Below are 46,641 nucleotides of genomic sequence, written 5' to 3'. Positions count from 1 at the left end.
CGGCACTCCCCGAGCCGGGACCCGCACCTCTCGCTTCGAAGCATTGCGTCCCGTCGCCTGACGGCGACGGGACGCAATGACCACGGCCTGTTTCCCAACAGTGTCTTGATCGCCGGGGGCGGCGGCCCTTTCGTGTGCGTCTGGAGGCGCGGGGGAGGGGCGGCACGCGAGAAGCGGGCCTAGGCGATGTGTTCGGCGTCGAGTTCGTGCTGGTGGCGGACCTGGAAGCGGTTCGTGTACTCCGTCAGTTCACCGGGGGTCGGGACCTCGGCGTACATGTCCTGGAGGTAGGAGCCGAACTGACGGGGCGTCGGGACGGCGTTGTACTCGCCCAGGTACTTGCGGAACGCGTCGTAGTAGATCTCTTCGGAGGAGATCTCGTCGGGCTCGGGGTAGTGCCCGGCGTCCGGGTACCGCGCCGGGTCCTGTTCGTGGCGCGGGCCCGGGACGGAGCCGAGGGAGCGGGCGGGGTGCGGGGCCTCGGCGTACGCGGCCGGGCCGTAGGCGTTGCCGTACGCCTGCTGGGCCTGCTGTGGCTGGGGTGTCTGGGGTGCGGCGAACCACGGGCTCTCGTGCGAGCCGGGGCCCTCCTCCGGGGCGGCGTGGACCTCGTCCTCGTACTCGTGCTCGTGGTCCATGTCCGGGGCCTCCAGCCACTCCTCGTCGGGGTGGGGCTGCCCGTGCGCCTGTTCCTGCGCCTGTTCCTGCTCCTGTTCCTGCTTCTGTTGGACTCGTACCGGCTGGGGCCGGGCCTGGGGCGGCAGTGCCCGGCGCTCCTGGGGCTGCGCCTCGATCTCCGGGGCCGGGGGCAGCAACGCCGGCTCGATGCCGGCCGCGGCCAGGCCCGCGGCGGCCGTGTCCGCGAGCGGGACGCCGTACTTCGCGAGGCGCAGCGGCATCAGCGACTCGACGGGGGCCTTGCGGCGCCAGGCACGCCCGTACCGGGCCTGGAGGCGCGCCTGGTAGATCAGGCGGTCCTGCTCCAACTTGATGACCTGCTCGTACGAGCGCAGCTCCCACAGCTTCATGCGCCGCCACAGCTTGAACGTCGGCAGGGGCGAGAGCAGCCAGCGGGTCAGGCGTACGCCCTCCATGTGCTTGTCGGCCGTGATGTCGGCGATCCGGCCGACCGCGTGCCGCGCCGCCTCGACCGAGACCACGAAGAGGACCGGGATGACGGCGTGCATGCCGACGCCCAGCGGATCGGGCCAGGACGCCGCGCCGTTGAAGGCGATCGTCGCGGCGGTCAGCAGCCACGCCGTCTGGCGGAGGAGGGGGAACGGGATGCGCATCCAGGTCAGGAGGAGGTCCAGCGCCAGCAGGACGCAGATGCCCGCGTCGATGCCGATCGGGAAGACCAGCGAGAAGTCCCCGAAGCCCTTCTCCTGGGCGAGCTCGCGCACGGCGGCGTACGAGCCGGCGAAGCCGATCGCGGCGATGACCACCGCTCCGGCGACGACGACACCGATCAATATGCGGTGTGTGCGTGTCAACTGCATCGCGGCCACCCGCGATCCCCTCCCGTTACGTCGAACTTGGCGGGGTCAGCCTGGCACATGCGTGCGGGTCGCGTTGCGCGGGTACGGGCGGAGCCCGGCCTCCGGGGGGAGGGCCGGGCTCCGTGAGCTGCCGGAAATCAGCCGGTAAGCGATGATTTCCGTCTTCCTGTCGAGTACTACTTGTTCGCTGCTGCGACCGAGGCAACCGTCTCCTTGGCCGCCTTCTGGGCGTCCTTCAGCAGGTCGGAGGCCTTGGGGGACTTGGCACCCTGGTAGCCGGCGCCGTTGTAGACGACGGTGGCCACGACGTTCTCCGTACGTGTCACGACCGTTGCGTACTTGAAGTCCGCGTCCGTCTTGCGCAGGTCGTACGTCACCACGGTCGCCTGGTCGCCGATGGAGTCGGCGGCCTGGGACTCGACCTTCTTCGCGCCCTCCGTCGCCTTCACGCCGTCGACCTGCTTCGCGTAGTACTCCCCGGCCAGCTTGTCTCCGGGGCCACGGGTCTGGTCGGAGTCGTACCGCATGAAGGAGACGGAGAGCCAGCGGTACTGGGAGCCGTCGACGCCCTTGTTGTCCAGGCCGTTCCAGGAGCAACCGCCGCGTGTGGAGACGTCGTTGGACTTGTCGGTCGTACCGGTCCTGTCCTTCGCCCCGGGAACCAGCGAGTCGACCGTCTTCTTCTTGATCGACTTGCACGGCTCGGGCAGCTTCGAGAACACCGCGGGCTCGACGGTCGGCGTCGCCGACACCGTGGGCGAGGCGCTGGCGGACGGGGACGCGTCCTTCTCGCCTTCGGAGTCCGAGGAGCAGCCGGCGGCGACGAGCATCACCGGGACGGCTGCGCAGGCGAGAATGCGAGAGAGTCGCGGGGCTGATCGGTGCATGGTTCCTTCGCTCATGGGTCGGCTGATCACTGGTCGCTGATCACTGGTCGCTGAACTGCTCGGCGAGCCTGCGGGCCAGGGCCCGCGTCTTCTCCTGCAGTTCCTTGCTGTCGGGGACATCGGTGGTCAGGGAGGGCTGCGCGCTGTACTGGACGGTCACGATGACGTTCGAGGTGCGGAACACCACGCTGACGGTGCGGTGCTGGGTGGTCGAGCCGGAGCGGGCCAGGGTGTCGTCCAGGAAGGCGGCGTCGCCGAGGCCGGTGAGGACACGGGGCTCAAGTCCTTCGGGGGCCCGGGTGCCGGTGCCGGGCGCGGTGCCGGACTCCGTGCCGGGCCCGGCACCGGTCTCGCTGTCGGACGCGTCGCTGCCGGGAGTCGGGGCGCCGGACCCGCCGCCGTCGGCCTCGGAGGTGGCCCTGTCGCCGGCCCCGGACGCGGTGGGGGACTCGCCGGTTCCGGGTGACGCGCTCGCTTCTCCCTCGCCGCCCTTGCCTTCTCCTTCGCCCTCGCCCTCGTCCTCCGTCGGGCGCCCGGTGGGGGCCGGGAGGTCCGCCGCGGCCTCCTGCCTGGCGTACACCTCCTTCGCGCGGTCGTCGTCGCTGACGCCGGAGTCGTACGAGACGACCCGCTCGAAGTCGATCAGGAGCTGGTGCGTGGCGCCCGGGGAGTCCGCCTTCCAGCGGCAGCCGACGCGCCGGTCCGTGTCGTACGTGACGGCGGCGGTGCCCGCGTACGCCTTCTCCTGCTGCTCCTCGGGGAGCGTGGCGACGCCGGGGAGGAGGTTGCGGAGGGTGCTCCGGTCGACGGAGCCGCAGGGCTCGCGGAGCGTGCGGTACTTGCCGGGGGCGACGGAGGTGGTGGTCTCGCCCGCCTTGGAGTCGGCGGCGGAGCCGTCGGTACCGGAGCCGCCGGTGCAGCCGGCGGTGAGCGCCGCGAGGAGCGCGACGCCGGGTACGTACGCCTTTCGCTGCACGGCCCAGGCTCCCTTCGATCAGAAATACGGTTGCCGCGCGATGGCGGCCGATGGACACAATGTGTATCGCACGCGCTGGCCAAACGCCGGTCTGCTGTCTCTTTCGCGGTACTTGGTGCCAGATTTGCGTTTTCTTTGTTTCGGGGGAGTTGAGGGGTTATGTCGTATGTAGAGGTTCCGGGCGCCAAGGTTCCGATCCGGATGTGGGCGGATCCGGCCACGGTCGAGGGCGGCGCGATGCAGCAGCTCCAGAACGTCGCCACCCTGCCCTGGATCAAGGGCCTCGCCGTCATGCCGGACGTCCACTACGGCAAGGGCGCCACCGTCGGCTCGGTGATCGCGATGCACGGCGCGGTCTGTCCGGCCGCGGTCGGGGTGGACATCGGCTGCGGCATGTCGGCGGTGAAGACGTCGCTGACGGCGAACGACCTTCCGGGCGACCTCTCGCGGCTCCGGTCGAAGATCGAGCAGGCGATTCCGGTGGGCCGGGGAATGCACGACAGCCCGGTCGACCCGGGGCGGCTGCACGGCTTCCCGACGGCGGGGTGGGCCGACTTCTGGGGGCGGTTCGACGGTGTGGCCGAGGCGGTGAGATTCCGTCAGGAGCGTGCCACGAAGCAGATGGGGACCCTGGGGTCGGGGAATCATTTCGTCGAGTTCTGTATCGACTCGGCCGATTCCGTTTGGCTGATGCTCCACTCCGGTTCGCGGAACATCGGGAAGGAGCTGGCCGAGTACCACATCGGCCAGGCCCGGAAGCTGCCGCACAACCAGGGGCTGATCGACCGCGACCTGGCGGTCTTCGTCTCGGACACTCCGCAGATGGCGGCGTACCGCAACGATCTCTTCTGGGCGCAGGAGTACGCGAAGCACAACCGCGCGATCATGATGGGGCTCTTCCAGGACGTGGTCCGCCGGGAGTTCAAGAAGGCCGGGGTGACCTTCGAACCGGTCATCTCCTGCCACCACAACTACGTCAGCGAAGAGCGGTACGAGGGCATGGACCTGCTGGTCACCCGTAAGGGGGCGATCCGGGCGGGCTCCGGCGACCTCGGGATCATCCCGGGTTCGATGGGCACGGGTTCGTACATCGTGAAGGGGCTGGGGAACGAGAAGTCGTTCAACTCGGCCTCGCACGGCGCCGGTCGGCGGATGAGCCGCAGCGCGGCGAAGCGGCGCTTCTCCACGCGGGACCTGGAAGAGCAGACGCGGGGCGTGGAGTGCCGGAAGGACTCCGGTGTCGTGGACGAGATCCCGGCCGCGTACAAGCCGATCGAGCAGGTCATCGACCAGCAGCGGGACCTCGTCGAGGTCGTCGCGAAGCTGAAGCAGGTCATCTGCGTGAAGGGCTGACGACGCCCCGGGCGCGGAAGGGGAAGGCGGAAGGCGCGAGGTGGAAAGCGGAAGGCCCCGGCTGTGGTTGCCGGGGCCTTCCGCGCGTGCGGAAACCGGTGGAGGGGCCCGGAGGCGCGCTGGTAGCTTCGCGGGTATGTCCTGCCCCGAATCCGACAGAGGCTAGCCACCGGTCGTCCGGTGGCCGACCCCTTGGCGCGCTGAAGCCGCCGGCCCGAGGGGCCGTGGGCGGGCTTCGCGCGGCTGTCGTCGCCGGATCGCCGGGTCTTCGTGGACTCCCCCTCCCTGCTCCGGGCTTCGTGCTCTGGGCGTGCGGGGGGTCCGTTTCCTGCTGGTTGATCCGCTGACCGCTTCTGGGGTTCCCTCATGCCATTCCTGTTTTCGTGCTCGGGCTTGCCGTCTTCGCCCAGGGCACATCGGAGTTCATGCTGTCCGGCCTGGTGTCGGACATCGCCGGCGATCTGAACGTGTCCATCCCGGCCGCCGGGCTGCTGACCTCGGGGTTCTCGATCGGGATGGTGGTCGGAGCGCCCCTGATGGCGCTCTGGAGCCGGAAGTGGCCGCGACGGCGGGCTCTGCTGGTCTTCCTGGGAACCTTTGTCGCCGTCCATGTGATCGGTGCTGTCACTCCCAGCTACGGGGTGCTGCTCGCGACGCGGGTGGCCGGGGCGCTCGCGAACGCCGGGTTCCGGGCCGTCGCCCTGGTGGCCGCCGTCGGCATGGTCGCGCCCGAAGCCCGGGCGCGTGCCACGTCCGTCGTGGTCGGCGGGGTCGCCGTCGCCTGCGTGGCGGGTGTGCCCGGCGGCGCGCTGCTGGGGGAGCAGTGGGGGTGGCGGTCGGCTTTCGGTGGCCGTCGTGTCGCTGCCGGCTGTCCTCGCGATCGCGCGGACGATTCCGGACGGGCGGACCGAAGCCGGGGAGGCGGGCGCGCGGGAGGAGCTGCGGGTTCTGCGGGAGGCTCCGTTGCTGCTGACGCTGGTGACGATGGCGCTCGTACAGGGAGCCACGTTCTGTGCGTTCTCCTCTGTGGAACCGCTGGTCACACAGGTCACCGGGCTGGGGGACCGGTGGGTGCCGACCGTGCTCGCGCTCGTATGCGTGCAGGGGATGCTCGCGTTCGGTACCGGGACGGTGTTGATCTCGCGGGTGTTCCGTCTGGCGGTGAAGGCGCCGACGCTGGCCGGGGCGTTCGCCACGGCGGCGTTCAACGTGGGCGGGGCGGTCGGTCCGTGGGCCGGCGGGCTCGCGATCGGGGCGGGGTTCGGTTTCCGTTCGCCGGTGTGGGTGAGCGCCGGGTCGACGGACTTCGCGCTGGTCACCTTCGGGGTGCTGCTGGCGGTACGACGGCGGGGCGGGACCACCGGGAACCGCTCGGGCGCGGAGGCCGGGCGCCTGTTTTCCGGGGCCTGAGGCGGGGGCCGGGGACCGGGGGCCGAGGGCGGCAGCGGCGGGCGGGGAGGTGCCCTGGGTGCGATGGGATCTCGGAATGTGGCTTTCAATCGTTTCGCTCGCGCGTGGGTGGTTACCCGGAGCTTGTCCCAGCCAGCACAAGAGCACACGGGGCGTGACGCAGACCTCGGCGTACCGAGCCGGGCGAGTGCGTGACAGCACGCGGTGACGGTGGTGGAGCGGTCCACTCGCAGGGGTGGAGCCGCCCACCCGTCCCGCGGACCGGCCCGGCCCACTCCGGCCGCTGCCGGTGTACAGGGTTCTGCGCGCCCCCGAAGAAGGTGGAGTCCATGAGTGATGTGTCCGCGAATGGTGGTGCCGGGCGTGTCCAGCAGGCCGGGCAGACAGCGAAAGAGGAGGCGTCGGTCACGGCCGGTCAGGCCAAGCAGGCCGCGGGTGAGGTCGCGGGGTCGGTGGCGCAGCAGGCCAGGACAGTCACCGATGAGGCCCGGCAGCAGGCCGGCACGGCGGTGCGTGACCTGCGGGAGCGCGTGAACGACGAGGTGCGGGGCCAGACCGAGCGCGCGGCGGGCACGGTGCGGCAGTGGGCGGACGATCTCGCCGGGCTGGCACAGAACGCGCCCGGTGATTCCCCGGTGCGCGGCCTGGTGGAACAGGCGGCCGACAGCGGTTACCGCGCTGCCGACTACCTGGAGAAGAACGGTGTGGGCGGCGTGGTCGACAACGTCCGCGACTTCGCCCGCCGCCGGCCCGGGATGTTCCTGGGCGGAGCGGCGCTGGCGGGTCTGGCCGTCGGCCGGCTCGCCAAGGCGGGCAAGGCGGGCAGCGGCAGCGGCGAGGGCAGTACGGGGAACGGCGGTACGACGGGCAGTGGCGCCGTCGGCCCGGCCGTCCCGCAGGTTCCCCCGGTGCAGCCGCCGCCCCCGGTGCAGCCGCCGCCCCCGGCCGGCGGCACTCTGCCTCCGACCGGCGGCACTCTGCCCCCGACCGGCGGCACTCCGCCGCGGGCCACCGGGTGGGGCGGACTGCCCGGTACACCGGAGGTATGAGATGTCGACGTATTCGCCGCAGGCTCCGCTGAAGCGGAGGCAACAGAACTCAGTGGGGGAGAGGCCAGTAGTGGAGGACAGGTCGGTGGGAGAGCTGCTGTCCGAGGTCACCTCGGACGTACAGCTGCTCTTCCGCAAGGAGATGGAGCTGGCCAAGCTCGAAATCCGTGAGGAAGCCACCAAGGCGGGCAAGGCCGCGGGAATGTACGGCGGAGCGGGATTCGCCGGATACATGGTGGCCCTCTTCGCATCCCTGGCCATCGTGTTCGGCCTGGCGAACGTGATGGACGCGGGCTGGGCCGCCCTGATCGTCACCGCGGTGTGGGCGGTGGTCGGTGCCGTCCTGTTCGTGAAGGGGCGCGCCCGGATGCGGACCGTGTCACCGAAGCCGGAACAGACCGTGCAGACACTGAAGGAGGACGCCGAATGGGCACGTCACCCGACCAAGTAAGGGCCGACATCGAGATGACGCGGGAGAAGCTGTCCGGCGACGTCGACCGGCTGGCCGACCGCACGAGCCCGCGCCGGATCGCGCAGCGCCGCACCCAGCGCGTTCGCGGTGCGGTGTCCGGGGTGCGGGAGCGGGTCATGGGCACCGCCTCGCACACCACGGGCCGGGCCCAGGAGCGTACGCAGCAGACCGCCCAGTCGGTGCAGGAGAGCGCCGGGCAGGCCGCGGACACCGTGCGCCAGACGGCGGGCCAGGCGGGCGAAGCGGTCCGGAGGGCGCCCGAGGAAGCGATACGGCAGACGGAGGGCAACCCGCTGGCGGCCGGTCTGATCGCCTTCGGCGCGGGGCTGCTGGTCGGCTCGATGCTGCCGAGTACGCAGGCCGAGCAGGAGGCGGCCGCGCAGCTGTCGGACCGGGCCGGTGGAGCCATCGAACCGGTCAAGCAGGCGGCGGCCGAGTCGGCGCAGCACCTGAAGGAGGAGGCCACCCAGGTCGCGCAGCAGGCGGTGCAGGAGGTCAAGGAGACCGCCGCCGAGGCCGCCCGTGCGACGAAGGAGCAGGCGCGCGACCAGGCCGGACAGGTCACGGAGCAGGCTCGCCAGTCGGGCCAGACGGTCGCGGACGAGGCCCGCGACCAGACCGGGCGGGGATGATCGGCCCGCGGCGCGCTCTTTGACGGAGCGCTCTTCGGCTACGCGCTCTGCTGTGGCGGCCCGCACCGGGATCCCGATTCCCGGGGCGGTCCGTTTTTCCTTCGGTGGTGCGGGTGGTGCGGGTAGTGCGGACGATTCTGGTGGTGTCCGGGTGGGAAGCCGTCGGCCGCGCGGGCGCGGTCACAGTTCGCGGTGGACCTTGGTGTTGGACGCCTGGGCGCGCGGGCGGACCACCAGGAGGTCGATGTTGACGTGGCTGGGGCGGGTGACCGCCCAGGTGATGGTCTCGGCCACGTCGTCGGCGGTGAGGGGTTCGGCGACGCCCGCGTAGACCTTGGCGGCCTTGTCGGTGTCGCCCCGGAAGCGGGTGGTGGCGAACTCCTCGGTCTTGACCATGCCGGGCGCGATCTCGATCACGCGGACCGGGGTGCCGACGATCTCCAGGCGGAGGGTCTCGGCGAGGACGTGCGCGCCGTGCTTGGCGGCGACGTAGCCGCCGCCGTTCTCGTACGTGCCGTGGCCGGCGGTGGAGGAGAGGACCACCACCGTGCCGTCGCCGCTCGCGGTGAGGGCGGGGAGCAGGGCCTGGGTGAGGTTGAGGGTGCCGATGACGTTCGTCTCGTACATCTGGCGCCAGTCGGCGGGATCGCTGGTGGCGACGGGGTCGGCGCCGAGCGCGCCGCCCGCGTTGTTGACCAGGACGGCGAGGGTGCGGAAGGCGGTGGCGAACTCGTCGACCGCCGCGCGGTTGGTGACGTCCAGCGCGTACGCCGTCGCCTGGTGGCCCGCGGCGGTGAGTTCGGCCTCCAGCGCCTCGATGCGGTCCTTGCGGCGGGCGGTGAGGACGACGCGGTAGCCGGCGGCGGCCAGCCGCCGGGCTGTGGCGGCGCCGATTCCGCTGCTTGCTCCGGTAATGACGGCGATAGGCGTAGGCATGGTGTACAGGCTAGCGAGAGCGTGGTGCGTACATGATCAGGGCCATTCCGGCGAGGCAGACGAGCGCGCCGACGACGTCCCAGCGGTCGGGGCGGTAGCCGTCGGCGACCATGCCCCAGGCGAGGGAACCGGCGACGAAGACCCCGCCGTACGCGGCGAGGATCCGGCCGAATTCGCCTTCGGGCTGGAGGGTGGCGACGAAACCATACGCGCCGAGGGCGACGACCCCGGCGCCGATCCAGATCCAGCCGCGCCCGTGTCCTCGCCCGTGGTCCTGGCCTCCGCCGCGCACGCCTTGCCAGACGAGCCAGGCGCCGCCGATTTCGAGGAGGGCGGCGAGGAGGAAGAGGGCGGCGGAACGGGCGACGGTCATGCGTCCAGCGTGTCACGCGTGCCACATGCGCCAGGGGACGAGGGGTGGCCGCTCCTTCCGGACCACGGCATGTCGACGGCCGTCGGCCTGCACCCGTCGGCATGAGCGGACTGCCCGGCCCGCCTTCACCCGCGTCCGCATCCGCACCTTCACCCGCACCCGCCCCCGCGCCCCGCCGGTCCGACGCCACCAGGGCGGCGGTCCTCGGCGCCGCCGGCCGGATCAGGAAGCCTGTGCCGCCGCGTCGCCGTAGGAGCGCAGGGCGTCCTCGACGATCGTCTGCAGGCGCGAGTGGTGCGCGCCGTTCCAGTAGACGCGCCGGCACGCCGTGCACTGGGCGAAGACGTCGTACGTACGCTCGGTGCCGCCTTCGAGGAACCCGCTGACGGATTCCTTCGTGGCGTTCTCCAGGTCGCCGTTGCAGGCGACGCAGCGCGTCCACGGCGCGAGGACGGGTGAGAACCGGCTGAGCACGTCGTCGAGCTGTTCCTCGGGGCGGTCGCTGTAGACGTACGCGCCGGCCCACAGCTCGCGGCGCCGCAGCAGCCCCCGGTCCCGCGACAGCAGTACGCGCCGGTCGCGCGCCGAGTACGCCGCGAGGGCCGGGTCGCCGACGTCCTCGCTGAAGTACGCCGCGTCGATGCCCAGCAGCCGCAACCGCCGCGCCAGCGTGCCGAGGTGGACGTCGAGGAGGAAGCGCAGCGGCGCCCCCGGCACCCGCTGCGGCCGCCGCACCGCGTGCACGTCGACCTCCTCGCCCGCCGCCGGGACGTGCGAGACCGGGACTTCGCGCCCGTCGACGAACAGCTGTCCCGCTTCGGTGAGCGGGATGCCGAGCGACTCGACGACATGACCGAGCGACGAGGCGCCGTCGGTGGCCAGGGCCGTACGCCCGGCGCGCCGCCGCGCCGCGACGAAGAGGTGCAGCTCGGGGGCGACGCTGAGGTGGATCTCCGGTCCGTTCACGCCGCCAGCATGCCACCGGGGCGTACGCCTCATCCAGCGGCTTTCCGGCGCCGGTCAGGGCCACCGATGGCGGTCAGGGGCCCGGGGGCCCGCGGTGTCCGCGGGGGCTTGCGCGGAGCCCGGCTCACGGACGGTACGGGTCGGGCCGGCCGGAGCGGCCGCGCGGCGGACCGGCGTGCCCGCGCCGTCGGGTTCGGCGATGTGCCGGCTCCCGGGAACGGTGTCGCCGTCGCTGCCCCGGGCACGCCGCACGTCCCTGACGGTGAGCCGCTCCACCGGGATCCGTTTCGCCGCGGACCGGCCCGGTCCGGAGCGGGACGTCACCGCGGGCGGGCCGGCCCGGGATCAGGGCCAGACCAGGCAGTAGGGCTGATGCCCCGCATCGTGCAACCTGTGGCTGAAGTCCTGCCACTCGTGCAGCGAATGGGAGGGGTGGGGTGCTGACCTGGGGCTTCGCAGGGAAATGTGCGTTGACCTGGGGAAACTCTTCTCCGTAGTTCTCACGGGTCAACGCCGTTTCCCGGGCTCATGTGCCCTGGATGTGCCCTGGGGCGCTCACTGGTGGGCTCGGCTCGGGAGGCGGAGTGGCTGAGCTGACCCGGCGGAGGCACCGAAGCCTCCAGCGCTGGCCTTCTTCCTGGGACTGCAGGTATGCAGGGAGTGCAGTTCGGTCATCGATATGCGCGAGCTCGTGAAGGTTCGCAGGTAGGCCGCTGGCTTCCGAAAGATTGGCCCCGAGCAGGCGAGTGTTGTCCCATTTCGCGAGTCGGAGATCCGCTCCTCGAAGATCGGCTTGTTCCAGCTCTGTGCAGGTCAGATCTACATCAATCAGGTTGGCAGAGGTGAGCCGAGCTGTGTTCAGGTTGGCCATCGCCAGCGTCGCGCCGTTCAGGTCCGCGCCGGAAAGGTCGACACCTTCCAAGTGCGTATCGGTGAGATCGACGCTGGGCAACATAGCTCCCGCCAGGTGCAGTCCGTGGAGGTCGAGGACGACCACACGCGGATCGGCGTGAAGGCGCATCACATCGCTGGTGAGGGCTGTGAGGGCAGCCTGTACGTCGGCTGCAGGTTCGACTGGCAGTGAGGTGTTGTCCCCGCTGCGCATGCATGCCAGCCGCTTCCTGCGTGAGTGTTGTGCCTTTGGCGCGCGGTTGCGGATGAAATGCACGAGGACCCGGGCGGCGTCCGGGGCTGCTTGTTCCGGGGCATCCTGAACGATCTGTTCCAGGTTGAGGACGCCACCGATGCGTACGTATTCGTGCTCAGAGCCGAGGCGTTCCAGTGCCTTGTTGAATCGGTCGGTGATCTGACCGCGACGTGTGAGGCGGTAGGTGCGGGCGGTGTATACCAGGGCAACGCCGGCCCCGATCGCGGCAAGCATGGCGACCAGAGCGGTACGCAGGCCGCTGACGAGTGCCGCCGACCCCTTCGCCAGCTCCTCCCGGTCCAGGTACTCGCGGTCGAGTGTGTACGGTCCGCGCCATACGAGCCATGGGATTCCGATCAGCAGAATCAGAGACCCAAGTACCCCTAGCGCGCGGGTCAAGCGCTTCCGTACCCGCTGCTTGCGCCACAACTTGGCGATGCGCTCGTTCATGTTGGGGCTGGGGATACCTATGGGGGTAATGAGATTCCGCTTCATGTCTCGTAAGGATGCCTAACGGAGACTGGTCGGGAGTGCGCGAATGTCGCCGTGGGAGTCTGTGATGTACATCCAGTCGTTGGTGACTGCCGGGGACCCCTGCTGGTCTGGGCTCAAAAGGACTTCGCAGGAGCGGAGTTTTCGGCCGACTGAGAGCTTCCAGGCCGTCACCGTTGCCGCCCGATCAGCGGTGAAGAGGGTGTCGCCCACCGCGAACGGTCGTGTGAGAACACGCCCCTTGGTTTTCCCCTCCCATAGCTGGGCGCCGCTCTTGGCATCGAGTGCGACGAGCCGGTTGTCCACATCACCGTAGATCACCAACTCGCTCGTCACAGCCGGAGCAGCGGCGAGGTCAGCTGCTACATCGAATCGCCACAGTGGTTCTCCGTTGGTGGGGTCGACAGCCACGATCCTCTGTTGGGAGGGTTCAACCCGTTGGATCGTATATATGCCCGAGTCGGCAACGACCCAGTCACGGGAAAGCTGTCCCTCAGGTTGGTAGGACCAGTTCGGATGACCGGTGGCCTCGAGGACTGCCACGACGTGCCCCCCGCTGCGGTTCGCAGTTTCGTTCGACGGTTGAGGCTCCTCGGCCATGATGATTACGTTGCCTGCGGTCGCCTGAGGGGCGCAGCCGATGGCTTGTTTACCCAAGGATTGTGACCAGCGAATTTCGCCGGACGGCAGGTCGATTGAGTGGAGGCAACCGTCGGGGCCTGGCGCGTACAAAATGTCTGCGCAGACCCCGAGCAGGCCGTCGCAGACCTGCAGTCGAGGAGCTCGGCGAGGTCTCCCCGTCCGTAGATCGACGCTCCGCAGCCAGCGACCCGGGCCCGGGAAATGGGCGGCGCCGCCATGGAAGGCAGGACTGCCGCCGTAGTTTGTCTGTATCAGGGGATACCGGCGGCGGGACTCGGGGTCGAGCACGTGCAAGCTGTATTTTTCGTGCACGATCAAGGTGTCGTCGGACAAAACAGGCTGACGAGCTGGGCCGGAAGCAGCCGAGACACGCCAGGGTGAAGCGAGTTGGCGGCGCGGACGCGGACTGGCAGCCCGACGGGCTGGCTCCTTCTTGCCGGTCGTACGCGAAGATCGCTGTCGGCGTTTCTTCTTCACCTTGGCCAGCGCGATGTCGTACTGGATCTCGCCGCCCATGCGGGGTGTCTGTGCGATCCCGTTCTGATGCAGCCGTTCAGAGGCGTATCTGAACAGTTCCTGGACGGTGATGAGACCATCGCCGTTGAGATCGGCGTCACCACTGCGCAAACCATCAACGATGGTTTGGGTGAAGCGCGAGAGCGCAGGCGCGGACGCGTCGGAGTGATCGCCCTCCCAGGCGCGCTGTACCCGGGTGCCAGCGGTGATGATGACGCGGCCCCGGCCGGCCAGTGCCTCCTCGAAGCCAGCCGAAACCCTGCCTTTGGCGCCGGGGATGAACAATCCGCTGTAGCAGCAGTCCACCACTGCGACGATGCTCCGGGCGAGACATTCGTCCATCACCTCGTGGACGAGGCTTGCCGAGATGGCTGAGTAGGCGGGACGATCTGGGTCGGTATTCCGCACGGCGAAGTAGAGCTTGTCGTTACGGTTTACGACCCCGTGGCACGAGAAGTACAGCAGACAGACATCACGGTGTTCTGCGGTGAGGAATAGCTCCCCAATCGCCCGCTCCAGCACTGAGCGGTCCGCGTCTACTAGTTGCTGCACCTCGAACTGGCCAATCTCCGGGTCACTCAGGACCTCGTTCAACCTGGTGCAGTCCACATCGGGGGAGAGCAGCGTGGGGAGCTCCGGATGGTCGTATGTCCCCGTGCCGATGAGCAAGGCCCTGCGATGGCCATCGCCGAATGCCTGGGCGTTCACGAGGTCAGAGGCTGGGGCTGCTCGGTGTCCGTCTCGTCCGTGTCAGCCGACTCACGGTGTGTCAGGAAAGCGTCGATCAGGCGCTCCCGCTCGACGACCGAGGCGTCACTCAGCTCGATCGTATGTCCGTCCAGCTCCACCTTGATGCCGCGCACTGGGCGATTCTTGAGCCAAGTGTCGGCGAGCTGGAGGACTTGGCGCAGAATGAACGGCGCAGCGGTGACGACGACCGTCCCGGCAGCGATCAGTTCGCTGCTCTTTGAGCCTGACGGGACACCACTTGCGGAGCGCGCCAACCGCACGTCGACTACGTCTAGTTCAAGGAGGGATCGACGTAGTTGGCTGCTCAGCCAACGAAGTTCGTCTTCGTCTGTGTCGGGAAGCCCCATCAACTCCAGCCGAACAGTCCTACTCATTGTCCACGCCCCGCGATCTCCACCTTGTGTTCGGAACACCTTACTGGCAGTGACCGCATGGCGTGGCAATCTTACGGATTGGCTCCCGCGCACTCGCAGTGGCTTGCTCCCGGCACCACTGGTCGGAAGGCCGTCGAGGTGGCCCAGTTCCTCGGCGTCGCCGAGCAGCCGATCCACGCCTGGCGGCCGCGCCGCGGTGCCTGTGTTGAAACCGGCTCAGCTCGTGAAATCGAAGGTCCCCTGGCCGGTTCCCGGGGCGCGCCGAGACGCTCGCGGCGCCTTCGGTTCCTTGGCCGCGTAGGGCGGGACCGGTAGTACGCCCCGCTCCCGGAGGTCATGAGTGGTGATGAGCGGGCCCGAGGTCACGGCCTGCAGGAGCCTGGCCTGTTCAGGTTCGAGCGCTATGAGAAGGGCGAGTGCGTTGATGAGATCCAGCAGATCAATGGTCCATCGCACAGGCCACGTTGGGGGCAGGATATCGTTCAATGGGCTCTGCCACTCGACATCGGGTTTGCGCTTGCGGAAGCCGAACCACTTGCGGATTACCTGTACACCGCCGATTCGGTAGTCCCAGACCTCAGCCGCTACAGGTCCGATGGAGCCAGCTCCGACCGTGAGGATGCGGCTCTTCGCGTCGTAGGAGATACTGTCGGGCATCCCGTTGCCGTCCTCACCAATAGGGATGATGCAGATGGGTTGTTCCGCTTCGGGAAGTCTCGGGGTCTGCCCGGATGGGCGGCCGTGCTGTGTCGACGCGAAACGCTGGCCGTACGTGTGTATCCATATCGTGCGTCGGCCTGCCTCAGCCACCTGTGCCCACAGGTCGGGGTCCCGGGTCAGAGGGATGTGTGAGCCACGGGTCGTCAGGTGGTCCGCGAAATGGCGGGTGTAGCCGCTGTGGCTGGCTATTCCCGCGATGTATGCGAAGAGATCCTCTGCTGTAACCGTTGCACCCTGGATTTGCGACAGCGCCTTCAGTAGCCCGGGCGTCACGTTCGCCTCTGCCAGTTTCGCGTGACGATAGAGCGGCGCAACTCGGCCGCCTTCTGTGCCTTTGAAGTGATGCATGTCGGGGATGAGAGCCGTGAATCCCACAGCCGGCCCTGCCCGCCCCGACTCCGAGTGCAGTTCGGACAGATAGATCTGGCGGTCGCTGTGGGCGAACCACAAGGCGGGTCGCGGAAAGTCGATCACGCGCCGGTCCGCGATGATCCACTGGCGGTCGAATGTCATCCTGCCGTACTCGGTGAGGACCGGTACCCGTTCTGTCTCGTCGGCGAGAGTGCCCCGCCATTCGTGTCCCGGAAGCGGCTGCTCGGGCTTGTCCGGGCGGCGGTCTCGAGTGCTCTTCAGTAACGTCCCTTTGGCTGATTTCGGAGCCTGGACGAGTGTCCGCCAGCGTTCTTGCAGGACGGTCTTGCTCGGCGAAACCGGCCAACTGCGATTGTTCTTGTTGCCGGAACTTGTCCAGGGCAACAAGGCATCCACGGTGGGCATCGCTGTCCACTCAGAGGCGGCTACGGCCTGAAAGGGGGTGGTCCACCCTGAGGAACAGAGCTGCCATGGTGTTCCGTCCTCGGCCTGGTGCCCGTCAATGCTGAGTCCGTCGAGCCAGTCGAACTTTGCTTCTCGGGTTCCGGCTGGCACGTCGAGTCGCCACACACGCGCAGGATGATCCGGGTCCGGGGATCCTCGGCGGACGAAGACTGCGATGCAGACCTCGCGCTTCACGTCCTGGAAGACACGTGTGCGGGGATCGGAGTAGGAGCCTTCGGGAGAGAGCCCGATGATCCAGCCTTCGTCGGCCGCCTCGCGCAGGTAGCGCCGCATGCCGGCGGCGCCTGCACTGTCCAGGAATCCGGAGTTTGTGATGAGGGCGACGATCCCGCTCGGTGCTTCCGGTGCGCCCAAGGCCGTCACCTGGTCGAAGACTTTCCAGGTCGACCATGCCCAGAAGTACACGTAGAGATTGTCCAGGGCGTATCCGATACGCCCGTTGTCCTCGGGATGGAAGCGCGCCAGGATTGCCCCTCGGTCGTTCGGATTCCCCTCGGTGACCCAGCGCCCGACCCCAGACTGTTTGGCACCACGCAGGTACGGTGGGTTGCCGATGACCACCATGACTTTTTCCTCCGCCTTGACCTTGTTGGCCAGTCGGCGGTGTCGGGCGATTGCCTCGTACATCAGCCCCAGGTGGTGCTCGACAGCCGGATCGTCCAACGTGTCGGCCACCAGGAGCCTTGGCGCGTAACCGGTGATGTCGGTCTGATGGGCCTTGAAGGCGTGGTGCACGCGAAGTTCGGCCACCGCATAGGGGCCAGTCTGCTTCTCCAAACCGACGAGACGCCCCGCGAGTTCGCGGAGGAGTCCGCTTTTGAGCGCGGCACGGTGCTTCAGCGCCAGATCCTTGGCGACGTGGTCGACGATGTTGATGAGAAAGGTTCCGGTGCCCATAGCGGGATCGACCACAGTGACGTCCTCACTGCCGAACCCGTCCTCCTGACCGAGTCGGTCACGCAGCACCTCGTCGGTGAACCGGACCATGAAACGGACAGCCTCGCTGGGCGTGTAGTACGTACCTGTGCGTCGTCGCAGTTCCGGATCGTAGGTGCTCAGAAACCCCTCGTAGAAATGGAGGTAGGCGTCCCCACTGTCGTCCTTGAACATTTCCGGATCGACCGCGGATATGACGTCGATCAGCGTGTCAATGACTCCGCGGAGATCGTCGAGAGCTTCGTCGGTCAGCACCGAGAGGGCTTTGCCCATCAGGGAATGACGTTTTCCCAACTTGCCTGCGACGTCGGGTAAGGAGAGCTTCTCCATGTCGATGCCCTCGAGGCGGGCCAGCAAGATTGCGAAGGTGAGCGTCTGGCTGTAGTGGTCGGCGAACTCGGCCGGCAGTGCGTCGGGAAAGAGGAGATCTTTCCAGTTGCCCGCGAGAATGGAGAACGCAGCGTCGGCCTCTCCGCGTTCCTCACGTGTGAGACGTTCAGTGACCTCGTCCCGTAGGAGCGCACAGATTCTGGCGATGCGCTTGACCAGTTCACCGATGCTGCCGACGGCCAAGGGCGCTGGAGAGAGGAAGAGGGCGATGGCCCGCTCGAATCCGTGGTCTGCCGGGGTGAGTTGTCGACTGCCGCTGAGTAGGTCTCCCTCCAGGTGTCCGATCGGGCCAATTTGCACGCCGAATCGGTACACAGCCCAGTCGTAACCATCAGAATACAGGACATTAGGGAGGGCCTTGAGCTTCTCCCACTGTTCCCGGTCATGGCTCTTCGCGGGCCAACTCTGTGGGTCGACCCCTTTGCCTGGACGCTTCAGCTCGACGTGTCCGATGGTCCTTCCGCCGGCGCTGATGGCGAAGTCGGGCCGCACGCCAAGTCTCTTGATGCTGTTCTGGCCGTGAGCGATCAGCTTCATGTGCTGTCGCCCGGCCATGCCTCGCAGCAGCTGCTCGGCCGGTGCGGTGAGGCTCTCCTCCTTCCCGCTGTTAGCGCCCGCAGGGCCCTGAAGCTTGGCTCTGACCTCCTGCCCGAAGCGGGCGACGAGGTCAGCGACCGACCTTGTGGCTCTATTTCCTGCTCCGGTGTCCCTTCGTAGCAACGTCCACCCCCATGGCGGTGCGCACGCACGGTGATCGCACCCATACACACTGCCCATAAGCCTGCAACTGGCAAACACCTGGGCGTATTTGGGAGCGGGGATGCGGGGATACGCCGAACCCACCTCGCAGTGCTGCGAGGTGGGTGGACAGCTCCTTGGCGCGGGTCTTGGCTACTCTGAAGGCGTGGCCGATGCCAATCCCGGGCGGTCGCCGCGCAGCGGCCCGTTCAAGCAAGCTCTGCTGCGAGGGCACAGAGCGCTGGGACGAGTTCGGGATGGTCCCCACGCGAAGCCGACTGCAGTAGCTCGGTGATGACGATGATCTGTGCGACGCGTCCGGGCTCCGTCTTGAGCACGGAGAAGGTGTCGTGGATGTCGTGGGCGAATTCGGGGACGAGCAGGGAGTACGCCAGCAGCATGGCGGCGTCGTAGCCGGCTGGTGCCAGGCCGAAACCCTCCCAGTCGAGCAGATAGGGGGTGGTGCTCGTGAGATTGGCGGTGTGCAGGTCGCCGTGGGCCGTCGTCCAGTACGTGATCTGAGGGTCGGGTATCTGGAGGAAGCGCGGGACAGCGCGATCTACCCACTCCTGCCGTACGGCCACACGGTCGGTGGGGGTGCCGCTGACGTACTCCAGGTCTGTACGTAGCGACTCCCACCAACCGGCCGAAGGCTGCGGGCCCGTGCGCAGGACCGGGCTGGCCGAGAGGACGGGCTCGGCGATGTACTGGTGCAGTTCAGCCCGGTACGCATAGCCGTCGCTGCTCGACTGCGTGGTGCCGTACAGCAGTGGTTTGCGGATGCGCCCGTCGAAGAGCGCGGCGGCCTCGCGGTTGCCCTCCCAGATCTTGCCCGCGGCCTTTTCTTCCGGGGCCGAGAGCAGCCGGAGCCAGCAGGCTCTCTGGTCCGGGTCTTGGGCGCGGGCGCTGAGGGTTCGGCCGTGCCAGCCCCAGACTTCGGCGCCCGTGACTGTGGCGCCCAGCGTCTCCGCTGACTGAGCGAAGGCCCGGCGCATGCGCTGCTGGTCCGCGGGGTCAGTCGGGGGCGAGTACATTCAGCACCTTTCGCAGCGTGGCAGCCGGGATGGCAGGTGTCCGCAGGGCTTCTTGCGCCGCGGCCCAGTGTGCCGGGGTGGAGGCGGAGACCAGAATTCGTGTCACCCCGGGGCAGGAGGCTGCCGCGAGGAGGCATGCCTGGGCGGTAGTGAGTTCGGGGCTCAGCAGGGCGGTGAGTTCGCGCGTGGCCAGGGCTGGTAGTTCGCCGCCGAATAGGGGCGCCGAGGCGTACACCTGCCACCCGTGTTCGGTGGCCTGAGCGATGGGGCCTTCGCCGTCCAGGGCTTGGGCGAAGGCGGTGGCGGTGACGAGGGATACGGGGAGTTGGACGGCTCGCAGGTGGTGTTGCTCGGTGCCGGCCGCCTCGGTGGCCAGCTGGTGGAGCGCGGGGACGCTCAGAGCACCGGTGTCGAAGCCGCCCCAGGTGGCGACGCCGTATGCGGTCAGGGCGCCGGCTTCCGCTTCTGCTTCGAGGGCGGTGAAGGCGTGGCGCAGGGCATCGTGCGGGTCGCCGTCGGTGCGTTCGGGGTTGTGTGCGAAGACGAGGTCGAGGCGGTCGCGGCCGAGTTCGGTTCGGTTGCGGGAGCACTGCCAGTGGACGTACGGGAGGCTCAGACAATGCCCGCGCTCCGCGTCACCGGCCGCGATGGCTCCATCGTCAACGGCGTCCCCAGCCGTCTGTGTGGTGAGGAATCCGATCTTCGTGGACACCGGGATCGGGTGCCGAGCGAGGGTCGGCGCCAGTAGCGACTGGGCCTGCCCGTTGAGGTAGTTGGGCGCGGTGTCGATCCACGCTGTCGCTGGATCCGTGGCTGCGCGGGCCACGGCGTCGTTCAGCGCGGAGGGCCGAATGCGGTAGGTGCCCAGGCCCAGGGCTGCCTTCGTCATCGGCCGTTCCTCCTCTCCACCGTGATCGCTTGGCCGACCATGAGTTCGGAGACAACGGACGCCGCATTCGCGACGGAGATTCCGGCTGTCTCGGCCAGCTCGCCGAGAGAGACGGCGGCAGGCGCGGCCGACATCAATCGTTCGAGCAGTGGCATGGCCTCCGTTGCCATCTCCCACTCGTTGTCGCAGGCCCGGAAGACCACCCCGTCCCCGTTGGACTCCAAGAGCGCCCGGGCCGTCGTGAGCCTGACGTGGACGTTCGGGACTGCGGGGACGCTGGTGAGGTGGGGGAGGCTCGGCCGCAGGCGGGTAAGATCCGTTCCGTCGCGCATTGCCGTATACCGGCCGATGAGCTCTGGGTCTTCCAGGGCGACGGTGACGACTTTGTGCAGCCGCTCCAGATAGATCGCTTGCGCGGCGGCGGTCGCGTGTACGGGCAGGTCTTCGCGCAGGACGTCGTGTCGGCGCAGGTCGTCGGCGAGCCAGGACAGGAGCTGGGCGCCGGTGGTGGTCTGGACGCCGAAGGTGAGATGGAGCGAGTGTTCGCCCTCGGAGGCTGCCACCGAGTGCCACCAGCCGCGCGGTAGATACAGCATGTCCCCAGGTTGAAGCACGACTTCCGCGATCGGCTTCTCCGGCGGAGGTTCGGGCTCGTCGGTGTCTTTGTACATGGGGGCGGTGCGCGTGGGGCCGTACAGCTTCCAGCGCTTGGCGCCGTCGATCTGGGTGACGACGACGTCGTGGTCGTCCCAGTGGACGCCGAAGCCCTCGCGTGCGGTCCACGAGGCGTACAGGTTGGCCTGCACCCCGGTGCGCAGCCACCGTTCCAGCTCCATGGCTGCGCGGGCGACGGGAGGGTGCACTTCGTCGACGGCATCGATGACCAGGGAGGCGCCCTCAGCGAGCCGGGCGTGCAGCTCCGCGGGGTGCAGGCGCTGCCAGACGGTGTGTCGGCGGGTGGTGACCGGGGCGGTGTAGCGGTAGGCCGGCAGCATCTCGCCGTCTGCGGACAGGCGGAAACGAGGTGGCTCCAAGCGGTGGGTGGCCAGGATGGTGTTGACGTCGTCCCAGGTGATCAGCTTGTCCGGGTCCTGGATGGCTGCGGGGACGTGGCGGTAGCGGCGGTGGAGCACCTGGGCCAGGAACTCGTCCTGGCCCAGGTGAGCCGCCAGATTCAGCGGCGACAACGTGTTTCCTCCCGGATCAGTCGTTGCCGTCGGTGCGGCCGGTGCTGCCGCCGTCGGACGGAGTGACGCCGCGTTCGCGGGCGGCCTGGATCCGGCGGCGTGCCTTGACCAGTCCGGCCTGGGTCGGCCCGGTCGTCGGGGCGGTGGCGGTGTTGTTCTGCATTGCTCCTCCTGTGGTTGGGATGAAGTGGCCTTGTGGGCCCGCCCCGGACGGCGCTCGACCTGTCCAAGGGCGCGGGCGGTTGATCAGCCCGGGGCGGGGGTTTGCGGCCCGCCCCTGCCGGGGCTTCTCGGGGGTGGGGAGCCTTCCGATCAGCTACGTCCGGCAGGGACGGGGACTCAGGGGCCGGCCTGTGCGGTGGAGACCGCGACGCCGATCACGAACCCACATGAGGCAGAGATCAACACGATCAGCAGCGGGCCCGTGTAGCGGGCCAGCCGGTTCACTGCGCGGCCCATCACGGCTTCCACCACGCCGGCCGCGGACTGGTGATGACCTCCGACACGAGTGCGCGGGTGTTCACCGGCTCGCCCCTTCCAGAGAGGCGCCGATATACGGGTGCTGGAGGGCGGCGTGGAGGGTGTTTGCGTCGGTGAGGGTGTCGTCGTCGGGGAGTTCGCACCAGCCGCCGAACCAGTCGTCGATCAACTCCAGGTTGGGTGCGACGAGCCATGAGTTGGTGGAGAGGTGCCGTACCGGCAGGTCGCTCCAGTTGCCGGAGGTGCCGGTCTGGATGGCGTAGTAGAGGCGTGCGTTGGGCCCGTCGTACAGCACCGGGCCGATTGCCGCTCCAATGGCCCGCAGGTGTGCCAGGGCCAGGAAGCCCATCTCTGCGGGGGTTCGTACGAGGTCCCAGCCGTCGCCGACGCGGAGCAGGCGCAGCGTGGGCACGTCGTTGACCATGGGGGCGCTGCGCAGCGCGTCGCGAACGGACATCAGGTGTCTCCCAGGCGCTGGAGGTCGGCACTCGCACCGAGAGAGGGCACGGAAGCCGTCGTTGGTCTGGTGGTGGAGCGGACCACGATCAGACGGGCGCTCGACACCGTTATCTGCCGCTTCCGTTCGCCGGCAACGCGCTTCGGGCCGAGGTGGCTGAGGGCGGGAACCACGGCGCCATAGGTCTCGGGTAGTTCGAGCGCGTCGAGGAGGCCGACGAAGGCGGGGGAACGGACGGGCACCGCCGTGTCGCGGTCGGTGAATACGCCGCACAGGGTCAGCTCATGCTGTCGGCAGTACTCGGTGAGGCAGCCGACAAGCGCCGCGTGGCGGGCCAGGCCGCCGGTCACGTGGCGCAGGTAGCCGAAGACCTGGGGGAAGGCTACGGAGCGGCGTTCGGTGATGAGTTCGTCGTCCATGCCCACAGCTTCGATCGCTGCGAACGGCCTTGAAATGACCTGCTGTTGTACTTCCGTTGCACTTCCCGCCCCATGTCGTCACCGAGAGTGCTTCCATACGTGACGGAGGGAGGCCATCCGTGGTCAGCGTGCAGCAATGGACGGGTCGAGAGGCGAGCGCCTTACGCGCCGCGCTGCGCATGAGCACGCGCGCTTTCGCCGAGCACCTCGGTGTCGCGCTGCGCACGGTGGCCAAGTGGGAGAGCCTCGGGGCCGAAACCCAGCCCCGGCCGGACACGCAGGCCATCCTCGACACCGCCCTCGCCCGTGCGGACTCTGCCGGCCATTCCAGGTTCGAGGCACTGTTGTTCCCCGAGCGGAGGAACGCGCGGCCGGCGGACTACGAGACCTGGACCGAGGACATCGAGCGCGCTGTCGTCTGCGTCAGCCGCCAGAACTTCCCCTTCGCCGCCACCCTATTGAACCGCTGGCTGGGACGCCACGACCCACATCGCCTGGACGACAAGGGCCTCTACCTCTACGGCCGTTCCCTCGTCCTTCTCGGCGACCTCCAGCGTGACCAGGGCGCGATCCTCGGCCCGCTCTCCGCCCGGCACTCGTACCTGACCGCCCACGGCATGTTCTCCGAACTCGACATCCCGCGCCGCGTGGCCCAGATCGAGCTCTCACTCGCCGTGGTCCAAGAGATGTCCGGCCAGCTGGAGGTCTCGGCCCACCAGTACGAACTCCTCGCCGCAGACGAGCGCTTGAGCCCTCGCGACCGCGCCAGGGCTCGACTCTGGGTAGGAACGGCCCTGAGCAAGGAAGGCAACAACGAATACGCCACCAACGCGATGACGGCCGCCACTCGTGCCTTCGAGGATCTAGGCGAGCCGGAGGACTGGTCGGTCGCCCACCAGAAGCTGGCCCTGGCCCATCGTGGTGCCGGCGACCTGAAGCAGGCACTGCACTACATCGACATCGCGCGCACCACCGGCACGGTCGACTCCCCGATGCAGCGAGTGAGGCTGGACACCGCGTACGGGCACATCCTTCTGTCGGATGCGGCGACCCGGAATGATGGGCTGTCCGTCCTCGATCAGGTGGCACAGGTGGCCCGCCAGTACGGGCTGAGCCACCAGCTGCGCAGTATTGAGGGCATCCGAAAGGGCCAGCAAGGAAGAGCCAGGGAGTGCCAGTGCCGGAGCACCAGCAGCGCCAGATCGCCGACAAGCAGTTCCACGACGCGACGCTGATCTGGAACTACCACCAGATGGGCCACGAGCAGCGGCCCTGCTCGGCGGCGATCGGCCTGGGCAGCCACGACCTGGGCGTGGCCACCGCGGCCGCCGACCTCTACCGCGCCGGGCTCTTCCCGGTCGTGGTCTTCAGCGGCGGCAACAGCCCCACCACCCGGGCCCGCTTCCCGCGCGGCGAAGCCGTCCACTACCGCGAGCACGCCCTGAGCCTGGGCGTGCCGGACGAAGCGATCCTGGTCGAGCCGAAGGCCGCCAACACCGGCCAGAACATCACCTTCTCCCGCGAGCTGCTGACCCAGGCCGGGGTGGAGGTGCAGTCGTTGCTGCTGATCTCCAAGCCGTACATGGAGCGCCGCTCGTACGCGACCTGCCGCAAGCTGTGGCCCGAGGCCGAGGTCGTATGCGCCTCCGAGCCACTGGAGTTGGACGACTACATCAAGTCCATCGGCGACGAGAAGCTCGTCGTCGACATGCTCGTCGGGGACCTGCAACGGGTGATCGAGTACCCGAAGCTCGGCTTCGCCGTCGAGCAGGATGTACCGGGGGATGTGTATGACGCTTACGAGCGCCTCCTGGGCGCCGGCTTCGACAGCCGCCTCATCAGTACCTGATCCGCCCGCCGATGCGTCGGGCGGGCTGTGCGCGATCCACCAACCGAACCTGTTTCCCAGGCTGTCCACGCTGGCGAAGCTGTTCTCCGCCGACTACTGGATCGTTCTGGACGACGTGCAGTTCGCCCGGCGCGACTACCAGCACCGCGCCCGTCTCGCCGCCCTGGACGATTCATCCCGACAGCAGTGGCTCACGCTCCCGACGCACCTTCCCCACGGGCGCCCGACGCTGATCAGCCAGGCGCGGCTCGTTGATCCGCGTCGCTCGCGCCGGACGATCCAGCTTCTCGTGCGCCAGTATTACGGCCGCAGCCGCTACTGGGGTGCTGTGGCCGAGGTACTGGACGCGCTCGACGACTCGGACCGTGTGGCCGACTTGGCGAGGACGTCGACGACCGCCCTGCTCAGCGCTCTCGGCTGGTCGGGAAAGGTGCAGGGCAGCACTGCGATCCCGACCCGGCAAGGCCGCTCCGAGCGCCTCGCCGACCTCGCGGCGGCCACCGGCAGCACCCACTATCTGTGCGGCACCGGTGGTCTGCGCTATCTCGACGCCGCTCCCTTCGACACCCACGGCATTCCTGTGCTGCCCTTCCACACCCCTGTGGATGACCCGCTCTGGCGGTGGGCCCGTCGATGCAGCAGCCTGTGGGCCCTGAGCAAGATCGGGCCCGATGCGTTGGCCGACCAGCTGACCGCCCAACGAGAAGCCCACCATCCTGGAGCCCACGCGTGACCGAGCTCACCACCAACAAACCCGACAAGAAGCCCTTCCTGTACGTCGTCGTCTGCGCGTGCGGCATCGCCGGTGACGTCGGCAAGCTGATCACCGCCGCGCAGGAACGGAACTGGGACGTCGGGGTCGCCGCCACCCCGCAGGGGCTGGGCTTCCTCGACATCGAAGCGATCGAAGCGCAGACCGGCTATCCGATCCGCTCGGCCTGGCGCACGCCCGGTGAGGCCCGGCCTCTGCCGCCCGCGGACGCGATCGCGGTGGCGCCGGCCACCTTTAACACGGTCAACAAGTGGGCCGCCGGCATCTCCGACACGCTCGCCCTGGGCATCCTGTGCGAGGCGTACGGCATGGGCATCCCGACCGCTGTCCTGCCCTACCTGAACTCGGCCCAGGCCGCCCACCCTGCGTACCGCCGGAGCCTGGAGCACCTACGCGAGATGGACGTACTGATCGGCTCGTACGAGCCCCACCGACCCAAGGCCGGCGGCGGAGCCGACCGATACCGGTGGGAGGAGGCATTGGACCTCCTTGGCCCTGTGGTGTCCGTGGCGACGTGATCAGCGCTGTTGTCCCTTGGCTTCCGGAAGGAGCGGGGGCGTGGTGGGGCGCTTCGCGGTGTGGCGGGCGTTGGCGGCCTGGGCCTGTGGGCCGGGTGCGTGGCGCTGGCCGAGGCGGTGGATGCGCCAGGTCAGGGCGCGGGCGGGGCTGCGGGCGTCGTCCAGCGTGCGTTGGCGGACGGCCTGGTCGAGGAGGGCGGAGGCATTGTGGCCTGCCGCCTCCGCTTCAGCGAGCACAGTGGCCAGGGCATCCCAGGCACGGTCGTTGAGGATGCGCTCGGCGTGCTCGGGAACCGCCTCCTGGAGGTGGCGGGCGTAGCGGCGCTTGCTCTGCAGACCGGGTGAGCGGTGGGCCAGCCCCACCAAGACGGGTTCCGCGACCTGCGCGTACGCCGCTTGCAGATGGACCAGGGCCTGTTCTGCTGCCGCTTCCTGCTGGGCGTGCTGGCGGGTGCGGTGCCAGTGCACGGCGTAGGCGACGGCGGTGAGTGCGGCGTCGATCAGCATCGCCAGTCCCGCGCCGTCCCCGTGGCGCACGGGGTCGCTCCAGATCGCCTGGACGCTGCGGCGCAGCGCACGGGCGCTGGCGTGGTCGGCGGCGATGCGGGAGCGAGTGGCCCGCTCGAATGTCACGGCGGCTCGTTCCAGTTCGGCCTGTGCTCCGGCCGGGGCAGTGAGGGAGAGCAGGTCGAGTGCTCCGCCGAGCGCGGCAAGTTGTCCCTGGGCCATGCCGTCGTCGCTATGGGTGAGGTGGTGGGGGATGCGTTCGGTGGCGGCAGTTCTGGTGCCACGGGTTGCCCGGTCGGGCGGAGACCGGTTCAGGAGCGGTCGTGGCGAGGCGCTTGCGGACCTGGGGCAGGGAGAGGTCACCGGAGAGAGTGGAGCCGGCGTACCAGATGGGTTTGCCCTGCTTGTTGACGTCGCCGGGCAGGCTGACGCTGTAGCCGGTCACGTCTCCGGACGGCTCTGTCTTCGGCCGCACCACCACGCCGGACGCTTCCAGCAGGACGAAGAACTCGGTCTCGGTGGAGGCGGCGGCCATGGCGCGGCGGACGCGCCGGCGCAGGATCTCGCGCGCGGTGGCGTCTTGGCCCAGGCGTTTGGCCTTGAAGTGTTCCTTGCTGGTGGGGCGTTTGGCGGCGGTGCCGTCGCCGGGCTTCAACCGCCTGAGTCCGTAGTCGACTTCGATCTGGCGGGCTTCGCGCTGGACGGCTCGGATGTCGTAGTCGCGCTTGGGGCGGTGGCCGTCTTGGCGGACGAGGGTGGCGGTGATGTGGATGTGGTTGTCGGCGTGTCGGACGGCCGCCCAGCGGCAGGCTTCGGTGTCTCCGGTGGGGGCGATGCCGGCGGCGGCCACGACCCGGCGGGCGATCTCCGCCCACTGGGCGTCGGACAGGATGGGGTCTTCGGGGGCGGCGCGGACCGGGCAGTGCCAGACCGTGGTCTGGGGAGCCTGGCGGCCGAGCATGGCCACCGGCTGGTCGAGCTGGGTGTAGAGCTGCTTCTCCACCTCCTTGGGGTCGCGGTGGGGGCTGCGGCCGGGGTCGGGGGCGAAGTCGTTCCAGGAGGCGACCAGGTGGGGGTCGACGTGTTCGTTGGCGTCGCCCTTTCCGAAGAGGTAGGCGATCAGGCGGCGGGTGCTGCCCTTGCCTGTGATGATCTTCGGTATCACCGGTCCTGCCTTCCCTCGGTGACTTGGGCGACGGCGGTGTCCACGTCGGCGATCGATGCTTCGATGCGGGCCAGGAGCCGGTGGACGACGTCCGGCTCGGGCCAGGCGCCGTCCTTGTTGAGGTGCCAGGTGAGCTGGTTGAGGTTGTTGCCGAGCCAGGCGAGCTGCCGGTTGGTGGCCATCAGTGCCTTGACCATGGCGCGGTAGTCGGCGATCGCGGCGGTGGGGTCCTCGGCGCGGGCCGCGGCGAGTGACGCTTCTGCGACGTAGCCGCCGATCTGCATAGGGTGAGCGCGGCGGCGTGGGCGAGGTCGGTGAACTCGCTGTCGCTGTAACGGGGGTGGACGCGGCGCTCACGCAGGCGCGGCTGACGCAGGCGGCGCTGCGGCGTCGGCGTCTGCGCGGCGTGCGGCGAAGGTCTGGTGGCTCCCGTCTCGGTCGGCACCCCCGGGCCGACCGACCCCGGCGCCCCCTCGGCGCCGGGTGCCTCCGCCACCCCAGGGGCGGAGGCCGGGTAAGGACTCCTTCCCCGACAACTTGCTGCGCTGTCTGGGGCTGAGGTCGTAGGCGTCGGGTGCTGAGCTGTGGGGAGTTCGTGGTGCTGTTCGTGCATCGGGGTGCTCCGGTGGCGAGGGGGCGGGAGATGTGTCACGTGCGTCGCATCCGTCCCATGCCTGGTCAGCACAGGTACGGACACTCGGGCAGGTACGGAGAAGTCCGTCCCGCTGAGGACATCCGTCCCCGCGCTGACCTGCGCGGGGACGGATGCGACGCAGTGATACGGACCCAGGGGGAGGTGGGTCAGCGGGCTCGTTGGGGGCCGGCGGGTCCGCCGGGTGGGCCGATGGGCAGCTGGCTCGCCGGGGCGGCGGGCGGCTTGCCCTGAGCCTGGTGCGCGGGTGTGGCGTCGTGCGTGGGGGCGGGCGCCGTCTCGGTGAGGTCGGGGCAGTGGCGGGCCCAGCTGTCGAGGAATCGGTTACGGGCGTACCCCTTGGCCTGCCTGCCCTTGTCGAACCGGTAGTTGGCCGGGCGGATGTCGAAGTCCCGGAGCATTCTGCCCAGGTGGTAGGCGTTGAGCCCGTTGGTGCTGTGTTCCGCCCAGGGGGCGTCGGGGTCCTGGAGCAGGGTGGTGACCAGATCCAGGGAGGACAGGGCTTCGGGATTGCTGTGTGCCTCGAAGACGCGGTGGATGTCGCGCAGCAGGCGCGTCTTGAGGTTGGTCTGCTCGTCCTGGACGGCCTCGAAGCGGGTCATCGCCCCACAGGCGGCGCGGGCGCTGGCGGGCCAGTGGCCGCCGGCCAGGTCGGCGATGATGACCAGCGGTTCCCAGGTGTCTGCCGCCCGGTCCTCCACCGGCATGGTCGGCGCCATGCGGCCGGCCGTGCCGCGCAGCGGTCCCAGCCAGGCGGCCAGCTTGTCCCGCAGTGCGTTCAGTTCCGGTGTGGCGTAGCGCGAGCGGAACGGGGTCACCTTCTCGCCCGGCTTGCGCTTTTGCATGCGGAGCACGACCGCCCGGTCTGTGATGGTGTCGGGCAGGTCGCCGATCGAGGCCAGCGCGGCCATGGCGAAGGTTGGATACGGGGTCGGCTTGTGCTCCGGACCGGAGATGCGCCAGGCGGGCCGGTTTCGCTGGTGTCCGGCGTTCAGCAGGCCGCGCAGTTCCTCGTTGTCTCCGGCCTTGCTGAAGATGGTGTCGGCCTCGTCCACCAGGATCGTGCGCGGGTTCTTGCCGATGATGCGGAAGAGCACCGCCGTGGACATGTTCACGGTCATGATCGGCTGGTGGACGGTCTCGTGGAGCACGTCCAGTACCCGGGACTTGCCGCAGCCCTTGGTCGGGCCTACGACCGCCAGACGCGGCGCGTGCTGCAGAACGGTCTGGATGTGCGTGGCCGCCACCCACAGGGTGACCGCTGTCAGCGCCTGGTCACTGGGCAGCACGACGTACTTGCCGATCGCCGCCCGCAACTCATCCAGCAGTTCCGCACCCTCACCGGAACTCCTTTCCTCAGGATCTGCCGGTCCCCGAGGAGGCCGGGAGCCGGTCCCGTGATCCGGTCCCCGTGCGTCGACGGGACCGGTCCCCTCCTGCTGGGCGCTTCCCGCTACGGGGTTGTCAGTCCCCAGCGACTGGCGGGGACCGTGATCACGGTCCCCATTGCGGTCCCCTGGTGCACCTGCAGCCTCTTGGGGGCCGGTCCCCATTTTGACGCCGCTGACCTGCGGGTTTGCGTCGGATGTCGATACGGGGACCGGGACGTGCGGGGACCGAGCAGCGGGCACGTCGCGGGGACGGTCCCCAACGGCAGCATCTGCAGACGGCTGGGGAAGGTCCCCGTGTGCTTCCACATCCGCCGAGTGCTCGACGGTCCCCGACGCCGGGGACCGTGTGTCCGCCTGATCCTGGCGGCGCCAGGGGACGCCCTCGCCGGGGACGGCGGGAGTGGGCCAGCCGGTCGGGGAGGTGTTCGTGGAGCTGGGGGACGTAGGGTCCTCCATAGGCGTTCCTCTCCGGTGAGGGGCAGGACGGGCAAGGTCCCGCCCCTCACCAGCTCATTCGTTCAGGGATGGGCGATCTGTTGGGAAGTCTTCGGCCCTCGGCGTTGGCGCGCCGGGGGCCGCTTCGTTGTCCGCGCCAGACGCGGGGTCAGGCCGTGAGGTCGTACGACGTCTGGGCATCCAGCCACGCGTCCACCTCCCGCCAGCGGTAGCGCAGGTGACGGCCGACCTTGTGGACGCTGGGGCCGATGCCCCGGTACTTCCACTGGTAGAGGGTCTTCACTGGTACCCCGAGGTACGCAGCCACGTCGGCGGGAGTGGCGAGCTGGTCACGCTTGGCGCCGGCAAGGCGCGGGGAGTGGTTCGGCAATGAGGTCTCCATACCGGAATCAGGGTTTTGGATGGCAGGCGTGGGCAACACAGCCACACCACCTGGGAAGCGTCCAGAGTGAATTCTGAAACTCCCGGTTACTTCCCTCGGCGTCGCCGGGGAAGACCAAAACAGTAAGGGCGGATCCCCGGTTGTCGAAATCGCTCCCGCGGAAGCCGGAATTTTCTGCGGCGAAGCAACCGGACGAGGTGCCGGAATCCGGTACCTCGGCAGCTCGGAGGTGGTGTCCAGCAGTCGGGAGTGGCGCGGCCAGCCCGCCGGACACCGCATCCGATAGATACTCAAATCGCCCACCCCTGCGACGCGGAGGGAAAGTAGCACAACCTCCCCGCTGAAACGGCTCGTGATGTACCGGAATTCGACGAGACGGACACCACTTCGCCCCCGAGTGACTTTTGGAGAGTTTAAGAACTAACTCTTGCCATAACGGCCGGCTGTAAGTTACAGCTATCTGTCATGCCCAACCGACCTGTCGAAATAGGCCCCGCCGGCCTCCACACCGCCCGCGCCATCGAGCGCCTACGCCTCGTGCGCGGCCTGACCCAGCACCAGCTCGCCGCCCGCTGTACCGCACTGGGCCGCCCGATGGCCAACACCACCCTCAGCCGCACCGAACGCGCCCGCCGCCGATGCGACGTAGACGACCTCGTCGCCCTCGCCACCGCGCTCGGCGCCCCTCCCGCAGCCCTGCTGCTCCCGTGGCCGGCGCACGCCTGCGCGTCCCGCGCCGCCTCCCACTCCCTTGCCCCCACCCAGGAGGCCCTTCTTGGCTGACGTGTACGACTGCTGGCGCAAGTCCCACCCCAAACCCACCGAGGACGAGTGTGGCGAGCACAAGAGCCGTACGAAGCGGATGGTCCCCACCACCGACCACGGCATCGGCAAGCGCCGGCAGGTCCGTTACCGCGACTTGGACGGCCATCAGCGCAAGGAGAACTTCCACACGAAGGCCGAGGCGGACAACCGCGCCGCCGAGGTCGACGTCGAGATCCGGCGCGGCTCCTACGTCGTCCCGGCCGAGACCAAGCAGACGCTCGGCGCCTACGCGCAGAAGTGGCTCGACGCGAACTCCGTCGGCCCGACGACCGCGCTCCGCTACGAGGCGACCGTCCGTAACCACATCGTCGAGCACCTCGGCCGACGCGAGCTGCGGTCCCTCAACCAGCCCTCGATCATTCAGGGTTGGATTCGCGCGCTCCAGGACGCCGAACTGGAGGTATCGACGATCGAGGGCATCTTCGACATCCTCTCCAGCATCCTCGGCATGGCCGTGGAGGACGGGCTACTGCCGAAGAACCCCTGCAAGGCGAAGTCGGTCAAGCTGCCGACCGCGATCAAGAAGAAAGTCATCCCCTGGCCGCTGGAGCGTGTGCATGCCGTCATCGACGGGCTGCCGAAGCGTTTCCAGGCCGGCGGCAAGCTCGCCTTCGGCTGCGGCCTGCGCCAGGGCGAGGTGTTCGGCTTCGCAGTCGAGGACATCGACTTCAAGGGCGGCTGGATCCACGTCAACCGCCAGGTGCGGCTCGTTGGCACGAAGCCCGTCTTCGCCCTCCCCAAGGGCAACAAGATCCGGTCAGTGCCCCTACCGGCCCAGCTTGCCGCCGCCGTCAAGGCCCACATGAAGGAGTTCCCGCCGGTCGAGGTCACCCTGCCCTGGGCCAAGCCGGACGGTGAGCCGAAGACCTTCCGCCTCCTCTTCGTCGACAAGAAGAGTGGGGCGTACAACCGCAGCGTCTTCAACATGGGCGACTGGAAGCGCGCCCTGGCTTCTGCCGGAGTGATCCCACCCCGCGAGCGCGGCGCGCGCTACCTCCAGGCGGCCCCGGAAGATGGCATGCACGCCCTCCGGCATGCGTACGCCTCCGTGCTCCTGGACGGGGGGGAGAGCATCAAGGCGCTCTCCGAGTACCTCGGGCACTCGGACCCGGGCTTCACGCTGCGGACGTACACGCACCTGCTGCCGTCCAGTGAGACTCGTACCCGGAAGGCGATCGACGACGCTTTCACGGAGACGGAGCCCGAAGACATCGAAGACGGCCACGACACATCAGCGACCCCACCCAACCCACTGTGCCCGCAATGCGCTCTGGCCGCCTGACCGCCCTACCTGGTGCATGACGAGGGGCGGGCCCTCCCTTTCGCCCTCACGTTGCCGATGCCCTCTCCTGGGGTGAGGGTGGTTTCGCCATATGCTGCAGAGATGGTGGATCGCGACAAAGCGGAGAAGATGGCCAGCCCGTATTCGACGGGTGGCGGTGGCACCGTCCTGGAGCATCGCTTCGGAGCTGTCCTGCTGGCTCACCTCCTCCTAGGCGATCCGGTCCCGGCACTGGGCGACGATGTGACGCCGGTAGCAGTGCGCTTCCAGGACAGCCGGTTCAGCCCTGTGGACGACCTGATCGTCGTCGGCGACACGGCTGACGGCGTACAGCGGCGGTTGTCGATCGGAGTGCGCCGGGCTCCGAGTATCACAACCAGTGACGACTCTACGGCGGACCTGCTCGTGTCCTACCTACGGGTTGTTACCGATCACTGGGCTGAAGCCAGTGCGGGGCGTTGGCGGCTGGCACTTGCCGTAGCCAGTCCCAACCCGGCCGTGCAGCAGGTGCGTGAGTTGGCTGTGATTGCTCGTGGACAGCCCGACGAGGAGTCGTTCCGGGCGGCGGTGGATCAGGCGGGACGTACGAACGACGCTGTTCGCACTCGTTTGACCCACCTGGATGCGCTGATCGCTCAGGCAGCGGCCAACCAAAAGGTGAGCACTGAGACGCCTGACGCGGAGCTGACCTGGCGAGTTCTGCACGTGCTGCGGTTGTGGGAGCTCAGACTGGAGGGCGTCGACGAGTCCGACCGTACGGCGGTCGTGGGCCGCCTGCGGAGTATCGTTCCCGAGTCCTCGGTGGCCGGGGCTGACGCGCTGTTTGAAGCTTTGGAGAGGCTCTCCCAGAACTACGCCCCGGCTGGGGCGCATGCCACTGAAGTCATGGTGCGGAGGCAAATCTCCGGTACAGCGGTTGGCCGTTCCCCTTCCTACGTTGCGGCGTGGCGCGCTCTCGACGCATTGTCGGAGACAGCCGAGAATCTCGTGGGTTTCCGCTTGACCGGCGCCGATGAAGATCTTGAGTTGGAACGGACTGAAGCCGGGAACGCTCTGGCTGTCGAGATGAGCACGGCTGCATCGCAGACGACCGCACTGGTCGTTACCGGTGAGCCGGATGCCGGCAAGTCGGCTCTGGCCTTGCGCACTGCCAGGCGACTGCGGGCCGATGGCGTGGCGGTCATGGTGCTGAACCTACGGGAGATACCCACACGGCTGGCGGAATTTGAGGCGTTGCTCGGTGCCCGCATTACCTCGGTGCTGGGCGCCTCAGCAGTGGGTACTGGCCGTCTGCTAGTCGTCGATGGCGCGGAGTCGGTGCTGGAAGGCCGTGCCCAACTACTCTCGGATCTTGCCCGAGCGGCGATGACTGCGGGGCTCGGCGTGGTGGCAGTAACTCGCACCGATGGTTCCGGGGCCGCACGTGACGTGCTTATACAAGCCGCGCGGGGTGTGGATCGAGACGGTGAGGCCGTTGAGAGCCTTGTCCGCGAGCATGAAGTCCCTCAGCTGACCTCGGCCGAAATCGAGCAGTTGATCGAGGTGTTCCCGCAGCTGCGGCGATGGGCTGCCGACGAGCGGGCGCGGTGGTTGCTGGGCAGGCCGGGCCTGGTTGACATGCTTTTGCGCGCAGGACCGGACGCGGCGGCGCCGGAGGGAGCAGCATCGGAGGCCGACCTGTTCCGAGTCGTCTGGTATCACTTGGTGCGCTGCGGGGAGATGATGCCGCCGGGAGGACCCTCTCCTGACGCTCGGGATCAGTCTCTTCGAGCACTGGCCCGGCGCCAACTGCTCCCGTACGACAATTCTGTATCACCTGATTCGGCCGCGCTGCCTTCGTTGCGTTCCGACGGTCTGCTCGCACCGCGCACTGCGAGTAGCGCCTGGAACCCGTCTGATCGATTTGCCAGTGATCTAGTGCGGGACATGGCCATCGTGCGGGTGCTCGTCACGGACGGCTTCGGTCTCCTCTCGGCTGCCGAGGCACCGCGCTGGGCGCTCCGTGCCGCGCGCGTCGCCTGCCAGGCCCAGTTGCTCACCACTGACGACGTCAGGCGATCACTCGCGCAACTGTGCGCCGTCTTTGACCAAATCGCATCCGACCACGGCGAGCGGTGGTCGGATGTGCCCTGGGAGGCAGTGCTCACCCTCGGTGCCGTCGGTGACATCCTCGGCCGGACATGGCCTGCTCTACAGGCGGACCGGCAAGCCGGGTTGCGTACCGTGATCCGGCTTGCCATGCAGCGCTACGCCCCGCACGACATCGGTGATCCCGTGGTGCTCGCGCCGCTGGTCGAGCTGAGCTTCTGCCGCGAACGCGACGCCGATTCCGGCGATGATTCCTGGGCTGCCGATGAAATGAGCCGATCCATCCGCGAGCTGGTGCTGGCCTGGCTGCGCGGACTAGCGAGAGCCGAGACGGGCGCGTCCGACCCGATTCGACGGTTGGTGCGAGACCGTATTCTCGCAACTGAGCCGCCGCATTGGGACGAGTTCGCGGTGGAAGCCTTGGCAATGCTTGGCCCCGATCTTGATGGGGCGGCCGAGACATTCCTCAGGGGAATCGCCGACGACGGAGGAGCTCGTCTCGACCCTGTCGTAGAGAATTTCTGGCCAGTGGCGGAGATGGCCAAACATCAGCCAGACCTGCTCCTGGCCTTGACGGAGTCCTACTACATCGAACAGCACGACGTCGATGCGGCCAGATATGGCTGGTCTGGTTCTTATCCTTTCGACGATGGCATCCGGCACCACCGCGCCCGCGGAAGCATCACCGAACGGATGGCCGGGTGGTACCGCGGCCCCTTCTGGCAGCTGCTGAGGGTCCGGCTCGTGCCGACGCTGGCATTGATCAACCGGATGCTCGACCACGCGGCGGCCATCCGTGTTGGGGACCACGACGCCTACACTCAGGCATCGCCCGACGAACTGGCCGGAGTGGATCTTGATATTCCAGGAGTCGGTGTCAGGCGCTGCGTCGGAGACGAACACGTGTGGGCGTGGTATCGAGGTTCGTCTGTTGGACCTTACCCGTGTATGAGTGCGCTACTTGCCGTCGAGCGGCTCGCGGACCAGCTCGTAGCCATCGCTGACGTCCCACTTGAGCGGATCGTGCAGTTCCTGCTGCGCGACTGCAACAACCTGGCCATGCCCGGCCTCGTGGTCGGGTTCCTTGTACGCCATCTGGAGCAGGCGGGTGACCTGCTCGATCCCTGGATGCGCGATCTGGAGGTATGGCAACTGGAATTCGCACGAGCTGCCAGTGAAGGAGTGCTCCACGTCCAGGGCCCGGACACACCTGATCTTGTCGGTCTCTCCCGCCGTCGGGGAAGTTTGCGCGACGTCGCCGCCGAACTCACCATTGGCGCGACTCTCTCCGGTGACCAGACTCGGCTGAACGAGCTGGCGGCCACGGGCGAGGAACTTATCCGCCGTGCTAAGGAGCTAGTCGCTGACTCTCAGGGGAGCCCGGCGGCTGATCGCTTCCTCGCCTCGGTACAGGGCTGGGCGGCGACGTTCAAACCGGAGAACTTCCATCCGGAATCCGATGACTCTGGAAACTTGATCGTGCAGTACCAGCACCCGGAGCCGCTGGCGGCCCGCATGCGGCCCGAAGCCGAGATGTTCAGCCGTGCCAGCCAGGCGATGCGCTTGCAGAACACCTACGCCAGATCCGACGACCGCGTCACCCCTGTCGACACGCTCCTGGCTGACATCGCTTTGGCGCGGTCCTTCGGCAACGACCTGCCTGACTCCGCTCTCAACCCTCTTGACCCGATCGCCGCCGTCGCGGCTGCCGCCGCTGTCGCACACCTCCACGGCCGTATCGACGTGCCGGTCGACGACTTGCGTTGGGCGACAGGTGTCCTGATCGAGGCGATCACCCAACCGAGCCATACCGAGTACGTCGCCTCTTCCTTCTACTCGCTGGGTGCAGACCGGTCAGCGGCGACCGGTCTGCCGGCGCTCCTGGCTGTGGCATCAGATGACATCGAGCTCGATAGGCAGGCAATCGTCGGTGTCCTGGACCGCTGCACCACGAACCACTTCGATGAGGTGCGCATGGCGTTCGCCCGAGCTCTCGGCCGGGTCTGGGCTGCGCCGTGCGACGCCGACCAGCGATTTGGCCCGTGCCGCCATGAAGTAGCGCTCAACGCCGTGCGGGCGGGACTAGAGGACTGTCGCCTCGGCGACTGGGACCCAGAGAGTGGCAAACGCGACCGTCCCCGGCTAGACGGTCCCTACGAGCAGACTTTGCCCGAGGTCGAAACGGAACGGCTCTACCTGACGTCTCTGATCCCGCCACTTGTCGCCGCTGGTGCCGCGTCTCTCAGCGACAGTTGCGTGGCGGACCAGGCGAAGGGACTTGTCGAGGTCCTGCTGGACGCCCACGCCCGCGCCACAGATCACTGGGCGAGGGAAGGGTACGAGAATCGGCATAGCAAGGACAGCGCTCGCGTCATCGTCACCCTGGCGCTCCGCGGTGACACCGGGCCGCTGAAGGCGCATGCACAGCGGTTCGCCGCCAACGGTCGCGCCTTGTACGAATTCTTCCGTGACCTCGCCGTTCTGTTCACGTACGACGATGACCTGCGCCCGTCTCTGTCGGACGTGTGGTCTGTCGCCATGGAGGCGGCCCTCGACGCCATCGGAGACGGCACCGAACTACACGGAGACCGTCACTGGGCCGACGACGCGCTGGGGGCGCTCCTGCCCGCCCCGGGCATCGACGTGAGCGACGCCGACATCGACGCGACCCTGGCCCGCGCGCGAGAAGGCTGGATGCACCCGGACACCATTGCGGGCCTCGTGGATTGCTGGATGAGGATCGCCCGCCAGGAACCGAAGGCTCTTGACGCGCTCGCGAATCTCGGCAAGTGCGCTCCGCTCGTGTGGCAGCGGAACACGGGGCTGACCTGGGCCGAGCAACTGACCGACGGCAACTATCGCGCCATCGCCAACAAGTGCTGGTATCTCACCGACTGGCTCAGAACACTGCACTCACGCGAGGAGATGCAGCCGGATCAAATCGCACGCTGGCGCCGCCTTGTGGACGGGTTGGCGGCTGCAGGCGATCACCGGGCAGCCAGTCTGCAACGAATCGAGGAATGAACCACCGAGTCGACGCTCTCCAGAGTGCAGGTAGCCGCGTGCCGCAAGGCGAGTGGGCCACTTCAGCCGCGTCGACGTGGTGGCGGCCTTCAAACCTAGGCAGGTGCACCCGGGGCACGCCTACGCCTCCGTGCTCCTGGACGCAGAGGAGAGCATCAAGGCGCTCTCCGAGTACCTCGGCCACTCGGACCCCGGCTTCACGCTACGGACGTACACGCACCTGCTGCCGTCCAGCGAGACCCGCACCCGCAAGGCGATCGACGACGCCTTCACGGAAACGGAAACGGAAACGGAAACGGAAACGGAAACGGAAACGGAAACGAAGGCGGAGGCGGAGGCGGAAGACGACGGCGACCCGCCCGCAGCCCAGGGCACATCAGCACCCCCAGCAAAACCAATGTGCCCTCAATGTGCCCTGGCCGCCTGACAACCCCTCCTGGCACCAAAAAGGGCGAGGCCCGAAGACCCCGCCCGACCCGCAAGAAACCCCAGCTCAGAGCTGATCAGGGCCACACAAGGCAATACGGCTGATGCCCCGCCTCATGCAGCCGATGGCTGAAGTCCTGCCACTCGTGCAGCAGCTGGTAGACGTTGAACGCGTCGCGCGGGCCCCCGCGGTCCGGGACCGTGGACCAGATGAAGGCCGCCGCGCCCACCGACTCCTCGCCGACGCCGCGCAGCGGGTCGACGACCGTCATGGGGAGCTTGACCACCGCGTAATCGGGGTGGAGCACGACCAGCTCCAGCGGCGGCACCTTGTGCAGGGGTATGCCCTCGATGCCGGTCAGGACCATCGCGGCCACCGTCTCCGGCTTGATCTTCGTGAACATGCCGCCCATGCCGAGCTCGTCGCCGCCCAGCTCCTCCGGACGCATCGAGATGGGCACGCGGGCAGCGGTGGCTCCGTTCGGAGCGCCGAAGTACTTGTAGGTCACCCCCACCCGGCCACTCCTGTTTCCCGTGTTCACGTTCGCCTCGCGCCTGTCCGCCCGCGCCCCGCGCCCCCGCTCACGCCGGTGCCGGCCGCGCTGGGACTCGTCGGGACCCAGATCGTCGGTCCCCTCGCCCACTCCGCCACCGCGATGCATATCTCCACCCGACCACTCGCGGCCACGGCCGCGCAACCCGATCATCGTGTCAGTGACCTCCCCCACGACCGTGCGGCGAAACACCTGTCCGCAAGACCGCCGGAGCCTCTGACACCATGGCTTGTGTGAGCTTCCCCTATGACGCCCCAGTTTCGCAGACGCTTTTCGACCGCGCGTCCCTCGTGACGCCCGGCGGCGTGAACTCTCCGGTCCGTGCATTTCGTGCCGTGGGCGGTACGCCCCGGTTCATGGTGTCCGGTACCGGTCCGTACCTCACCGACGCCGACGGCCGTGAGTACGTCGACCTCGTGTGCTCGTGGGGGCCGATGATCCTCGGCCACTCCCACCCCGCCGTCGTCGCCGCCGTCCAGGAGGCCGTCGCCCGCGGCACCTCCTTCGGCACACCCGGCGAGGGCGAGGTCGCGCTCGCCGAGGAGATCGTCGCCAGGGTCGCGCCCGTCGAGCAGGTGCGGCTCGTCTCCAGCGGCACCGAGGCGACCATGTCGGCCATCCGTCTCGCCCGCGGCTTCACCGGCCGGGCCAAGGTCGTGAAGTTCGCCGGCTGCTACCACGGTCACGTGGACGCGCTCCTCGCCGCCGCCGGATCCGGCCTCGCGACCTTCGCGCTCCCGGACACCCCCGGTGTGACGGGCGCGCAGGCCGGCGACACGATCGTCCTGCCGTACAACGACCTCGACGCCGTACGGGCCGCCTTCGCCGCACACCCCGGCGAGATCGCCTGCGTCATCACCGAGGCCTCGCCCGGCAACATGGGCGTCGTCCCGCCGGCCGACGGCTTCAACGCCGGTCTCAAGGCCCTGTGCCAGGCCGACGGCGCGCTCTACATCTCCGACGAGGTCATGACCGGCTTCCGTACGTCGAAGGCCGGCTGGTACGGCATCGACGGCGTCGCCCCCGACCTCATGACCTTCGGCAAGGTCATGGGCGGCGGCTTCCCGGCGGCGGCCTTCGGCGGCCGCAAGGACGTCATGGCGCACCTCGCGCCGGCCGGCCCCGTCTACCAGGCGGGCACCCTCTCCGGGAACCCGGTCGCGACCGCCGCCGGCCTCGCGCAGCTGCGGCTGCTCGACGACGGGGCGTACGCCGTGGTCGACGCGGTGTCGCGGGAGATCCAGGAGCTGGTCACCCTGGCGCTCACCAAGGAAGGCGTCGCGCACCGCGTCCAGAGCGCCAGCAACATGTTCTCGGTCTTCTTCACGGCCGACGAGGTGCGCGACTACGACGACGCGCGGAAGCAGGAAGCCTTCCGCTTCAACGCCTTCTTCCACTCGATGCTGGCCGACGGCGTCTACCTCCCGCCGTCCGCCTTCGAGTCCTGGTTCGTCTCCACCGCCCACGACGCGCGGGCCGTCGAGCGCATCGCCGCCGCGCTGCCCGCCGCCGCCCGCGCCGCAGCGGAGGCCACGGCATGAGCGAGACCACCGTCGTCCACCTGATGCGCCACGGTGAGGTGCACAATCCGGACGGGGTGCTGTACGGGCGCCGGGCCGGGTACCACCTCTCCGACCTCGGCCGGCAGATGGCCGACCGGGTCGCCGAGCACCTCGCGGGGCGCGACATCACGCACGTCGTCTCCTCGCCGCTGGAGCGCGCCCAGGAGACCGCGACGCCGATCGCCACCTCGCACGGCGTCGACCTGGCCACCGACGAGCGGCTGATCGAGGCGGCCAACGTCTTCGAGGGCAAGACCTTCGGGGTCGGGGACGGCGCGCTGCGCAGGCCCGGGAACTGGCGGCACCTGACGAATCCGTTCCAGCCGTCCTGGGGCGAGCCGTACATCGAGCAGGTCGTACGGATGATGAGCGCCCTGAACGCCGCGCGCGACGCGGCCCGCGGGCACGAGGCGGTCGCCGTCAGCCATCAGCTGCCGATCTGGATGGTACGGAGCTTCGTCGAGCGGCGGCGGCTGTGGCACGACCCGCGCAAGCGGCAGTGCACGCTCGCCTCGCTCACCACCTTCACGTTCCGGGGCGACAAGATCGTGTCCGTCGGCTACAGCGAGCCGGCCCGCGATCTCGTCCCCGCGCACCTGCTGGCCGGCGCCAAGCCCGTAAAGGGCAAAACGAAGGCATTCGGCGCGTAATTCCGATCACTCCCCGGTCAATATTCGGTCACGCCTGGGAAAAATATGTCGGTTCGTCGGAACCGACGTCTTCATCCGCCCCTCTAACCCGTCGTCCGTTGTAAGAGCCGACGGGCACCTACGGGGATGACGAGCGCGGATGGGGACACGGGTATGCGGGACATGAGTCGAAGGGGTCTGCTGGGACTGGGACTCGGAGCAGCGGCCGCGGCCGGCCTGGCCGGCTGCGGCGCTGCCGGGGCGTCGGGCCACCGAAGCCCCGGCTCCGCCCAGGGCGGGGGCGGCGGTGACGGCGCCGGCACCCCGTCCCCGACCGGAACGGGCGGCGACGTACGGCTGATAGGCGACGGCTCGACGGCCGACACCGGTCGGCAGCCGAACCAGCCGGACAAGCCCGTACCGCTCCAGCCCGGCGAGACCCCGCCGCAGTTCGTGATCTTCTCCTGGGACGGGGCGGGCGAGGTCGGCAACGGCCTGTTCCCGCGCTTCCTGAAGCTCGCCGAGGACCACGGCGCGGCGATGACCTTCTTCCTCTCCGGGCTCTACCTGCTCCCCGAGTCGAAGAAGAGCCTCTACAAGCCGCCGAACAACCCCGTCGGCGCCTCCGACATCGGCTACCTCACCGACGGGCACATCAAGGACACGCTGAAGTACGTCCGCCGGGCCTGGCTCGAAGGCCACGAGATAGGCACGCACTTCAACGGGCACTTCTGCGCGGGCTCGGGCACCGTCGGCAACTGGACGCCCGCCCAGTGGGAGAACGAGACCGCCCAGGCCAAGTCCTTCGTCACCGAGTGGAAGACCAACAGCGGCTGGACCGACCTCGACCCGCTGCCCTTCGACTACGAGAAGGAGCTCGTCGGCGGCCGCACCCCCTGCCTCCTCGGCCAGGACAACCTCCTCCCGACGGCGAAGAAGCTCGGCTGGCGCTACGACGCCAGCTCGCCCGGCGGCCGCCAGATGTGGCCCGTCAAGCGGGGCGGCCTGTGGGACCTGCCGCTCCAGGCGATGCCGTTCCCGGGCCATTCCTTCGAGGTGCTCTCGATGGACTACAACATCCTCGCCAACCAGTCGAAGAACTCGACCCAGGGCATGCCCTCCCGCTACCCGGGCTGGAAGAAGCAGGCCACCGAGGCATATCTCTCCGGTTTCCGGCGGGCGTACGAGAGCAATCGCGCGCCGTTCTGCATAGGCAACCACTTCGAGCAGTGGAACGGCGGCATCTACATGGACGCCGTCGAGGAAGCGCTCAAGGGCATGGCGGGCAAGAAGGACGTGCGCCTGGTCTCTTTCCGGCAGTTCTGCGACTGGCTCGACGTGCAGGACCCGAAGGTCCTCGCCAAGCTGCGCTCCCTCCAGGTCGGCCAGTCCCCGGCGGGCGGCTGGAAGTCTTTCCTTAAACGCTCTTGACAAGGGGCTTTACGGGCACCACGGGGGGCGCGGAAGATCCCTGGAACGCTCATGCGAAACTTTTCACATGAGCCTTAGCCGCGCCTTCCGCCGCCGCTCGAACCGCACCCGCCACGCCGCGTCGGCGCCCGCCGTCGCGGTCGCGGGCGCGCTCACCCTCTCCGCGTGCGGAGGCGACGGCGCCACGGCGTCGGGGTCGAGCGGTGCGAAGTTCGTGACCGGCAGCGGGGGCATCTCCACCGTCGCCGAGGGCGAGCGGCAGGACGCCCCGAAGCTCGACGGCGAGACGCTCGAAGGCGAGAAGCTCGACATCGACGACTTCAAGGGCAAGGTCGTCGTCCTGAACGTCTGGGGTTCGTGGTGCTCCCCCTGCCGGGCCGAGGCGCCGAATTTCGCGAAGGTCGCCAAGGAGACCAAGGACAAGGGCGTCGAGTTCGTCGGGATCAACACCCGTGACGACTCCAAGGGCCCCGCGATCGAGTTCGAAAAGCAGTGGGGCATCACCTACCCCAGCTTCTACGACCCGATCGGCAAACTGGTTCTCCGCTTCCCCAAGGGCAGCCTGAATCCCCAGGCCATTCCGTCGACGATCGTGATCGACCGTGAGGGCAGGATCGCGGCCCGTTCCCTGATGGCCCTCAACGAGAAGAAGCTGCACCAGATGATCGACCCGCTGATCGCGGAGAAGTGACCACGTGAGCGTTCTCGCCGCCGCGGTCACCGACCCGAACACGACGGTTCTGAGCGGTGCACTGATACTCGCGCTGCCGATCGCCGTCGCCGCCGGTCTCGTCTCGTTCTTCTCGCCGTGCGTGCTGCCGCTCGTACCCGGCTATCTGTCGTACGTCACCGGAATCAGCGGCACCGACCTGGCCGAGGCCGGGCGCGGGCGCATGGTCGCGGGGGCCTCGCTCTTCGTGCTCGGGTTCAGTGCCGTCTTCGTCTCGACCGGGGCGCTGTTCGGCTTCTTCGGGTCGACGCTCCAGGAGCACCAGGAGACGCTCTCCACGGTGCTCGGCGGACTGATGATCCTCATGGGCGTCTTCTTCATGGGGCTGCTGCCCTGGATCACCCAGCGCGAGTTCCGCTTCCACAAGCGGCCGGCGGCCGGACTGGCGGGCGCGCCCGTACTCGGTGCCCTCTTCGGCATCGGCTGGGCGCCGTGCACCGGCCCGACGCTGGGCGCCGTCCAGACGCTCGCCCTCAACGACGGGAGCGCGGGGCGCGGGGCCGTGCTGACCGTCGCGTACTGCCTCGGCCTGGGTGTGCCCTTCGTGCTCGCCGCGATGGCGTTCCGGCGGGCGCTCGGTGCGTTCGCCTGGGTCAAGAAGCACTACGCCTGGGTGATGCGCATCGGCGGACTGATGATGATCGCGACCGGCGTCCTGCTCGTCACGGGGATCTGGAACGGCATCATCCAGGACATGCAGGGCTGGACCCAAGGCTTCACGGTGGGGATCTGAGTTCCATGAGCAAGACCGAGACGACCGACGAGACGACAGACGAGGCGATCGCGGCGGCCGCCGAGCACGACGAGCAGGAGCTCGGCGAAGCCGGCGCCCAGCTCTCCACCGCCCCCCGGGAGCGGGCGGTCCCCGGCTCCTTCGGCGGTGTGATGCGGCCCGGCGCGGCCGGCCGGATCGCCTGGGCCTGGCGCGAGACGTCGGGCTGGGTGCGCTGGTTCTGGCGGCAACTGACGTCGATGCGCGTCGCGCTGATCCTGCTGTTCCTGCTGTCGCTGGGCGCGATCCCCGGGTCGCTGGTCCCGCAGACCGGTGTCGACGAGACGAAGGTCGAGGAGTTCCGGGCGGCGCACGAGACGCTCGCGCCGCTCTATGACGACCTCGGGCTCTTCGACGTCTACAGCTCGGTGTGGTTCTCCGCGATCTACATCCTGCTCTTCGTCTCGCTCATCGGCTGCATCGTGCCCCGCACCTGGCAGTTCGTGGGCCAGCTCCGCGGCCGCCCGCCGGGCGCGCCCGGCCGCCTGACGCGGCTTCCGGCGTACACCACCTGGCGTACGGAGACGGACCCCGAGCAGGTCCGCGAGGCCGCGCTGGCGCTGCTCAAGCAGCGCCGCTTCCGGTCCGATGCCGTCGGTGACGCGGTCGCCGCCGAGAAGGGGTACCTGCGCGAGGCCGGGAACCTGATCTTCCACGTCGCGCTCATCGTGATGCTGGTGTCCTTCGCCACCGGGCAGCTGTTCAAGTCCGAGGGCGGCAAGCTGATCGTCGAGGGCGGCGGTTTCGCGAACACCCTCACGCAGTACGACGACTTCAAGTCCGGATCGCTCTTCGACCGGGACCACGACCTGGCGCCGTTCAGCTTCACGCTCGACAAGTTCGTCGGGACGTACGAGCGCACCGGCCCCCAGCGCGGCACGCCCCGTACGTACGAGGCCCATGTGACGTACGCCGAGGGGGCCGACGGCGCCGGGAAGAAGACCACGATCGAGGTGAACCGGCCGCTGGAGGTCGACGGCTCGAAGGTCTACCTGATCGGCCACGGGTACGCCCCGGTCGTCACCGTCAGGGACGGCAGGGGCAGGGAGGTCTTCAAGGGCGCGGTGCCGCTGCTGCCCATGGACTCCAACGTCACCTCGTCCGGCGCGATCAAGGTGATGGACGGCTACCGCGACAAGGACGGCAAGAAGGAGCAGCTGGGCTTCCAGGCGTTCTTCGTGCCGACGTTCGCGGGCGCGGGCAAGGGCACGATGCTCTCCCAGTACCCGGGCCTCGACTTCCCCGTCCTCGCGCTCAACGCCTTCCACGGCAGCCTCGGCGTGGACGCGGGCCTGCCGCAGAACGTCTACCAGCTCGACAAGCGCAAGATGAAGGCGTTCAAGGACGACCGGGGCGCCGACCTCAAGCAGCGGCTGCTGCCCGGCGAGACCATGAAGCTGCCGGACGGCGCCGGCTCCATCACGTTCGAGAAGGACGTCAAGGAGTGGGCGACCTTCCAGGTCTCGCAGCAGCCCGGCAACGTACCCGCACTGGTGGGGGCCGTCGCCGCGATCGCGGGACTCGCCGGATCGCTGTTCATCCAGCGCCGCCGCGTCTGGGTCCGGGCCGTACGGGGCAAGGACGGCGTCACCGTCGTCGAGATGGCCGGACTCGGCCGCAGCGAGTCCTCGAAGCTTCCCGAGGAACTGGCCGACCTGGCCGCAACGCTCAACTCACAGGCGCCGACGGCACCTGATCCCGCTGAACCTGTCGAAGGAGTCCGCGCGTGAATCTCGCGGCCGCAACCAACGAGAACCTCGCCCACATCAGCAACGTGCTGATCTATTCGTCGATGGCCGTCTACACGCTGGCCTTCCTCGCCCACATCGCCGAGTGGGTCTTCGGCAGCCGCAGCAAGGTCGGCCGCACGGCCGCCGCGCTGACCGCCGACGGCGGCGCGGGGGCGAAGGCCGCCCCCGCGGTGACGGTGCGCTCCGGCGGCTCCACGACCGTCCTCGACAAGCCGAAGGTCGTCACCCGGTCCGCGGCGGGCACCCGCGACGTGCCGGACGGCCCGGGAGCGGCCGGCGGCACCGAGAAGGGCGACCTCTACGGACGCGTGGCCGTCTCGCTGACCGTCCTCGCCTTCCTCGTCGAGGCGGGCGGCGTGATCGCCCGCGCCCTGTCGGTGCAGCGCGCCCCGTGGGGCAACATGTACGAGTTCTCGATCACCTTCTCCACCGTGGTCGTCGGCGTGTACCTGGCGATCCTGGCCGCGAAGAAGAACGTCCGCTGGGCCGGTCTGCCGCTGGTCACCACGGTCCTGCTGGACCTGGGCATCGCCACGACGTGGCTCTACACCGACAGCGACCAGCTGGTGCCCGCGCTGGACTCGTACTGGCTGTGGATCCACGTCTCCACCGCGATCTTCTGCGGTGCGGTGTTCTACCTCGGCGCGGTCGGCACGGCCCTCTACCTCTTCCGTGACGGGTACGAGGCGAAACTCGCCCGCGGCGGCAAGCCGGGCGCCTTCGCCTCGTCCGTCCTGGAGCGTCTTCCGTCCGCCGCCTCGCTCGACAAGTTCTCCTACCGCGTGAACGCCGCCGTCTTCCCGCTGTGGACGTTCACGATCATCGCGGGCGCGATCTGGGCGGGCGACGCGTGGGGCCGCTACTGGGGCTGGGACCCCAAGGAGGTCTGGTCCTTCATCACCTGGGTCGCGTACGCCTGCTACCTGCACGCGCGCGCGACGGCGGGCTGGAAGGGCCGCAAGGCCGCCTACCTGGCGCTCTTCGCGTTCGGCTGCTGGCTGTGGAACTACTACGGCGTGAACATCTTCCTCAGCGGCAAGCACTCGTACGCGGGCGTCTGACCCGTCCCCGGGCCCGGGCCGCACCAGCCCGGCCCCTGGGGGTCCCGCTGGGCCAGACCCGCCGGCAGCCGGCCACCGAGTACCACTCGCCCGGCCGGGGCACGGCGTACCTGATCGGCCTGAGCCTGCTCACGGAGGTGCTCGCCCTGCTGACGCCCGGCCCGGTCCGTCCGTGGGGCGAGGCCGTCCCGTCCTGGCTCCCGGTCATCGGCGGCAGGCCGGTCCGTGTTCGCGTGGTCGTGACTGCCGCCCG

39 protein-coding genes and 4 pseudogenes (1 of these 43 running past the window's edge) are annotated in these 46,641 nt (G+C 68.7%); 21 read left to right on the top strand and 22 right to left on the bottom strand.

Annotation, left to right across the window (positions count from 1 at the left end; translation table 11 throughout):
* Positions 1 to 179 precede the first annotated feature (179 nt).
* From ABD374_RS17810 to ABD374_RS17800, 3 genes are all read right to left on the bottom strand, one after another.
* A complete protein-coding gene (locus ABD374_RS17810) occupies positions 180 to 1,508 on the bottom strand; it encodes a DUF2637 domain-containing protein (RefSeq protein WP_344496322.1) in 1,329 nt (442 codons plus the stop codon).
* Between the two features lie 167 nt (positions 1,509 to 1,675).
* Positions 1,676 to 2,386: a DUF3558 family protein gene (locus tag ABD374_RS17805; RefSeq protein ID WP_344496320.1), complete on the bottom strand. Its 711-nt coding sequence runs from the start codon at positions 2,384 to 2,386 to the stop codon at positions 1,676 to 1,678.
* Between the two features lie 40 nt (positions 2,387 to 2,426).
* A complete protein-coding gene (locus ABD374_RS17800) occupies positions 2,427 to 3,362 on the bottom strand; it encodes a DUF3558 domain-containing protein (RefSeq protein ID WP_344496318.1) in 936 nt (311 codons plus the stop codon).
* A gap of 159 nt (positions 3,363 to 3,521) precedes the next feature.
* Here ABD374_RS17800 and ABD374_RS17795 point away from each other — a divergent pair, with 159 nt between their 5' ends.
* From ABD374_RS17795 to ABD374_RS17775, 5 genes and pseudogenes are all read left to right on the top strand, one after another.
* A complete protein-coding gene (locus ABD374_RS17795; RefSeq protein WP_344496316.1) occupies positions 3,522 to 4,715 on the top strand; it encodes an RtcB family protein in 1,194 nt (397 codons plus the stop codon).
* A gap of 425 nt (positions 4,716 to 5,140) precedes the next feature.
* Positions 5,141 to 6,125, top strand: a pseudogene (locus tag ABD374_RS17790) (MFS transporter).
* Between the two features lie 329 nt (positions 6,126 to 6,454).
* Positions 6,455 to 7,174, top strand: coding sequence for a hypothetical protein (locus ABD374_RS17785; protein ID WP_344496314.1), 720 nt, complete (start codon positions 6,455 to 6,457; stop codon positions 7,172 to 7,174).
* A 70-nt stretch (positions 7,175 to 7,244) separates the two neighbouring features.
* On the top strand, positions 7,245 to 7,625 hold the full coding sequence (locus ABD374_RS17780; RefSeq protein WP_344496312.1) for a phage holin family protein: 381 nt from the start codon (positions 7,245 to 7,247) through the stop codon (positions 7,623 to 7,625).
* Positions 7,601 to 8,278, top strand: a complete 678-nt coding sequence (locus tag ABD374_RS17775; protein WP_344496310.1) for a DUF3618 domain-containing protein — start codon at positions 7,601 to 7,603, stop codon at positions 8,276 to 8,278. The genes ABD374_RS17780 and ABD374_RS17775 overlap by 25 nt, the downstream gene beginning before the upstream one ends.
* 180 nt (positions 8,279 to 8,458) lie before the next feature.
* Here ABD374_RS17775 and ABD374_RS17770 read toward each other — a convergent pair whose 3' ends face one another.
* From ABD374_RS17770 to ABD374_RS17705, 14 genes and pseudogenes are all read right to left on the bottom strand, one after another.
* A complete protein-coding gene (locus ABD374_RS17770) occupies positions 8,459 to 9,214 on the bottom strand; it encodes an SDR family NAD(P)-dependent oxidoreductase (RefSeq protein WP_344496308.1) in 756 nt (251 codons plus the stop codon).
* 10 nt (positions 9,215 to 9,224) lie between these two features.
* Entirely contained in the window at positions 9,225 to 9,587 is a 363-nt protein-coding gene (locus tag ABD374_RS17765) for a YnfA family protein (protein ID WP_344496306.1), read from the bottom strand.
* 222 nt (positions 9,588 to 9,809) lie between these two features.
* A complete protein-coding gene (locus tag ABD374_RS17760) occupies positions 9,810 to 10,553 on the bottom strand; it encodes a Mut7-C RNAse domain-containing protein (RefSeq protein WP_344496304.1) in 744 nt (247 codons plus the stop codon).
* Positions 10,554 to 10,607: 54 nt separating this feature from the next.
* Positions 10,608 to 10,889 (bottom strand): annotated as a pseudogene (locus ABD374_RS17755) (PH domain-containing protein); the annotation flags it as partial.
* Between the two features lie 190 nt (positions 10,890 to 11,079).
* Positions 11,080 to 12,150, bottom strand: coding sequence for a pentapeptide repeat-containing protein (locus tag ABD374_RS17750; RefSeq protein WP_344496302.1), 1,071 nt, complete (start codon positions 12,148 to 12,150; stop codon positions 11,080 to 11,082).
* A gap of 60 nt (positions 12,151 to 12,210) precedes the next feature.
* Positions 12,211 to 14,058 (bottom strand): caspase, EACC1-associated type, encoded by a 1,848-nt coding sequence (locus tag ABD374_RS17745; protein WP_344496300.1) that lies wholly within the window; start codon positions 14,056 to 14,058, stop codon positions 12,211 to 12,213.
* Positions 14,055 to 14,447 (bottom strand): hypothetical protein, encoded by a 393-nt coding sequence (locus ABD374_RS17740; RefSeq protein WP_344496298.1) that lies wholly within the window; start codon positions 14,445 to 14,447, stop codon positions 14,055 to 14,057. Before ABD374_RS17740 ends, ABD374_RS17745 begins: the two co-directional genes overlap by 4 nt.
* A gap of 243 nt (positions 14,448 to 14,690) precedes the next feature.
* Positions 14,691 to 17,894: a type ISP restriction/modification enzyme gene (locus ABD374_RS17735; protein ID WP_344496296.1), complete on the bottom strand. Its 3,204-nt coding sequence runs from the start codon at positions 17,892 to 17,894 to the stop codon at positions 14,691 to 14,693.
* A gap of 410 nt (positions 17,895 to 18,304) precedes the next feature.
* A complete protein-coding gene (locus ABD374_RS17730) occupies positions 18,305 to 19,129 on the bottom strand; it encodes a phosphotransferase (RefSeq protein ID WP_344496294.1) in 825 nt (274 codons plus the stop codon).
* The gene (locus ABD374_RS17725) at positions 19,110 to 20,018 is read right to left on the bottom strand and encodes an aldo/keto reductase (protein ID WP_344496292.1); all 909 of its coding nucleotides are present in this window, start codon (positions 20,016 to 20,018) and stop codon (positions 19,110 to 19,112) included. The genes ABD374_RS17730 and ABD374_RS17725 overlap by 20 nt, the downstream gene beginning before the upstream one ends.
* Positions 20,015 to 21,205, bottom strand: a complete 1,191-nt coding sequence (locus ABD374_RS17720) for a cupin domain-containing protein (protein WP_344496290.1) — start codon at positions 21,203 to 21,205, stop codon at positions 20,015 to 20,017. Before ABD374_RS17720 ends, ABD374_RS17725 begins: the two co-directional genes overlap by 4 nt.
* A gap of 16 nt (positions 21,206 to 21,221) precedes the next feature.
* Positions 21,222 to 21,368 carry a hypothetical protein gene (locus ABD374_RS17715; RefSeq protein WP_344496288.1) on the bottom strand — a complete coding sequence of 49 codons (147 nt, stop codon included), beginning with the start codon at positions 21,366 to 21,368 and terminating at the stop codon, positions 21,222 to 21,224.
* A gap of 357 nt (positions 21,369 to 21,725) precedes the next feature.
* The gene (locus tag ABD374_RS17710) at positions 21,726 to 22,142 is read right to left on the bottom strand and encodes a hypothetical protein (protein WP_344496286.1); all 417 of its coding nucleotides are present in this window, start codon (positions 22,140 to 22,142) and stop codon (positions 21,726 to 21,728) included.
* Positions 22,142 to 22,561, bottom strand: a complete 420-nt coding sequence (locus tag ABD374_RS17705) for a hypothetical protein (protein ID WP_344496284.1) — start codon at positions 22,559 to 22,561, stop codon at positions 22,142 to 22,144. The genes ABD374_RS17710 and ABD374_RS17705 overlap by 1 nt, the downstream gene beginning before the upstream one ends.
* Positions 22,562 to 22,680: 119 nt before the next feature.
* Between ABD374_RS17705 and ABD374_RS17700 the strand changes: the two genes are divergently transcribed.
* From ABD374_RS17700 to ABD374_RS17685, 4 genes are read left to right on the top strand one after another with little or no spacing between them, the layout of a single operon-like run.
* A complete protein-coding gene (locus ABD374_RS17700; protein ID WP_344496282.1) occupies positions 22,681 to 23,796 on the top strand; it encodes a helix-turn-helix domain-containing protein in 1,116 nt (371 codons plus the stop codon).
* Entirely contained in the window at positions 23,739 to 24,410 is a 672-nt protein-coding gene (locus tag ABD374_RS17695) for a YdcF family protein (protein WP_344496280.1), read from the top strand. Before ABD374_RS17700 ends, ABD374_RS17695 begins: the two co-directional genes overlap by 58 nt.
* Positions 24,352 to 25,143, top strand: a complete 792-nt coding sequence (locus ABD374_RS17690) for a WbqC family protein (RefSeq protein WP_344496278.1) — start codon at positions 24,352 to 24,354, stop codon at positions 25,141 to 25,143. Before ABD374_RS17695 ends, ABD374_RS17690 begins: the two co-directional genes overlap by 59 nt.
* Positions 25,140 to 25,700 (top strand): flavoprotein, encoded by a 561-nt coding sequence (locus ABD374_RS17685; protein WP_344496276.1) that lies wholly within the window; start codon positions 25,140 to 25,142, stop codon positions 25,698 to 25,700. The genes ABD374_RS17690 and ABD374_RS17685 overlap by 4 nt, the downstream gene beginning before the upstream one ends.
* Here the strand turns inward: ABD374_RS17685 and ABD374_RS17680 are convergent.
* From ABD374_RS17680 to ABD374_RS17665, 4 genes and pseudogenes are all read right to left on the bottom strand, one after another.
* Positions 25,701 to 27,372 (bottom strand): annotated as a pseudogene (locus ABD374_RS17680) (relaxase/mobilization nuclease domain-containing protein). It lies immediately after the preceding gene.
* Positions 27,369 to 27,656, bottom strand: coding sequence for a plasmid mobilization relaxosome protein MobC (locus ABD374_RS17675; RefSeq protein WP_344496274.1), 288 nt, complete (start codon positions 27,654 to 27,656; stop codon positions 27,369 to 27,371). The pseudogene ABD374_RS17680 and the gene ABD374_RS17675 overlap by 4 nt, the downstream one beginning before the upstream one ends.
* A 517-nt stretch (positions 27,657 to 28,173) precedes the next feature.
* A complete protein-coding gene (locus ABD374_RS17670; RefSeq protein WP_344496272.1) occupies positions 28,174 to 29,340 on the bottom strand; it encodes a DUF3631 domain-containing protein in 1,167 nt (388 codons plus the stop codon).
* Between the two features lie 679 nt (positions 29,341 to 30,019).
* Entirely contained in the window at positions 30,020 to 30,253 is a 234-nt protein-coding gene (locus ABD374_RS17665) for a helix-turn-helix transcriptional regulator (protein WP_344496270.1), read from the bottom strand.
* Between the two features lie 465 nt (positions 30,254 to 30,718).
* On the opposite strand from ABD374_RS17665, the gene ABD374_RS17660 reads away from it, so the two are divergent.
* The 4 genes and pseudogenes from ABD374_RS17660 to ABD374_RS17645 form a co-directional block, all read left to right on the top strand.
* Positions 30,719 to 31,036: a helix-turn-helix domain-containing protein gene (locus tag ABD374_RS17660; RefSeq protein ID WP_344496268.1), complete on the top strand. Its 318-nt coding sequence runs from the start codon at positions 30,719 to 30,721 to the stop codon at positions 31,034 to 31,036.
* Position 31,037: 1 nt separating this feature from the next.
* Positions 31,038 to 32,360 carry a tyrosine-type recombinase/integrase gene (locus tag ABD374_RS17655; protein WP_344496330.1) on the top strand — a complete coding sequence of 441 codons (1,323 nt, stop codon included), beginning with the start codon at positions 31,038 to 31,040 and terminating at the stop codon, positions 32,358 to 32,360.
* Positions 32,361 to 32,462: 102 nt separating this feature from the next.
* Entirely contained in the window at positions 32,463 to 37,472 is a 5,010-nt protein-coding gene (locus ABD374_RS17650; RefSeq protein ID WP_344496266.1) for a hypothetical protein, read from the top strand.
* 115 nt (positions 37,473 to 37,587) lie between these two features.
* Positions 37,588 to 37,899, top strand: a pseudogene (locus tag ABD374_RS17645) (hypothetical protein); the annotation flags it as partial.
* Positions 37,900 to 37,975: 76 nt separating this feature from the next.
* Here the strand turns inward: ABD374_RS17645 and ABD374_RS17640 are convergent.
* Complete coding sequence (locus ABD374_RS17640; protein ID WP_344496264.1) at positions 37,976 to 38,560, bottom strand: hypothetical protein; 585 nt, start codon at positions 38,558 to 38,560, stop codon at positions 37,976 to 37,978.
* A 116-nt stretch (positions 38,561 to 38,676) separates the two neighbouring features.
* Here ABD374_RS17640 and hemL point away from each other — a divergent pair, with 116 nt between their 5' ends.
* From hemL to ABD374_RS17600, 8 genes are all read left to right on the top strand, one after another.
* Complete coding sequence (hemL, locus tag ABD374_RS17635; protein WP_344496262.1) at positions 38,677 to 39,993, top strand: glutamate-1-semialdehyde 2,1-aminomutase; 1,317 nt, start codon at positions 38,677 to 38,679, stop codon at positions 39,991 to 39,993.
* Positions 39,990 to 40,664: a histidine phosphatase family protein gene (locus tag ABD374_RS17630; protein WP_344496260.1), complete on the top strand. Its 675-nt coding sequence runs from the start codon at positions 39,990 to 39,992 to the stop codon at positions 40,662 to 40,664. The genes hemL and ABD374_RS17630 overlap by 4 nt, the downstream gene beginning before the upstream one ends.
* A gap of 153 nt (positions 40,665 to 40,817) precedes the next feature.
* Positions 40,818 to 42,074 (top strand): polysaccharide deacetylase family protein, encoded by a 1,257-nt coding sequence (locus ABD374_RS17625; RefSeq protein ID WP_344496258.1) that lies wholly within the window; start codon positions 40,818 to 40,820, stop codon positions 42,072 to 42,074.
* Between the two features lie 67 nt (positions 42,075 to 42,141).
* Entirely contained in the window at positions 42,142 to 42,765 is a 624-nt protein-coding gene (locus tag ABD374_RS17620; protein WP_344496256.1) for a TlpA family protein disulfide reductase, read from the top strand.
* Positions 42,766 to 42,769: 4 nt separating this feature from the next.
* Positions 42,770 to 43,537, top strand: coding sequence for a cytochrome c biogenesis CcdA family protein (locus ABD374_RS17615; RefSeq protein ID WP_344496254.1), 768 nt, complete (start codon positions 42,770 to 42,772; stop codon positions 43,535 to 43,537).
* 5 nt (positions 43,538 to 43,542) lie between these two features.
* The gene (gene resB / locus ABD374_RS17610) at positions 43,543 to 45,306 is read left to right on the top strand and encodes a cytochrome c biogenesis protein ResB (protein ID WP_344496252.1); all 1,764 of its coding nucleotides are present in this window, start codon (positions 43,543 to 43,545) and stop codon (positions 45,304 to 45,306) included.
* Complete coding sequence (gene ccsB, locus ABD374_RS17605; RefSeq protein WP_344496250.1) at positions 45,303 to 46,388, top strand: c-type cytochrome biogenesis protein CcsB; 1,086 nt, start codon at positions 45,303 to 45,305, stop codon at positions 46,386 to 46,388. The genes resB and ccsB overlap by 4 nt, the downstream gene beginning before the upstream one ends.
* Positions 46,328 to 46,641, top strand: the 5' portion of a protein-coding gene (locus tag ABD374_RS17600) for a hypothetical protein (RefSeq protein ID WP_344496248.1). The gene runs 244 nt beyond the window's last position; only the first 314 of its 558 coding nucleotides appear in the window; the start codon lies at positions 46,328 to 46,330; its stop codon lies off the right edge, out of view. Before ccsB ends, ABD374_RS17600 begins: the two co-directional genes overlap by 61 nt.

It is taken from the genome of Streptomyces enissocaesilis (assembly GCF_039533765.1).
Taxonomy (GTDB): Bacteria; Actinomycetota; Actinomycetes; order Streptomycetales; family Streptomycetaceae; genus Streptomyces; species Streptomyces enissocaesilis.
Note: the sequence above shows the minus strand (reverse complement) of the source record. Positions and strands in the feature narration are given on the sequence as shown.

Coding starts and splice junctions, on each gene's coding strand:
- ABD374_RS17675 (WP_344496274.1), bottom strand. CDS start 27,656: ATGCAGATCGGCGGCTACGTCGCAGAAGCGTCACTCGCCGCGGCCCGC.
- ABD374_RS17715 (WP_344496288.1), bottom strand. CDS start 21,368: ATGCAGAACAACACCGCCACCGCCCCGACGACCGGGCCGACCCAGGCC.
- ABD374_RS17795 (WP_344496316.1), top strand. CDS start 3,522: ATGTCGTATGTAGAGGTTCCGGGCGCCAAGGTTCCGATCCGGATGTGG.
- ABD374_RS17660 (WP_344496268.1), top strand. CDS start 30,719: ATGCCCAACCGACCTGTCGAAATAGGCCCCGCCGGCCTCCACACCGCC.
- ABD374_RS17650 (WP_344496266.1), top strand. CDS start 32,463: ATGGTGGATCGCGACAAAGCGGAGAAGATGGCCAGCCCGTATTCGACG.
- ABD374_RS17710 (WP_344496286.1), bottom strand. CDS start 22,142: ATGTCCGTTCGCGACGCGCTGCGCAGCGCCCCCATGGTCAACGACGTG.
- ABD374_RS17740 (WP_344496298.1), bottom strand. CDS start 14,447: ATGGGGCTTCCCGACACAGACGAAGACGAACTTCGTTGGCTGAGCAGC.
- ABD374_RS17730 (WP_344496294.1), bottom strand. CDS start 19,129: ATGTACTCGCCCCCGACTGACCCCGCGGACCAGCAGCGCATGCGCCGG.
- ABD374_RS17775 (WP_344496310.1), top strand. CDS start 7,601: ATGGGCACGTCACCCGACCAAGTAAGGGCCGACATCGAGATGACGCGG.
- ABD374_RS17765 (WP_344496306.1), bottom strand. CDS start 9,587: ATGACCGTCGCCCGTTCCGCCGCCCTCTTCCTCCTCGCCGCCCTCCTC.
- ABD374_RS17785 (WP_344496314.1), top strand. CDS start 6,455: ATGAGTGATGTGTCCGCGAATGGTGGTGCCGGGCGTGTCCAGCAGGCC.
- ABD374_RS17665 (WP_344496270.1), bottom strand. CDS start 30,253: ATGGAGACCTCATTGCCGAACCACTCCCCGCGCCTTGCCGGCGCCAAG.
- ABD374_RS17620 (WP_344496256.1), top strand. CDS start 42,142: ATGAGCCTTAGCCGCGCCTTCCGCCGCCGCTCGAACCGCACCCGCCAC.
- ABD374_RS17705 (WP_344496284.1), bottom strand. CDS start 22,561: ATGGACGACGAACTCATCACCGAACGCCGCTCCGTAGCCTTCCCCCAG.
- hemL (WP_344496262.1), top strand. CDS start 38,677: ATGGCTTGTGTGAGCTTCCCCTATGACGCCCCAGTTTCGCAGACGCTT.
- ABD374_RS17750 (WP_344496302.1), bottom strand. CDS start 12,150: ATGAACGAGCGCATCGCCAAGTTGTGGCGCAAGCAGCGGGTACGGAAG.
- ABD374_RS17770 (WP_344496308.1), bottom strand. CDS start 9,214: ATGCCTACGCCTATCGCCGTCATTACCGGAGCAAGCAGCGGAATCGGC.
- resB (WP_344496252.1), top strand. CDS start 43,543: ATGAGCAAGACCGAGACGACCGACGAGACGACAGACGAGGCGATCGCG.
- ABD374_RS17725 (WP_344496292.1), bottom strand. CDS start 20,018: ATGACGAAGGCAGCCCTGGGCCTGGGCACCTACCGCATTCGGCCCTCC.
- ABD374_RS17805 (WP_344496320.1), bottom strand. CDS start 2,386: ATGCACCGATCAGCCCCGCGACTCTCTCGCATTCTCGCCTGCGCAGCC.
- ABD374_RS17640 (WP_344496264.1), bottom strand. CDS start 38,560: ATGCATCGCGGTGGCGGAGTGGGCGAGGGGACCGACGATCTGGGTCCC.
- ABD374_RS17630 (WP_344496260.1), top strand. CDS start 39,990: ATGAGCGAGACCACCGTCGTCCACCTGATGCGCCACGGTGAGGTGCAC.
- ABD374_RS17690 (WP_344496278.1), top strand. CDS start 24,352: ATGACGCTTACGAGCGCCTCCTGGGCGCCGGCTTCGACAGCCGCCTCA.
- ABD374_RS17735 (WP_344496296.1), bottom strand. CDS start 17,894: ATGAAGCTGATCGCTCACGGCCAGAACAGCATCAAGAGACTTGGCGTG.
- ABD374_RS17625 (WP_344496258.1), top strand. CDS start 40,818: ATGCGGGACATGAGTCGAAGGGGTCTGCTGGGACTGGGACTCGGAGCA.